Source organism: Arthrobacter sp. B3I9 (genome assembly GCF_030816935.1).
In the GTDB taxonomy this organism is placed as follows: Bacteria; Actinomycetota; Actinomycetes; order Actinomycetales; family Micrococcaceae; genus Arthrobacter.
Map to the genome: position 1 here is coordinate 1,935,476 of NZ_JAUSYO010000001.1, position 57,671 is coordinate 1,993,146.

General features: G+C 65.8%; 48 protein-coding genes, 2 tRNA genes, 2 pseudogenes and 1 riboswitch (1 of these 53 cut by a window edge). Of the genes and pseudogenes, 41 read left to right on the forward strand and 11 right to left on the reverse strand.

Translation table 11 applies throughout. The annotated features are described in order from the left end of the window. Positions 1 to 226 carry the 5' end (the start) of an endonuclease/exonuclease/phosphatase family protein gene (locus tag QFZ65_RS09090; protein WP_306909797.1) on the reverse strand. The gene continues 803 nt to the left of window position 1, outside the view, so the window shows 226 of its 1,029 coding nt (coding positions 1-226); it begins with the start codon at positions 224 to 226; its stop codon lies beyond the left edge, outside the window. A 210-nt stretch (positions 227 to 436) separates the two neighbouring features. Here QFZ65_RS09090 and QFZ65_RS09095 point away from each other — a divergent pair, with 210 nt between their 5' ends. The 5 genes from QFZ65_RS09095 (at position 437) to ndk (ending at position 7,534) form a co-directional block, all read left to right on the forward strand. Then, positions 437 to 1,507, forward strand: a complete 1,071-nt coding sequence (locus tag QFZ65_RS09095; RefSeq protein WP_306909798.1) for a glycerophosphodiester phosphodiesterase family protein — start codon at positions 437 to 439, stop codon at positions 1,505 to 1,507. Positions 1,508 to 1,849: 342 nt separating this feature from the next. Continuing rightward, positions 1,850 to 5,218: an isoleucine--tRNA ligase gene (gene ileS / locus QFZ65_RS09100; RefSeq protein WP_306909799.1), complete on the forward strand. Its 3,369-nt coding sequence runs from the start codon at positions 1,850 to 1,852 to the stop codon at positions 5,216 to 5,218. Positions 5,219 to 5,221: 3 nt separating this feature from the next. Next, complete coding sequence (locus QFZ65_RS09105) at positions 5,222 to 6,592, forward strand: folylpolyglutamate synthase/dihydrofolate synthase family protein (RefSeq protein ID WP_306909800.1); 1,371 nt, start codon at positions 5,222 to 5,224, stop codon at positions 6,590 to 6,592. 3 nt (positions 6,593 to 6,595) lie between these two features. After that, positions 6,596 to 7,060: a DUF4233 domain-containing protein gene (locus QFZ65_RS09110; protein ID WP_306909801.1), complete on the forward strand. Its 465-nt coding sequence runs from the start codon at positions 6,596 to 6,598 to the stop codon at positions 7,058 to 7,060. A gap of 54 nt (positions 7,061 to 7,114) precedes the next feature. Then, on the forward strand, positions 7,115 to 7,534 hold the full coding sequence (ndk, locus tag QFZ65_RS09115) for a nucleoside-diphosphate kinase (RefSeq protein WP_306909802.1): 420 nt from the start codon (positions 7,115 to 7,117) through the stop codon (positions 7,532 to 7,534). A gap of 107 nt (positions 7,535 to 7,641) precedes the next feature. On the opposite strand, the gene QFZ65_RS09120 is transcribed toward ndk, so the two are convergent. Next, positions 7,642 to 8,310, reverse strand: coding sequence for a vitamin K epoxide reductase family protein (locus QFZ65_RS09120; protein ID WP_306909803.1), 669 nt, complete (start codon positions 8,308 to 8,310; stop codon positions 7,642 to 7,644). A 472-nt stretch (positions 8,311 to 8,782) separates the two neighbouring features. On the opposite strand from QFZ65_RS09120, the gene QFZ65_RS09125 reads away from it, so the two are divergent. The 16 genes and pseudogenes from QFZ65_RS09125 (at position 8,783) to QFZ65_RS09200 (ending at position 26,292) form a co-directional block, all read left to right on the forward strand. Next, on the forward strand, positions 8,783 to 12,079 hold the full coding sequence (locus QFZ65_RS09125) for an Rne/Rng family ribonuclease (protein WP_306909804.1): 3,297 nt from the start codon (positions 8,783 to 8,785) through the stop codon (positions 12,077 to 12,079). Positions 12,080 to 12,221: 142 nt separating this feature from the next. After that, positions 12,222 to 12,319, forward strand: a riboswitch (TPP riboswitch). Then, a pseudogene (locus QFZ65_RS09130) lies at positions 12,302 to 13,943 on the forward strand (bifunctional hydroxymethylpyrimidine kinase/phosphomethylpyrimidine kinase). Its footprint overlaps the riboswitch before it by 18 nt. Before the next feature lie 372 nt (positions 13,944 to 14,315). Then, complete coding sequence (rplU, locus tag QFZ65_RS09135; protein ID WP_306912541.1) at positions 14,316 to 14,624, forward strand: 50S ribosomal protein L21; 309 nt, start codon at positions 14,316 to 14,318, stop codon at positions 14,622 to 14,624. Between the two features lie 62 nt (positions 14,625 to 14,686). Further along, complete coding sequence (gene rpmA, locus QFZ65_RS09140) at positions 14,687 to 14,950, forward strand: 50S ribosomal protein L27 (protein WP_009372867.1); 264 nt, start codon at positions 14,687 to 14,689, stop codon at positions 14,948 to 14,950. A gap of 116 nt (positions 14,951 to 15,066) precedes the next feature. Next, on the forward strand, positions 15,067 to 16,656 hold the full coding sequence (obgE, locus tag QFZ65_RS09145) for a GTPase ObgE (RefSeq protein WP_306909805.1): 1,590 nt from the start codon (positions 15,067 to 15,069) through the stop codon (positions 16,654 to 16,656). Next, positions 16,646 to 17,803, forward strand: coding sequence for a glutamate 5-kinase (gene proB, locus QFZ65_RS09150; RefSeq protein ID WP_306909806.1), 1,158 nt, complete (start codon positions 16,646 to 16,648; stop codon positions 17,801 to 17,803). The genes obgE and proB overlap by 11 nt, the downstream gene beginning before the upstream one ends. Positions 17,804 to 17,829: 26 nt before the next feature. Beyond that, positions 17,830 to 19,257: a glutamate-5-semialdehyde dehydrogenase gene (locus tag QFZ65_RS09155; protein ID WP_306909807.1), complete on the forward strand. Its 1,428-nt coding sequence runs from the start codon at positions 17,830 to 17,832 to the stop codon at positions 19,255 to 19,257. Between the two features lie 80 nt (positions 19,258 to 19,337). Beyond that, positions 19,338 to 19,577 carry a hypothetical protein gene (locus tag QFZ65_RS09160; RefSeq protein ID WP_306909808.1) on the forward strand — a complete coding sequence of 80 codons (240 nt, stop codon included), beginning with the start codon at positions 19,338 to 19,340 and terminating at the stop codon, positions 19,575 to 19,577. Between the two features lie 55 nt (positions 19,578 to 19,632). Continuing rightward, the gene (nadD, locus tag QFZ65_RS09165) at positions 19,633 to 20,301 is read left to right on the forward strand and encodes a nicotinate-nucleotide adenylyltransferase (protein WP_373427638.1); all 669 of its coding nucleotides are present in this window, start codon (positions 19,633 to 19,635) and stop codon (positions 20,299 to 20,301) included. A gap of 7 nt (positions 20,302 to 20,308) precedes the next feature. Continuing rightward, positions 20,309 to 21,502, forward strand: coding sequence for a hypothetical protein (locus tag QFZ65_RS09170; RefSeq protein WP_306909810.1), 1,194 nt, complete (start codon positions 20,309 to 20,311; stop codon positions 21,500 to 21,502). 84 nt (positions 21,503 to 21,586) lie between these two features. After that, entirely contained in the window at positions 21,587 to 21,988 is a 402-nt protein-coding gene (gene rsfS, locus QFZ65_RS09175) for a ribosome silencing factor (protein WP_306909811.1), read from the forward strand. 150 nt (positions 21,989 to 22,138) lie between these two features. Further along, positions 22,139 to 22,211, forward strand: a tRNA-Ala gene (locus QFZ65_RS09180). A gap of 175 nt (positions 22,212 to 22,386) precedes the next feature. After that, positions 22,387 to 22,459 (forward strand) — tRNA-Ala (locus QFZ65_RS09185). A gap of 134 nt (positions 22,460 to 22,593) precedes the next feature. After that, positions 22,594 to 23,772: an NAD(P)-binding domain-containing protein gene (locus QFZ65_RS09190; RefSeq protein ID WP_306909812.1), complete on the forward strand. Its 1,179-nt coding sequence runs from the start codon at positions 22,594 to 22,596 to the stop codon at positions 23,770 to 23,772. A 23-nt stretch (positions 23,773 to 23,795) separates the two neighbouring features. Beyond that, on the forward strand, positions 23,796 to 24,953 hold the full coding sequence (locus QFZ65_RS09195; RefSeq protein WP_306909813.1) for a methyltransferase: 1,158 nt from the start codon (positions 23,796 to 23,798) through the stop codon (positions 24,951 to 24,953). 136 nt (positions 24,954 to 25,089) lie between these two features. Continuing rightward, positions 25,090 to 26,292, forward strand: a complete 1,203-nt coding sequence (locus tag QFZ65_RS09200; RefSeq protein ID WP_306909814.1) for an ROK family transcriptional regulator — start codon at positions 25,090 to 25,092, stop codon at positions 26,290 to 26,292. 46 nt (positions 26,293 to 26,338) lie between these two features. On the opposite strand, the gene QFZ65_RS09205 is transcribed toward QFZ65_RS09200, so the two are convergent. Beyond that, a complete protein-coding gene (locus QFZ65_RS09205) occupies positions 26,339 to 26,536 on the reverse strand; it encodes a hypothetical protein (RefSeq protein WP_306909815.1) in 198 nt (65 codons plus the stop codon). A 439-nt stretch (positions 26,537 to 26,975) separates the two neighbouring features. Here QFZ65_RS09205 and QFZ65_RS09210 point away from each other — a divergent pair, with 439 nt between their 5' ends. After that, on the forward strand, positions 26,976 to 27,959 hold the full coding sequence (locus QFZ65_RS09210) for a methylenetetrahydrofolate reductase (RefSeq protein ID WP_306909816.1): 984 nt from the start codon (positions 26,976 to 26,978) through the stop codon (positions 27,957 to 27,959). A gap of 45 nt (positions 27,960 to 28,004) precedes the next feature. Beyond that, positions 28,005 to 30,367, forward strand: a pseudogene (metE, locus tag QFZ65_RS09215) (5-methyltetrahydropteroyltriglutamate--homocysteine S-methyltransferase). A gap of 191 nt (positions 30,368 to 30,558) precedes the next feature. Here metE and QFZ65_RS09220 read toward each other — a convergent pair. Next, positions 30,559 to 31,065, reverse strand: a complete 507-nt coding sequence (locus QFZ65_RS09220) for a DUF2004 domain-containing protein (protein ID WP_306909817.1) — start codon at positions 31,063 to 31,065, stop codon at positions 30,559 to 30,561. Positions 31,066 to 31,155: 90 nt separating this feature from the next. After that, the gene (locus QFZ65_RS09225; protein ID WP_306909818.1) at positions 31,156 to 32,067 is read right to left on the reverse strand and encodes a LysR family transcriptional regulator; all 912 of its coding nucleotides are present in this window, start codon (positions 32,065 to 32,067) and stop codon (positions 31,156 to 31,158) included. A 200-nt stretch (positions 32,068 to 32,267) separates the two neighbouring features. Here QFZ65_RS09225 and QFZ65_RS09230 point away from each other — a divergent pair, with 200 nt between their 5' ends. The 9 genes from QFZ65_RS09230 (at position 32,268) to QFZ65_RS09270 (ending at position 40,863) form a co-directional block, all read left to right on the forward strand. Next, entirely contained in the window at positions 32,268 to 33,689 is a 1,422-nt protein-coding gene (locus tag QFZ65_RS09230; RefSeq protein ID WP_306909819.1) for an NAD(P)/FAD-dependent oxidoreductase, read from the forward strand. Beyond that, entirely contained in the window at positions 33,686 to 34,417 is a 732-nt protein-coding gene (locus QFZ65_RS09235) for a DUF1365 domain-containing protein (RefSeq protein ID WP_306909820.1), read from the forward strand. Before QFZ65_RS09230 ends, QFZ65_RS09235 begins: the two co-directional genes overlap by 4 nt. Continuing rightward, complete coding sequence (locus QFZ65_RS09240) at positions 34,414 to 35,817, forward strand: cyclopropane-fatty-acyl-phospholipid synthase family protein (protein ID WP_306909821.1); 1,404 nt, start codon at positions 34,414 to 34,416, stop codon at positions 35,815 to 35,817. The genes QFZ65_RS09235 and QFZ65_RS09240 overlap by 4 nt, the downstream gene beginning before the upstream one ends. 472 nt (positions 35,818 to 36,289) lie before the next feature. Continuing rightward, complete coding sequence (nrdH, locus tag QFZ65_RS09245) at positions 36,290 to 36,535, forward strand: glutaredoxin-like protein NrdH (RefSeq protein ID WP_306909822.1); 246 nt, start codon at positions 36,290 to 36,292, stop codon at positions 36,533 to 36,535. Positions 36,536 to 36,562: 27 nt separating this feature from the next. Then, a complete protein-coding gene (gene nrdI, locus QFZ65_RS09250; RefSeq protein WP_306909823.1) occupies positions 36,563 to 37,054 on the forward strand; it encodes a class Ib ribonucleoside-diphosphate reductase assembly flavoprotein NrdI in 492 nt (163 codons plus the stop codon). Positions 37,055 to 37,110: 56 nt separating this feature from the next. Beyond that, the gene (gene nrdE / locus QFZ65_RS09255) at positions 37,111 to 39,231 is read left to right on the forward strand and encodes a class 1b ribonucleoside-diphosphate reductase subunit alpha (RefSeq protein ID WP_306912542.1); all 2,121 of its coding nucleotides are present in this window, start codon (positions 37,111 to 37,113) and stop codon (positions 39,229 to 39,231) included. Positions 39,232 to 39,322: 91 nt separating this feature from the next. Further along, entirely contained in the window at positions 39,323 to 40,297 is a 975-nt protein-coding gene (gene nrdF, locus QFZ65_RS09260) for a class 1b ribonucleoside-diphosphate reductase subunit beta (protein WP_306909824.1), read from the forward strand. A gap of 60 nt (positions 40,298 to 40,357) precedes the next feature. Beyond that, positions 40,358 to 40,606 carry a type II toxin-antitoxin system Phd/YefM family antitoxin gene (locus tag QFZ65_RS09265; RefSeq protein WP_142037365.1) on the forward strand — a complete coding sequence of 83 codons (249 nt, stop codon included), beginning with the start codon at positions 40,358 to 40,360 and terminating at the stop codon, positions 40,604 to 40,606. Further along, on the forward strand, positions 40,603 to 40,863 hold the full coding sequence (locus tag QFZ65_RS09270) for a type II toxin-antitoxin system RelE/ParE family toxin (protein ID WP_306909825.1): 261 nt from the start codon (positions 40,603 to 40,605) through the stop codon (positions 40,861 to 40,863). The genes QFZ65_RS09265 and QFZ65_RS09270 overlap by 4 nt, the downstream gene beginning before the upstream one ends. A gap of 24 nt (positions 40,864 to 40,887) precedes the next feature. Here QFZ65_RS09270 and QFZ65_RS09275 read toward each other — a convergent pair whose 3' ends face one another. From QFZ65_RS09275 to QFZ65_RS09290, 4 genes are all read right to left on the reverse strand, one after another. Then, positions 40,888 to 41,391, reverse strand: a complete 504-nt coding sequence (locus QFZ65_RS09275) for a hypothetical protein (RefSeq protein ID WP_306909826.1) — start codon at positions 41,389 to 41,391, stop codon at positions 40,888 to 40,890. A 133-nt stretch (positions 41,392 to 41,524) separates the two neighbouring features. After that, complete coding sequence (locus QFZ65_RS09280; RefSeq protein WP_306909827.1) at positions 41,525 to 41,923, reverse strand: hypothetical protein; 399 nt, start codon at positions 41,921 to 41,923, stop codon at positions 41,525 to 41,527. Between the two features lie 141 nt (positions 41,924 to 42,064). Further along, positions 42,065 to 42,349 carry a MafI family immunity protein gene (locus QFZ65_RS09285; protein ID WP_306909828.1) on the reverse strand — a complete coding sequence of 95 codons (285 nt, stop codon included), beginning with the start codon at positions 42,347 to 42,349 and terminating at the stop codon, positions 42,065 to 42,067. A 13-nt stretch (positions 42,350 to 42,362) separates the two neighbouring features. Next, a complete protein-coding gene (locus tag QFZ65_RS09290; protein ID WP_306909829.1) occupies positions 42,363 to 44,216 on the reverse strand; it encodes an EndoU domain-containing protein in 1,854 nt (617 codons plus the stop codon). 1,874 nt (positions 44,217 to 46,090) lie between these two features. Here QFZ65_RS09290 and QFZ65_RS09295 point away from each other — a divergent pair. Then, a complete protein-coding gene (locus QFZ65_RS09295; RefSeq protein WP_306909830.1) occupies positions 46,091 to 47,137 on the forward strand; it encodes an MsnO8 family LLM class oxidoreductase in 1,047 nt (348 codons plus the stop codon). 186 nt (positions 47,138 to 47,323) lie between these two features. Here QFZ65_RS09295 and QFZ65_RS09300 read toward each other — a convergent pair whose 3' ends face one another. After that, entirely contained in the window at positions 47,324 to 47,680 is a 357-nt protein-coding gene (locus tag QFZ65_RS09300) for a hypothetical protein (protein WP_306909831.1), read from the reverse strand. Between the two features lie 163 nt (positions 47,681 to 47,843). Here QFZ65_RS09300 and QFZ65_RS09305 point away from each other — a divergent pair, with 163 nt between their 5' ends. The 8 genes from QFZ65_RS09305 (at position 47,844) to QFZ65_RS19095 (ending at position 56,224) form a co-directional block, all read left to right on the forward strand. Then, positions 47,844 to 49,418 carry an amino acid permease gene (locus tag QFZ65_RS09305; RefSeq protein ID WP_306909832.1) on the forward strand — a complete coding sequence of 525 codons (1,575 nt, stop codon included), beginning with the start codon at positions 47,844 to 47,846 and terminating at the stop codon, positions 49,416 to 49,418. Between the two features lie 60 nt (positions 49,419 to 49,478). Then, positions 49,479 to 50,222: a FadR/GntR family transcriptional regulator gene (locus QFZ65_RS09310; RefSeq protein WP_306909833.1), complete on the forward strand. Its 744-nt coding sequence runs from the start codon at positions 49,479 to 49,481 to the stop codon at positions 50,220 to 50,222. An 11-nt stretch (positions 50,223 to 50,233) separates the two neighbouring features. Continuing rightward, positions 50,234 to 51,616, forward strand: coding sequence for a glutamine synthetase family protein (locus QFZ65_RS09315; RefSeq protein ID WP_306909834.1), 1,383 nt, complete (start codon positions 50,234 to 50,236; stop codon positions 51,614 to 51,616). A gap of 4 nt (positions 51,617 to 51,620) precedes the next feature. Beyond that, the gene (locus QFZ65_RS09320; RefSeq protein ID WP_306909835.1) at positions 51,621 to 52,373 is read left to right on the forward strand and encodes a gamma-glutamyl-gamma-aminobutyrate hydrolase family protein; all 753 of its coding nucleotides are present in this window, start codon (positions 51,621 to 51,623) and stop codon (positions 52,371 to 52,373) included. Beyond that, positions 52,370 to 53,743 (forward strand): aldehyde dehydrogenase, encoded by a 1,374-nt coding sequence (locus QFZ65_RS09325; RefSeq protein ID WP_306909836.1) that lies wholly within the window; start codon positions 52,370 to 52,372, stop codon positions 53,741 to 53,743. Before QFZ65_RS09320 ends, QFZ65_RS09325 begins: the two co-directional genes overlap by 4 nt. 62 nt (positions 53,744 to 53,805) lie before the next feature. After that, positions 53,806 to 54,591 (forward strand): 3-oxoacyl-ACP reductase, encoded by a 786-nt coding sequence (locus QFZ65_RS09330; protein ID WP_306909837.1) that lies wholly within the window; start codon positions 53,806 to 53,808, stop codon positions 54,589 to 54,591. A gap of 408 nt (positions 54,592 to 54,999) precedes the next feature. Beyond that, a complete protein-coding gene (locus QFZ65_RS09335) occupies positions 55,000 to 56,034 on the forward strand; it encodes an FAD-binding oxidoreductase (RefSeq protein WP_306909838.1) in 1,035 nt (344 codons plus the stop codon). A 16-nt stretch (positions 56,035 to 56,050) separates the two neighbouring features. Continuing rightward, positions 56,051 to 56,224, forward strand: a complete 174-nt coding sequence (locus tag QFZ65_RS19095; protein WP_373427575.1) for a BBE domain-containing protein — start codon at positions 56,051 to 56,053, stop codon at positions 56,222 to 56,224. A gap of 746 nt (positions 56,225 to 56,970) precedes the next feature. Here the strand turns inward: QFZ65_RS19095 and QFZ65_RS09340 are convergent. Next, positions 56,971 to 57,558 carry an alpha/beta hydrolase gene (locus QFZ65_RS09340; RefSeq protein ID WP_306909839.1) on the reverse strand — a complete coding sequence of 196 codons (588 nt, stop codon included), beginning with the start codon at positions 57,556 to 57,558 and terminating at the stop codon, positions 56,971 to 56,973. Positions 57,559 to 57,671 lie beyond the last annotated feature (113 nt).

Here is a 57,671-nt window from a genome sequence, read left to right on the forward strand (position 1 = left end):
CCAGGAGCCCGGCGGCCGGCAGGACCGCCCAGGAGCGGCGGCTCGGCAGCGCCAGCAGCAGGGACGCCGCGGCGGGGAACACGAGCCATGGCGTGAAGGCCACCAGCTGCACCACCGGCGTCGGCCACGCGGCCGGGACCGCCCGGAAGACTGACAGCACCGCCACGGGGGCGGCAACCAGGGCGGTCGACAGCTGCCAGCGGCGGCGTACACGGCTGCTCGTCACCGGGCAGTCCGAAACACTCCGGAGGTGGTCATGGCTCGAGTCTAGGCAGTTCCTGCGGCGGCGTCGCCGGTGTTGTGGTTGGCACGACAGGAAGACGCAACATTCACCATCCCGTGGTGTGCCGGCCAGCAGGCCGTGGCCGGGTGTTTGCCGCGGACCGGGACCGTGGCAGGCGCAACTGCACACCACCAGAGTGGAGACCCTTTTCCCATGCGAATCCCGACCAAGCGGGGCGCCGTCGTACTCAGCGCCGCCCTGCTCCTCGCCACGTCAGTCCAGGCCCACGCCGCGGACACGAACGCCCACGGCACGGACAATCATTTCGACCTTGAAGCCCATCGCGGCGGACTCGGCCTGACCGTTGAATCGACGCTGGCTTCCTTTGCCCGCGGCATGGAGACCGGTGTTTCCACTCTGGAGCTTGACCTCCAGATCACCAAGGACGGCCGCGAGGTCATCACACACGACCGCAAGGTCAGCGGCAAGAAGTGCCTGGACACGGCCCCGGTCACCCCCAATGACCCAGCGTTCCCCTATGTAGGCAAGTACATCAAGGACCTGACGTTTGAGCAGGTCCGCAGCCTGGACTGCGGTTCGCTGACCCAGCCGGAGTTCCCGGGCCAAGTGGCCTCTCCCGGGGCTCAGATGCCGACGCTTGCCGAAGTGTTTGCGCTCGCCGACTCACGCCGGGCCAGCCAGGTGAAGTTCAATATCGAAACGAAGGTCGAAGCCGGCGCGCCGGAGGAAACGGCCCCTCGCGAACAGTTCGTCAACGTCGCCCTCCGGGAAATCAAGGCCGCCCACATGCAGAGCCGGGTCTCCATCGAAAGCTTCGACTGGGGTTCACTGCGACTGGTCCAGCAGCAGGCACCGCAGATCCCCACGGTCGCCCTGACCAACAAAGACTTCCTCCAGGCGGGCCAGCCCGGCAGCTCGCCCTGGCTGGGCGGGATCGACGCCGACGACTTCGGCGGCGACCTGGTGGCCGCAGCGGCGTCGCTGCACTTCAGCGCTATCTCACCAGTGCATGGCTCACCCCAAAACGGCAAGGTGACCGACCCAGACTACGTCCCCTATGTCACCCCGGACATGGTGCAGCGCGCCCACGCCGCAGGCATGCGGGTCATCCCCTGGACGGTCGATGACCGGCCGACCATGCAGGCGATGATCGACGCCGGCGTCGATGGGATCATCACCGACTACCCAGACCGGCTCCGCGAGGTCATGGCTGCAGCCGGAATGAAACTTCCGCAGAACTTTGAGCTTCAGCCCGGCCGATAGGCCCGGCGTTCCTGCGTTTCGCTGCCCGGCGGTCCGCGCTTGCAGTGAAACGCAGGAACTTCTCCGGTAACATCTAGTTATCAGCTTTGACCCGGCCATCACCGGTGAGCTTCCGGAAGAACGCCCACGCCGCATCAGCGCGCGCCGGGCCGGTAGAACCGGACGGGTAAGCCCGTCACAGCAGTAATGAGCGGCCGACGCCGGAGCAGCTTCCCTTGGGGGCAGAGCCGGTGGCGGTAAGTGAGGTGGTACCGCGGTGCCGGTGCTGTTGCAAGACAGCGCACGGGCCGTCCTCGCATCCTGAATGATCCTTTGTTCACCAGCTCAACCCAGGATGTCGAGATGACTTATTACCCGAAGGCCTCCGCCGCGCACTCCGGCGCAGGCACCCACCCGGCTGCGTCCAACAACCCGGGCGTGTCCGCCTCCGTGAAGTTCCCGGAAATCGAAGAACGCATCCTCAAGTACTGGGATGAGGACGGCACCTTCCAGGCCAGCATCGACCAGCGGGACTCCGATGTTCCCGGCGGGAAGCCCGGCAGCAACGAATTCGTCTTCTACGACGGCCCTCCCTTCGCGAACGGTCTGCCGCACTACGGCCACCTCCTGACCGGCTACGCCAAGGACCTCGTGGGCCGGTACCAGACCCAGCGCGGACGCCGCGTCGAGCGCCGCTTCGGCTGGGACACCCACGGGCTGCCCGCTGAGCTTGAAGCCATGAAGCAGCTCGGCATGACGGACAAGACCCAGATCGAGGCCATGGGCATCGACAAGTTCAACGACGCCTGCCGCGCCTCCGTGATGAAGTACGCCGACGAATGGAAGAGCTACGTCACCCGCCAGGCCCGCTGGGTGGACTTCGAGAACGACTACAAGACGCTCAACGTCGAGTACATGGAGTCGGTGCTGTGGGCGTTCAAGCAGCTGCACGAGAAGGGCCTCACCTACAACGGCTACCGCGTACTGCCGTACTGCTGGAAGGACGAGACGCCGCTGTCCAACCATGAACTGCGCATGGACGACGACGTCTACAAGAACCGCCAGGACCAGACCGTCACGGTGACCTTCCCCATCACGGCGGGGGAGTCGGAGCTGTCCCGGCAGCTCGCCGGGGTGCAGGCGCTGGCCTGGACCACCACGCCGTGGACGCTGCCCACCAACGCAGCGCTCGCCGTCGGGCCTTCCATCGATTACGTGGTCCTTCCGGCGGGGCCCAACGGCGTGAAGGCCGCGTCCGCCGACGCGCCGGTCACCGGCAGCTTCCTGCTGGCCGCTGAGCTGCTGGGCGCCTACGCGAAGGACCTCGGGTATGGCGACGGCGCGGAGGGGGTCGCGGCCGCCGAAGCCGCGGTCACGTCACGGCACACCGGTGCCGAGCTTGAGGGCCTGGAGTACGAGCCGCTCTGGGACTACTTTGCCGACAACGAGAAGTACGGCAACCAGAACGCCTGGCGCATCCTCGTGGCGGACTACGTCACCACCACCGACGGTACCGGCCTCGTCCACCAGTCCCCGGCCTACGGCGAGGACGACCAGAAGGTCTGTGAAGAGGCCGGCATCCCCGTAGTCCTCTCCGTGGACGAGGGCGCGAAATTCCTGCCGCTGTTCAGCCACGGCCCGCTTGCCGGGATCGCCGGCCTGCAGGTCTTCGAGGCCAACAAGCCCATCACCCAGGTGCTCCGCGCCCAGGGCCGCCTGGTGCGGCAGGCCAGCTACGAGCACAGCTACCCGCACTGTTGGCGCTGCCGCAACCCGCTGATCTACCGCGCCGTATCCTCCTGGTATGTCGAGGTCACCAAGTTCAAGGACCGCATGTCCGAGCTGAACCAGGAGATCAACTGGATCCCGGGGAACGTCAAGGACGGCCAGTTCGGCAAGTGGCTCGCCAACGCCCGCGACTGGTCCATCAGCCGCAACCGCTACTGGGGCAGCCCCATCCCGGTCTGGCAGTCCAGCGACCCGGACTACCCGCGCACGGACGTCTACGGCTCACTCGCCGAGATCGAGGCCGACTTCGGCCGCCTGCCCCTGAACAAGGCCGGCGAAGTCGACCTGCACCGGCCCTTCATCGACGAACTGACCCGGCCGAACCCGGACGACCCCCGCACCCCGGAGGAAGGCCAGTCCGTCATGCGCCGCGTCGAGGACGTCCTGGACGTGTGGTTCGACTCCGGTTCCATGCCCTACGGCCAGGTCCACTACCCGTTCCAGAACGAGGAATGGTTCGACACCCACAACCCGGCGGACTTCATCGTCGAATACATCGGCCAGACCCGCGGCTGGTTCTACATGCTGCACATCCTCTCCACCGCGCTGTTTGACCGCCCGGCGTTCCGCAACGTCATCAGCCACGGCATCGTGCTGGGCTCGGACGGGCAGAAGATGTCCAAGAGCCTGCGCAACTACCCGGACGTCTCCGAGGTCCTGGACCGCGACGGCTCCGACGCGATGCGCTGGTTCCTGATGTCCAGCCCCATCCTGCGCGGCGGCAACCTCGTCGTCACCGAGCAGGGCATCCGCGACGGCGTGCGCCAGGTCATCCTGCCGCTGTGGAACGTGTACAGCTTCTTCACGCTGTACACGAACGCAGCCGGTGGAACCGGTGGAGAAGCGAAGGGGTATGACGCGAAGCTCCGCTACGACGGCTACGCGGACACCCTGGACCAGTACCTGATGGCCAACACCGGCGAGCTGGTCAAGAACATGACCGTGCAGCTGGACAGCTACGACATTTCCGGTGCCTGCGACGAACTCCGCAGCTACCTGGACATGCTCACCAACTGGTACGTCCGCCGCAGCCGCCAGCGCTTCTTTGACGAGAACGTGGACGCCTTCGATGCGCTCTACACGGCGCTGGAGACCGTCAGCCGTGTGGCGGCGTCGCTGCTGCCGCTGATCTCCGAGGAGATCTGGCGCGGCCTCACCGGCGGCCGTTCCGTGCACCTGGCCGACTGGCCGGACGCGTCGCTGTTCCCGGCCAATCCCGGCCTCGTCGAGGCCATGGACCGGGTCCAGCAGATCTGCTCCACCGGATCCTCGCTGCGCAAGGCCGCCAACCTCCGCGTGCGCCTTCCGCTGCAGGAACTCACCGTCGTGGCACCGGGCGCGGGCGCGCTGGAAGGCTTTGCCGCCGTCGTCGCCGATGAACTGAACCTGCGCTCGGTCCGCCTGCTCGACGCCGAAACCGCCTCCCCGGCGGAGTTCGGCATCGAACAGAAGCTCGTGGTCAATGCCCGGGCCGCCGGCCCGCGCCTGGGCAAGAACGTGCAGCAGGCCATCAAGGGGTCGAAGTCCGGAGACTGGTCGGTGGACGACGCCGGCGTGGTCACCGCCGGCGGGCTCGAACTCGAACCGCAGGAGTACACGCTGGAAACCGTCGTGGCCGAAGCCGCGGAGGGCGAAGGATCCCGCGCAGCGGCTGTCCTGCCCGGCGGCGGCTTCGTGGTCCTAAACACCGAGGTCACGCCGGAACTCGAGGCCGAAGGGCTGGCACGCGACATGGTCCGCGCCATCCAGCAGGCCCGTAAGGACGCCGGACTCAACGTCAGCGACCGGATCCGCACTGAAGTCACGGCGGCGCAGGATGTTGTCGACGCCGTGAAGGCGCACGAGAACCTCGTCGTGACCGAAACGCTCACGGTGGAACTCGGGCTGTACTCCAACGGTCACGAGACCGAGCTGCAGATCACCGTCGAAAAAGTGGAGGCCTGAGCCATGCCGAATGAAGCACCCGACGAATTCTCCGTCGAAAGCGTCTACGCCGAACTCCTGGGCCGCGCCCCGGAAAACAAGATGGAGCCGCGGCTGGCGCCGCTGTTCCGGGCCATGGACATCCTGGGGGAGCCGAACAAGGCCTTCCCGATCATTCACGTCACCGGCACCAACGGAAAGACCTCCACGGCGCGGATGATCGAGGCGGGGCTCCGTGCCCACGGCCTCAGCACCGGGCGGTACACCAGCCCGCACCTGTCCAAGGTCACCGAGCGGATCAGCATCGACGGCGCCCCGGTGCCGGACGAGACCTTCGTCCGGATCTGGGACGAGATCCGCCCGTACCTGCAAATCGTCGACGGCGAACTTGAGGCCGCGGGCGAGCCCCGCCTGACCTACTTCGAGTGCCTGACCATCCTGGGCTTCGCGGTCTTCGCCGACCAGCCTGTCAACGTGGCGGTCATCGAGGTGGGCCTGGGCGGCATCACGGATGCCACGAACGTCGGCGACGGCCAGGTCTCCGTGGTCACTCCGATCTCCCTGGACCACACCGATCTGCTGGGTGACACCACTGAGGACATCGCCTACGAAAAGGCCGGGATCATCAAGCCGGGCGGCTTCCTCGTCAGCGCGGCGCAGCCCGTGGACGCGGCGCAGGTCCTGCTTGAGAAGGCCAAGGAAGTAGACGTCCCGTTCCGCTTTGAGGGCGTCGAGTTCGGCGTCGAGTCCCGGACCGTCGCCGTCGGTGGCCAGATGGTGACCATCCAGGGCATCGCCGGCCGCTATGAGGAACTGCTGGTGCCCCTGCACGGGGCGCACCAGGCCGAGAACGCCGCCGTCGCCATCGCCGCGCTGGAGGCGTTCTTCGGCGCGGAGAAGCCGCTCGATGCCGAGGTCCTGCAGGAGGCCTTCGCGACGGTCACCTCCCCGGGCCGGCTCGAGGTGGTGCGCACGGCCCCGACCATCATCGTGGACGCGGCGCACAACCCCGAAGGGATCCGGGTCTCGGCAGAGGCCATCCACGAGGCCTTCAGCTTCACCAAGCTGGCGGTAGTGGTCGGTGTCCTCAAGGACAAGGATGCCGAGGAGATCCTCCGGCAGCTCAAGGAGTCCCTGGGCGACCTTGCCGCCGACTACTGCTTCACCCAGTCCAACTCGCCCCGGGCCGTTCCGGCCGAGGACCTCGCCGAGATCGCCGTGGACCTGGGCTTCGGCGAGGACAACATCCACGTCGCCGACAAGCTCGACGACGCGCTGGAATGGGCCGTGGAACGCGCCGAGACCAATGAAGACCTGGCCGGCGGCGTACTCGTCACGGGCTCCATCACGCTCGTGGCGGAAGCCAGGATCCTGCTCGGAAAGGCGGAGGCCTAAACCATGGCGCGACTCACCAAAGCCCAGCGCGAATGGCGCCCGGGCATGCCCAAGAAACGCCGGTCCACCAAGGTCATGTTCGCCTCCACAGTGCTGCTGCTGGAAGCCTTCGTGGTGCTCTTCGGGACCCTCGCGGTCTTCGGCCTGCGCCGGAACGACTTTCCGCCGGCCCTGATCCTGTCCGTCGGGATCGGGCTGTGCCTGGTATTCATCCTCACGTGTGCGGTGCTCTCCAAACCGTGGGGCGTGGGCCTGGGCTGGATCCTGCAGCTCGTGCTGATCCTGGCCGGAATCGTGGAGCCCACCATGTACGTTGTGGGTCTGCTCTTCGCGCTTTCCTGGTGGTATGGCATCCGGACAGGCATCCGGATTGACCGCGAAGCCGCCCAGCGGCAGCGCGACCAGGCCGCCTGGGACGCGGCTCACCCTGCCGGCAGCCAGCCCGAGGCCGGCGCCCAGAACCCGTAGCCCCGGACCCGTAGACTAGACCCGAACCCCACACCACAACACATTGGAGCAGTCGTGAGCATTGAGCGCACCCTCGTCCTGATCAAGCCCGACGGCGTCGCCCGCCAGCTGAGCGGCGAGATCATTGCCCGGATCGAAGCCAAGGGCTACACCCTGGCCGAACTCAAGAAGGTCGACGCGAGCCGCGAGCTGCTGGAACAGCACTACGAGGAGCACGTCGGCAAGCCCTTCTACGAGCCGCTCGTCGAGTTCATGCTCAGCGGCCCCGTTGTTGCCGCAATTTTCGAGGGCCACCGCGTCATTGAGGGCTTCCGCTCGCTCGCTGGCACCACGGACCCGACGACGGCAGCCCCCGGCACCATCCGCGGCGACTTCGGCCGCGACTGGGGCCTGAAGGTACAGCAGAACCTGGTCCACGGCTCCGACTCGGTGGAATCCGCCGAGCGCGAGATCAAGATCTGGTTCCGGGACTGACCGTTTCCCCTCACGTGATTTCCCCGTCATCGAGATGACAGTTAAGGCCAATGTTCGTCATGAACATTGGCCTTATCTGCAAACTCGGTGAGGTAAGCCGCGGTCTTTTAGTAGCCGGAGGTCCCGACGAAGACCTGGATGAAGGCGAAGAAGATCGTCGCGATCACGGCGACATACAGCAGCGCCGTGGCAACCCAGCCCGCGTCGCCGATGATCCGCGCGGCGCCGGCCGGCAGCGGGATAACGCCGTGGGCAACGTTGCGGACCGTGACCCAGACGAACAGCGGGATCATCATGGCCCAGACCACCATGCAGAACGGGCACAGGATGTGGATGGCGTACAGGGCCTGCGACCACAGCCACACCACGAACGCAAAGCCCAACGTCACTCCGGCCTGCAGCCCCAGCCAGTACCAGCGGGCAAACCTTGCCCCGGCCAGGAGGCCCATGGCGGTGGTGATGATGACGGCGAAGGCCACGATGCCGATGAACATGTTGGGAAAGCCGAAAACCGAGCTCTGCCAGGTCTGCATGACCTGGCCACAGGAGATCCAGGGGTTCACGTCGCAGACAGTGACGTGGCTGGGGTCCTTGAGGACCTCGAGTTTCTCCAGCACCAGGGTCCCCGAGGCCAGCCAGCCGACGACGCCGGTAATCAGCAGGAGCCAGGCGAACGGGCGGTCACGGGTCATGGGAGGCAGCGTTCGTTCCGTCGGGGACGGAACGCCCTGCCGCTGCGGGGTTTCCTCGCCGGTGGCGCTGGAGATGCTGGGCATGGAATGAAAGTCCTTCGGGTCGGTGCAACTGGTCAGATTCTATCGCCGGGAGCTGGACGAAGCCCGGGAAGGGGGGCCGTCCCGGAAGGTATTCGCTGCCCCGGGCATGCCGGATGCCCCGCCTAAGCCTGCTTCCATGGCTCTTGTGAGACAATGATCGTGGCTGGAACCCGATCCACATCCGGGTCCCGGTCCGGCGATTTTGTTCCCAAGACCGCCAATGATGAGCAGGGAGCTCCGGATCCTCTGATCCAGGCTGTCCCGCAATGCCATTGGACGGCACCTGGTTGTGACGAGTTGGTCAACGGGTTTCAGAGCAATGTTGCCGGCCCTCCAGGGCTGCCGCACCCCACTGCCGGTGCGAACCTGAGGGTATCCAATTGACTTCTGTCAATGCCTGCGGGTGTTGACAAATAAGTGCCCCGACGGGCCCTGGATGTGGGGGCGCCCAAGGGCAGGAGTGTCAGCACATATGGATAACGACCAGGTTGTAGCCGGTAACGAAGAATTGGTTGCTGCGGAAGAAGCAGTAACAACGGACGAAGCAGCAGACGAGGCGGCCGCGGCGGCAGCTCCGCCGAAGCGCCCCCTGCGCACCCGCCGCAAGGCGCTCCCGAAAGCCGTCGCCCCGGAGCCGGTGGACGCTGACGTCCTGGCCGAGGCAAGCGAACCGGCAAGCGAAGACGCGGGCCAGCCGGTGGAAGCGCGGGCCGCCGAATCCGCGGCCATTGAAACCGCAGCCGCTGAACCGGCGGCCAAGGCACCCGCCCGCCGGACCCGCGCCCGCAAAGCCGCCGGGGCCCCCGAGCCCCTGCCGGCTTTCGACGGCGAGGAGGAAGCAACCGCTGCCGGCGAGGTTTCCGACGTCGTGGTTCCTGCGGTGGAAACGCCCGCCGAGAAGCCCGTCCGCCGACGCGCCAGCCGGGCCAAAGCTGCCGCTGCGGTGACAGAAGCCGAGCCGGCTCCGGAGGGCGAGGCCGCTGAAGCCCCTGCCACGGAAGCGCCCGCCGCTGAAGAGCCTGCCACGGCACCGGCCCCTTTGCAGACTCAAGCCCCGGCCGCCGAAGCGCCCGCCGGCGAAGCAACTCCTGCGGCGGAAGCACCGGAGGAGCCTGCCGCGCCCTCCGCCGCTTCCTCCCTTTTCCTTGAGCCGGGAGCAGTCACGTCGATGCTCTTCCAGGCGCCCGACCTGAACGCCGTCGTCCGCCCGGTCCGCGCCGCACCTGCTGCCGCGCCGGAAGAGGCTGAGGATGAAGACGGCGAAGAGGGCGACGACGCGGGCAGCCGTCGCCGCCGCCGCAGCCGTGGCCGTCGTGGACGGAGCCGTACCGGCGAAGCCGAGACCGGAGCCGAAGACTCCGCCGAAGGCGCCGAAGCAGATGCCGAAGAAGGCACCGAGGGGACGCTTGAGGACGGTGTGACGTCGCGCCGCCGTCGCCGCCGCCGCCGGGGTGACCAGGACCTGGAACTCACCGGCGGGGAAGATGACGACCCGCCCAACACCGTGACCCGGGTCCGTGCGCCGCGTGCCATCAGCGAGGCGCCCGTCAACAACCGCGTCACGTCCGTCAAGGGCTCCACCCGGCTCGAGGCCAAGAAGCAGCGCCGGCGCGAGTCGCGCGACACCGGCCGCCGCCGCACCGTGATCACCGAGGCCGAGTTCCTGGCGCGCCGCGAGTCCGTGGACCGCCAGATGATCGTCCGCCAGCGCGACGACAGAATCCAGATCGGCGTCCTCGAAGACGGTGTCCTGGCCGAGCACTTCGTGTCCAAGACCCAGCAGGATTCCCTGATCGGCAACGTTTACCTGGGCAAGGTCCAGAACGTGCTGCCCTCCATGGAAGCGGCCTTCGTCGACATCGGGCGCGGCCGCAACGCCGTGCTGTACGCCGGTGAAGTCAATTGGGAAGCCGTCAACCTCGAGGGCAAGCAGCGCCGCATCGAGAACGCGCTGAAGTCCGGGGATTCCGTGCTGGTCCAGGTCACCAAGGACCCGGTCGGCCACAAGGGCGCACGCCTGACCAGCCAGATCTCACTGCCCGGCCGCTACCTGGTGTACGTGCCCGGCGGTTCCATGACCGGAATCTCCCGCAAGCTGCCCGACGTCGAACGGAACCGGCTCAAGCGCATCCTCAAGGACCGCCTGCCGGAGGACGCCGGCGTGATCGTCCGCACCGCGGCCGAGGGGGCGTCCGAAGAAGAGCTGACCCACGACATCAACCGGCTCCGTGCGCAGTGGGAAGGCATCGAGAGCCAGTCGACGTCGACCAAGATCCTCGCTCCCGAGCTGCTTTACGGCGAACCTGACCTGACCATCAAGGTGGTCCGCGATGTCTTCAACGAGGACTTTTCCAAGCTGATCGTCTCCGGCGAGGAAGCCTGGGACACCATCGAGGCCTACGTCACCTACGTGGCCCCGGACCTGGTGGGCCGGCTGGAAAAGTGGACAAAGGACACGGACATCTTCGCCGCCTGGCGCATCGACGAGCAGATCCACAAGGCGCTGGACCGCAAGGTCTTCCTGCCCTCCGGCGGCTCCCTGGTGATCGACCGCACCGAGGCCATGACCGTGGTGGACGTCAACACCGGCAAATTCACTGGCAGCGGCGGCAACCTCGAGGAAACCGTCACCAAGAACAACCTGGAAGCGGCCGAGGAAGTCGTCCGGCAGCTCCGGCTCCGCGACATCGGCGGCATCATCGTCATCGACTTCATCGACATGGTGCTGGAATCCAACCGCGACCTCGTGCTGCGCCGCATGGTGGAATGCCTCGGCCGCGACCGGACCAAGCACCAGGTGGCCGAAGTGACCTCGCTGGGGCTCGTGCAGATGACGCGCAAGCGGATGGGTACCGGGCTTCTCGAAGTCTTCGGCGAGCAGTGCGAAGTCTGTGCCGGCCGCGGCATTGTCACGCACGACGAGCCGGTGGAACACCGCCGCGCCAACGTGGTCGCTGCCGAGCACTACGTGCCCCGCACCGAGACCCAGCCGCCTGTCCGGACCGAGCGCAAGGGCCGCCGCCGCGGCAAGGGCGGCCAGGGCGGACCGGAGATAGCGCCGTCCGCACCGGCGGCTTTCCACCCGGAGCCCACGGAGGCCGAGCGTCACGCGAAGGCGGAAGCGACCCGTGCAGCCCTCGCCAACATTGCGGCGGCAGCCCACGCGGCCCACCTGCACGAGGGGGAAGCTGCTTCGCACGAGGCTGAGGCCAGGAAGGCAGAGACCCGCCAGTCCGCCGCCGAGTCCGCCCGGCAGCTGGCCGCAGCGGAAGAAGCAGCCGGACGTCCCGCTGCAGTGCTCACCTTTGGCGGCGAGCAGGTGGTGTTGCCGTACGTGGAGCATGCCGATGAGTCGGCGGCACCTGCGCTCACCCTTGACCTGCTGACCGAGGCTTTCGCCCACCTGGGCGACAGCGAGGAAAGCAAGCCTGCAGCCGAGCAGGTGCCGGCAACGGAGGCACCGGCCCAGGCGCCGGCGCGCGAGCAGGCACCGGCCCCGGCTCAGGCCCAGGCACCGGCACGGGCAGACGCCGAGTCCGGAACCTCACGCGGGCGGCGTGTCCGCCGGAACCGGAGCGCCAGCCGCGCCCAGGGTGCCGCCAACGAGACATCCGTTGAACAGCGCCAGGCTGCCCCGTCCGGGGCAGCAGCCGGGTCCCTGCACGAGGCCAAGGTTCCCGCAACGTCCCCGGACACGGCGGCGGTCAAGCCGGCCCCGGCGAACGAGCCGATCATTCTCGGCGTCGGCGTGCCGGCGTCGGAGCTGTAGCCCGCAGCTATAAGGGGAAGTTATCGCCCGGGAGACCGGTGGAACAACTGAGCGTGGCCGCGGGTGCGGTCCGGACACGGCGTCGTAATCGGCCGAAGTCCGGGCCGCACCCGCTGTTTGTTAAGTGGGGCGGTTAGGCTGGAGGACTGACACGGGGTGCCGCGCATCGAGCCGGCTGAGATCCAGACCCGTTGAACCTGTCCGGTTAGCACCGGCGAAGGGATGTCTATCGTGGCAACAGCTGTCTTTCCATCCGCATTTCTGCCGTCCCGGAATGCCGCCGTCCCGAATCCTGCCGTCCCGAACCCGGCCGGGCCCGCGATCCCGCGGGTACTGGCTATCGCCGGTTCGGATCCCTCCGGCGGCGCGGGGATCCAGGCCGACCTGAAAAGCATCGCGGCGCACGGCGGCTACGGCATGGCGGCGATCACCGCCCTCACCGCGCAGAACACGCGGGGTGTCACGGCGGTCCATATTCCGCCTGCCGACTTCCTGGCCGCCCAGCTGGACGCCGTGAGCGCGGACATCAGCATCGACGCCGTCAAGATCGGCATGCTGGGTGACGCGGCCGTGATCGACGCCGTCCGCCGGTGGCTGGAACAGGCCCGCCCCGGCGTCGTCGTCCTGGACCCGGTGATGGTGGCCACCAGCGGTGACCGGCTGCTGGCCGAAGCTGCAGAGACCGCCCTGCATACCCTGCTGCCCCTCGCGGACCTCATCACGCCCAACCTTGCCGAGCTGGCCCTGCTGCTCCGGGAACCCGTCGCGGCCGACTGGTCCGAGGCCCTGGACCAGGGCAAACGCCTCGCCGCCCTGAGCGGGACCACCGTTCTGGTGAAGGGCGGGCACCTCGACAGCGCTGGCGGGAACAACCCTGACGACGGCGAACCCGGACACGACGACGGCGGCTGCCCGGATGCCCTTGTCAACACCGGGGGACTGCTGGGCCGGGAAACCGTCGTGGTGCCGGGCAGGCGGGTGCCCACCAGCAACAGCCACGGGACCGGATGCTCGCTCTCCTCCGCGCTGGCGACGGTGCAGGCACGGGTGGGGGACTGGGAAGCGGCGCTGCGTGAGGTGAAGCCCTGGCTTGAAGGGGCGCTGCGCAGCTCGAACCGCCTGGACGTCGGCACCGGCAACGGTCCCGTCCACCACTTCCACCACGTCCAGCACCTGACCGCAAGCCACGGCCAGGACGGTACCCAGATGGCCGAGGGGGAGTTTGTCAGCGCCCTCTGGGCCGGCGCGGCGGAGTACCTCGAGGAGATCTATGGCCTGGGCTTCATCCAGGGCCTCGCCGACGGCACTTTGCCGGAGAAGGATTTCGCCTACTATCTGGCCCAGGACGCCCTCTACCTCAACGGCTACTCGCGGGTGCTGGCCCGCGCGGCAGCCCTCGCACCGTCCGAGGCTGAACAGCTTCTTCTGGGCACGCTCCGCACAGCAGTGCCTGGAGGTTGAATCCGAGCTGCACCGGAGCTGGCTCAGCACCCGGCCCGGCGATATGGCCCTGGGACCGGTGACAAAGTCCTACGTCGACCACCTGCTGGCCGCCTCGGTGTCCGGCAGCTACGGGGTGCTGGTCGCCGCCGCCCTGCCGTGCTTCTGGCTCTACGCCGAGGTCGGAGCGGCCCTTTACGCGCAGTTCCTGGCCGCCGGAGCCGCGGAAGATCACCCCTACGCGGACTGGCTGCGGACCTACGCTGACGAGGGCTTCGCCGCCGCCACCCGGCAGGCTATCGAGATCGCGGATCTGGCAGCACGCCGCGCCTCGGCCGGCGAACGTGGCGCCATGGCTTTGTCCTTCCGGCAGTCCGCACGCTACGAAGTCGATTTCTTCGACGCGCCGAGGCTCCACGCCTGAGCCGCGAGGCGCCGGCCAGCCTGTACGATAGTGGGGCACGGTTCCGGAAGTCGTTGCAGAAGGAATGCGCTGTCCTGGCTAAGAGAAGTCATGGCGGAGTGAAGTCCATCACGCATGGCCGTCCGGAGCCAGCCTCGTTTGCGGCCGAAGGCAAAATTAGCGTAGTCTAGATCTTCGGTGCTTACGCCAACACTTGGGTTATGACCTTGAGGACGTTCCATCCGATATTCGGATGCGGATGACCACGGGATAGCTCATGGGTTCCCCCGGGGGACCCGCCGGCGTTGAGGCACAGCGTGAGCCAGCCAAGAATCTTGGACGAGGTTCCGCACGCAAATCTAGTAATAAACGTCGAGAGAAGTGAGTTCCCCAGTGGTGTACGCGATTGTCCGCGCAGGCGGCCGCCAAGAGAAGGTTTCCGTTGGAGACTTCGTTACCCTGAACCGCGTCCCCGGTGGAGCCGGCAGCACCTTCGAGCTGCCCGCACTGCTCCTGGTAGACGGTGACAAAGTCATGTCTGCTGCTGCGGACCTGGCCAAGGTAACGGTTACGGCTGAGATCCTCGAAGACCTCCGTGGTCCGAAGATCGTCATCCAGAAGTTCAAGAACAAGACCGGTTACAAGAAGCGCCAGGGTCACCGTCAGGAATTGACCAAGGTCAAGATCACGGGTATCCAGTAACTCTTCGTTACTGTTCAGGTTTCCAGCAGATCCCCCAGAATTTTTGAAGGCAGGCATTTCAAATGGCACATAAAAAAGGTGCGAGCTCCACTCGCAACGGTCGTGACTCCAACGCCCAGTACCTCGGCGTGAAGCGCTTCGGCGGCCAGGTCGTTTCCGCAGGCGAGATCATCGTCCGCCAGCGCGGCACCCACTTCCACCCGGGCGCCGGCGTCGGCCGCGGCGGGGACGACACCCTGTTCGCCCTGACCCCCGGTGCGGTCGAGTTCGGCACCCGCCGTGGTCGTCGCGTTGTGAACATCGTGGCTGCTGCAGCTGCAGAGTAACAACTAGTTCTAGTCGGTGGAGCGGGCCATGTGGTCCGCTCCACCGGTGTTTTAACCGCATTACAATCATCTTGGGCCCCTAGGCGGACCCGGGGAACAGCACTGAGGAGATCCACGTGGCGAGCTTTGTAGACCGGGTAGTACTGCATGTATCCGGCGGTACCGGCGGCCACGGCTGTGTCTCCGTCCACCGGGAGAAGTTCAAGCCCCTCGGCGGTCCCGACGGCGGCAACGGCGGCAACGGCGGCGACGTCATCCTCCGCGTCGACCCGCAGACCACCACCCTGCTCGACTACCACCACGCCCCCCACCGGCACGCCACCAACGGCGGACCCGGCATGGGCGACTGGCGCGGCGGCAAGAACGGCGAAACCCTCATCCTTCCGGTGCCCGAGGGCACCGTGGTCAAGACCAAGGACGGCGAGGTCCTTGCCGACCTCGTCGGCGAAGGCGCCGAATTCGTCGCGGCCGCCGGCGGCCTCGGCGGGCTCGGCAATGCCGCCCTTTCCTCCCAGAAGCGCCGCGCCCCCGGCTTCGCGCTGCTGGGCATCGAGGGCGAATCCAGCGATATCGTCCTGGAGCTGAAGTCCATCGCGGACATCGCCCTGGTCGGCTTCCCGTCGGCCGGCAAGTCCAGCCTGATTGCCGCGATGTCAGCGGCCCGGCCCAAGATCGCCGATTACCCGTTCACCACCCTGGTCCCGAACCTCGGCGTCGTCCAGGCCGGTGACGTCCGCTTCACCATCGCGGACGTTCCGGGCCTGATCGAAGGCGCCAGCGAAGGCAAGGGCCTGGGCCACTACTTCCTGCGCCACGTGGAGCGCTGCGCCGCCCTCGTGCACGTGCTGGACTGCGGAACGCTCGAATCGGACCGCGACCCGCTCTCCGACCTCGCAGTCATCGAAGCGGAACTCGAGAAGTACGCGGTGGACATGAGCTACGCCGGATCCGACGGCGAAGTGGTGCCCCTGAACCACCGCCCGCGCCTGGTCGCCCTGAACAAGGTGGACCTGCCGGACGGCAAGGACATGGCCGAATTCGTCCGCCCGGAACTCGAATCGCGCGGCTACAAGGTGTTCGAGATCTCCGCCACGAGCCACGAGGGCCTCCGCCAGCTCGGCTTCGCCATGGCGGAAATCGTCCAGGCAGCCCGCAAGGAGCTCGCCGCGACCCCGCCCAAGGTGCACGCCCCGGTCATCAAGCCCCGCGCCGTCAACGAATCCGGCTTCACAATCCGCCGTGAGGAGAAGGGCCTGGAACCGCTGTTCCGCGTCCTGGGCGAGAAGCCCGTGCGCTGGGTCAAGCAGACCGACTTCACCAATGAGGAGGCCATCGGTTACCTCGCGGACCGCCTCGCCAAGCTCGGCGTCGAAAACGAACTCTTCAAGCTGGGCGCCAAGCCCGGCGACATGGTGGTCATCGGCGAGGACGACGGCGTCGTCTTCGACTGGGAGCCGACCATGATGGCCGGCGCCGAACTGCTGGCCTCGCCGCGCGGCACCGACGTGCGTTTTGCGGACATCGGCGACCGTCCCACCCGCGGGCAGAAGCGCGAGGAGCAGATCGAACGCCGCGAGGCCAAGGCTGCCGCCCGCGCCGAGCTCGAAGCCGAGCGCAAGGCCGGCATCTGGACCGAATCCGTCAGCGGACGCCGGGCTGTCACGCCGGTCAAGGAGAGTGGACTGGGCGCAGCAGATGACGAGTAAAACCGCCATCGTGCGGGACCCGGTCGACCGCGCCGTCCCCGACCGGTCCGCGCTTTCCGGTGCCCGCCGGATCGTGGTCAAGGTCGGTTCCTCCTCCCTGACCAGCATCAAGGGCGGCATCTCCGAGGAGGCCGTGACCGGTCTGGCCGATGCCCTGGCGCACAAGCGCAACGAAGGCGCCGAAATCATCCTGGTCTCCTCGGGCGCCATCGCCGCCGGGCTGGCCCCGCTCGGGCTGGCGAAACGCCCCCGCGACCTCGCCACCCAGCAGGCCGCAGCCAGCGTGGGCCAAGGCCTGCTGATGGCCCGCTACACCCACGCCTTCGGTGCCCACGGCGTCACCGTCAGCCAGGTGCTGCTGACCGCCGATGACTTCATGCGCCGCAGCCAGCACGCCAACGCCTTCCGGGCCCTGGACCGGCTGCTGAACCTCGGCGTCGTGCCCGTGGTCAACGAAAACGACACCGTCGCCACCCACGAGATCCGCTTCGGCGACAACGACCGGCTGGCGGCCCTCGTGGCACACCTCGTCCGCGCCGACGCGCTGGTGCTGCTCTCCGACGTCGACTCCCTCTACGACGGGCCGCCCTCCCACGGTGCCCGCCGGATCCCGCATGTCACGGGCCCGCACGACCTTGACGGCATTTCCATCGGCAGCACCGGCAAGGCCGGAGTGGGCACCGGGGGAATGGTCACCAAAGTGGAGGCGGCCATGATCGCCGCGGGCTCCGGCATCCACGCCCTCGTGACCTCGACAGGTAACGCCGCCGCGGCGCTGGCCGGGGAGGACGTGGGGACCTGGTTCTCGGTCAACGGCTCGCGCAAGCCGATCCGGCTGCTGTGGCTCGCGCACCTGGCGTCCGTGGAAGGAACCCTCGTGCTCGACGACGGCGCCGTCCGGGCCGTGCGGGACCGGCGCACCTCGCTCCTGCCGGCCGGCATCACCGCTGTCCGCGGCTCCTTCGAAGCCGGTGACCCGGTGGAGATGGTTTCGCCGGACGGCACGGTGATCGCCCGCGGGCTGGTCAACTACGGGTCCGAGGAGCTGCCGCAGATGCTGGGCCGGTCCACCAGGGAGCTCGGCGAGGCCCTCGGACGCGGATATGACCGCGTGGTTGTTCATGTTGACGACCTCGTGCTGGTCTAAGCCACCCGCTCACCTAAACTGGAAGCATGACTGAGGCCCTGACCCCCCGCTCTGCCGTGCTCGCCGACAAGCTGATCGCCGACGGCCTGATTCCTGCCGACGGCCTGGTTCCTGCCGACGGACCGTCGGAGGGCGCCCGCGAGGTCCCCGCAGGTCAGGATGCGGCAGAAAACGCCGCAGAAACCGGCGAAACTGTCGACGTGGAGGCCGCCGTCAACGCCATCGCGGACCGGTCCCGCCACGCCGCGCGCCGCATGGCCCGGGCAAACCGTGCCTGGAAGGACCGGGGCCTGCGGGCGATTTCGGCCGCGCTGCTCGAGGGCAGCCGCCAGATCCTCGCCGCCAACGCCAAGGACGTCGCTGCGGGACGGGCCAATGGCACGTCCGCGGCCATGCTGGACCGGCTCACCCTCACCGACGCCCGGATCAAGTCCCTCGCCGGCGCCTTGGAAAACCTCGCCACTCTTCCCGACCCCGTGGGGAACGTGGTGCGTGGCCAGACGCTCCCCAACGGGCTACGGTTGCGCCAGATCAACGTGCCGATGGGCGTCGTCGGCGCCATCTACGAGGCGCGCCCCAACGTCACGGTGGACATCGCCGGGCTAGGCCTCAAGAGCGGCAACGCCGTCATCCTGCGCGGCGGCACCGCCGCTGCCGCCACCAACGCGGCCCTGGTGACCATCCTCCGGGACGCACTGGAATCGGTGGGCCTGCCGGCAGACGCCGTGCAGACCGTGGACCAGTACGGCCGCGAAGGCGCCAACGCCCTGATGCGGGCCCGCGGCCGGGTCGATGTCCTGATACCCCGCGGCGGCCGCGAACTGATCCAGTCCGTCGTGACCAACGCCGCGGTCCCCGTCATCGAGACGGGGGAGGGCAACGTGCACATCTTCCTCGACGCCTCCGCCGACGAGGACATGGCCGTGGAAGTCCTGCTGAACGCCAAGACCCAGCGCCCCAGCGTCTGCAACACCGTCGAAACCCTGCTGGTCCACTCGGGCTCCACCGTGCTGCCCGCCGTCGCCGCCGCCCTCCGAGCCGCCGGCGTCACCCTCCACGCCGACGAACGGATCCGGGCCGCACTGCCGGCGTCCATCGAGTCAGTCCCCGCCACGGACCACGACTGGGCCACCGAGTACATGGACCTGGACCTCGCCGTGGCTATGGTGGACAGCCTGGATGACGCCGTCCGGCACATCCGCACGTGGTCCACCGGGCACACCGAGGCGATCCTGACCAACGACCTCGCCAACGCGGAGCGCTTCATCGCCGAAGTTGATTCGGCCGCCGTGATCGTGAACGCGTCCACGCGGTTCACCGACGGCGGCGAGTTGGGGCTCGGCGCCGAAGTCGGCATTTCCACCCAGAAGCTGCACGCCCGCGGCCCGATGGGACTCACCGAGCTGACCACCACCAAGTGGATCGTCCAGGGTGAGGGCCAGATCAGGGCCTAGCAACGCTGTAACATGGAACAGAAGTCCGGAACGGCGGGAAGAACCGCCGTCGTCAATTCTTGAAGTCATTAGGGGAGAACATGCTGTCGCAGCAGATCGCCACAATCGTCGCCGCCGCCGGCGAGTCCGGCCACGAGGAACTCGCGCCGCTCGTTGCACCGCCATTCGTCATCGGCGCTGCAATGTTCGCAGTCCTGCTGTTGCTGATGTTCATCACGCTGTCCTACTCCAACCTCGGCCGGCGCCACACCGCCGTCGAGGAGCACTCGGACCCGCACCGCCAGCACCCCAACAAGCACGACCACGGCCAGGGCCACTGATATTTCCGTGACCGGAAAGCAGGACGGCGCCAAGCGCCGCGTGCGTCTCGGAGTGATGGGCGGAACGTTCGACCCGATCCACCACGGGCACCTTGTCGCCGCCAGTGAGGTTGCTGCGGAGTTCGAGCTGGACGAAGTCGTGTTCGTGCCCACCGGCCAGCCGTGGCAGAAGATGAGCAAGAAGGTCAGCGAGGCCGAGCACCGGTACCTCATGACCGTCATCGCCACGGCATCGAATCCCCGGTTCACGGTGAGCCGGGTGGACGTGGACCGGCCGGGCCCGACCTACACGATCGACACGCTGCGGGACCTGCACACGCTGCGGCCCGACGCGGATCTGTTCTTTATTACCGGCGCGGACGCCCTGGCCCAGATACTTTCCTGGAAAGACATCGACGAGCTGTGGTCCCTGGCGCACTTCGTCGGAGTCACCCGGCCCGGCCATGTGCTTGACGGCATGGGCCGCAAGGATGTCAGCCTGCTCGAAGTCCCGGCCATGGCCATCTCGTCCACGGACTGCCGTGCCCGCGTCGCGGCCGGCGATCCCGTCTGGTACCTCGTGCCCGACGGCGTGGTCCAGTACATCGCCAAATACGGCCTGTACGACGACGACCCGGACCCCGTGGCGGATCCGGCGGGAACAGCCGACGGAATTGAAGCAGAGAATGAAGCGGCCCGGTACAGCCGGGCAGCCCCAGTAAACGAACACGCCAGCACTGAATGAGTCGGGAATGAGTCAGGAACAACCACCCATCCGCAGCCGCCGCGAACTCCGCCAGGCTCGGGATGAACGCCTGGAAGCGGGCCGGGAGCCCGGCACCGCGGCTCCCGGCGCGGTTGGACCTGCCTCAAAACCACCGGCCCCGCAGGCCGGAGCCGGCACACCGGCTGGTCCCGGTGAGCCTACCGCCGCTGAAATCACCGCACGGAGCCGCCGCGTGGCCGACGGCCCGGTGGACTACGTGCGGACCCCGGTGGGGGCCGAAAGGTCCTCGCAGATCCGCGCGCGGGACCGTGCTGCGCTGCGCACCATCAAGGAACTCGCCGAAAAAGAAGGCAATCTGGCAGCCGGTGGGCCCCCTACGCGCCGCCAGTTGAGGCTGATGCAGCTGGCGGCGGAAACCGCCCCGGCCACCGGGGCCAGCCTGACCGTTCCCGCCGCTGACCTCGGCGCCCCGGGCCCCGAAGGACAGCCCGACGGGATGACGGCCGAGCAGGCCCTCGCGGCCCGTGAGCTTCTGGCCCAGCAGGCACACAACCAGCTGGCCAAGATGAAGCACATCGTGGCTACTGACCCGGACGCCGTCGATCCCGAGGTGCTGGCCGAGCAGATTGCCCTGGCCGAACGGATCGCCGTGCTGAACCGGCGCGCCGCAGCGAAGCAAAAGCTGGCCGAACAGGCCAGCCAGCCGGCCCCGCCGCGGAATGACCCGTCCGCCGCCAGCAACCTGGCCATGGTCACCCCTATGGAATTTGAGCACATCCCCGGCGTGGAGGTGCCTGTCATGAAGCGCCCTGCCACGTCGCACGTACCGGTCGTCACCCATCCCGGCCCCCGGGTGGAAGGCCCCCGGAAGTCCGGCGGGCGCCATCCCGGCGCCTCCCGGCAGCGGACCGTCCCGGCAACAGGCCGTGCCGGTATGCCGGCCAGCGGCGAGGCTGTCGCCGAAGACGCGCCCCCGGCCGCTACACGCGCGGACCCGGCGGTGCCGCCCGCCGCGGTGGCCAACGCGGCGGAGGAGGAGTTTGCGGGGAGAAATCCGGTGGCAGCGAACTCCGCTTATGGTCTCGATCCGCTCGACGCAGCCACCGCAGGCCTCAGCCGGGCCCGACGGCTCCGCATAGTGCAGGTCGGTGTGACGGCGCTGGGGATCCTCGCCCTGATTGCCGGCATCACCCTGATCATTACCGGCCTCGCGGGATAGTTGGCCCGGCCTTCTTCCGGCGCCGCGCCGCCCCGTTTCCCTTCAAGCATCTGCCCCAAAGGTTTTACCCCAACAAGGAGTCCCGTGACTGCAACAGAATCATCCATCGCCACAGCCCGCAACGCAGCCCGCGCTGCTTCCGAGAAGCTCGCCAATGACATCGTGGCCCTGGACGTCAGCGAGCGGTTGGCCCTGGCCGACGTCTTCCTGATCGCTTCAGCCCCTTCCGAGCGGCAGGTCAACGCGATCGTGGACGGCATCGAAGAAGAACTCACCAAGTTCGGCCTCAAGCCGACCCGCCGCGAAGGACGCTCCGGCGGACGCTGGGTCCTGCTCGACTACTCCGACGTCGTCATCCACGTCCAGCACGAGGAGGACCGCGTTTTCTACGCACTCGAACGCCTGTGGAAAGACTGCCCCGTCGTGGACCTGCAGCTCGCCGAGCACGCATCGACGAAGGCCGCAGCCGCCTCCGAATCGGAGTAGGCTCTCCGTAGCGCCCGGCGGAAAGCGCGAATATGCCCGATTTGGAATTTTCCGAAAGGCTGTTCTAAGATATTTGAGTTGCTTCGGAGAAATCCGGACAAACAACCGGACCCGGAAGCGTAAGCCGACGGGGCGGAGCAACGAAAATATGGGGCTGTGGCGCAGCTGGTAGCGCACCTGCATGGCATGCAGGGGGTCAGGGGTTCGAGTCCCCTCAGCTCCACCCGCGAATCCGCCGGAATCGAAAGATTCCGGCGGATTTTTTTGTGCCCCAGTCGTCTAGCGTGCGGGTTGTCCGCCCTATGGCCGAGGCGCCGCGTGCCGATTCGCGTCTGCCGCGAATGTGGTTTAAGATAAACAGGTTGCTTCCGGGAAGTTGGTTCTTCCCAGCAATGTTCGGGGCTGTGGCGCAGCTGGTAGCGCACCTGCATGGCATGCAGGGGGTCAGGGGTTCGAGTCCCCTCAGCTCCACCGAAGAGGTCCTGCTCACCGAGCGGGACCTCGTTTGTTTAACGGCCGGGACGTCGCCAGGTGACAGGGTGACCGGCTGCTTCACCGGCTGCCATGTCGTGCTGTCCTGGCCCCGGCCGGGCTAGCATTGCAAGGTGAGCGAGGCACCTCTGGCAGCCGACGTCGTCGTGATCGGCGCCGGGCAGGCCGGACTCTCGGCCGCCTACCACCTGCGGCGCCGCGGCTTCGTCCCTGCCGGAACCGGCACCGCTGCGGAGCCGGAAGCGCCGGCCCCGACGTACGTGGTGCTCGACGCCGAAGACGGACCCGGCGGGGCCTGGCGCCACCGCTGGCGGAGCCTGCGCATGGCGACGGTAAACGGCATCAGCGACCTTCCGGGCATCCCGCAGCCCGGAGTGGACCCGGACGAGCCGAGCTCAAGCTTCCTGACCCGCTACTTCGCAGGCTACGAGGAGCACCTCGGGCTCGCCATCCTGCGCCCGGTCAAGGTGCGCGCGGTCCGCAGCGAGGACGACAGCTGCGACGGCCGGCTCAGGATCTCCACCTCCCGGGGCAGCTGGTCCGCGCGCGCCCTGATCAACGCCACCGGCACCTGGAGCCGGCCGTTCTGGCCCATCTACCCGGGCCGCGCGAGCTTCCGCGGGCGCCAGCTGCATGTCGCGGACTACGTCTCGGCAGAAGAGTTCCGCGGCCGCCACGTGATCGTGGTGGGCGGCGGCATCTCCGCCGTGGGCCTGCTGGACGAGATCTCGCAGGTGACAACGACCACATGGTTTACCCGCCGCGAACCTGTGTGGAGGGACGCCGAGTTTGACCGGCAGGCGGGACATGATGCCGTCGCCCTCGTCGAGGAGCGCGTCCGGCAGGGGCTGCCGCCCCAGAGCGTGGTGTCCGTGACAGGGCTGATCAGGACTCCGGCCCTTCGTGCCGCGGCCGCTCGCGGCGTGCTCGAGCGCCACCCCATGTTCACAGCGATCGAACCCGGGGGAGTCCGGCTGGCCGACGGCGGGTTCCTCGCCGCCGACGTCATCCTCTGGGCCACCGGCTTCCGGGCCGAACTCGAGCACCTCGCGCCGCTGCACCTGCGGGGTCCCGGCGGCGGCATCGCGATGGACGGCACCCAGGTGGCTGCCGAGCCGCGCGTCCACCTGGTGGGTTACGGTCCGTCATCGTCCACTATCGGGGCCAACCGGGCGGGCAGAGCCGCGGTGACGGGAATCCTCAGGATGTTCGCGGAGCAGGATAAGTTGGGTACAGGCCCTGGACGAGAGGGCTCCTCAACGCCCGGGCCTGACCAGAAGATGCGGGCCTGAACAGACAAGGCGGCAGCTCGCGCGTGGCGGACACCAATCTCGAATCGTTCTTTTCCCGGTTGCGGAGGTTTCCGGACGTCGAGGCCGCCAACCTCCAGGCCTGGGACGCCACGGACAGGCTGCTGCTGGAAACCGCGGCCGGACTGCTGACGCCCGGCACCCGGCTGGCCGTGGTGGGGGACCGCTACGGCGCCCTGACCCTCGGCGCACTGTCCCTCGGCGCTGCCGGACCAGTGCGCGTCCACCAGGACCTCGTCACCGGCGAACGCGCGCTGCGCAACAATGCCGACTCCCTCGGCCTGCGGGGCGGAGGCGTGCCGGGCGGCTTCGAACAGCACCCGCTCGGACCGGCACTCCTGGAGGGGGCCGCCGTCGTGCTTCTGCAGCTGCCCAAGTCGCTGGCCGAGCTGGAGGAAATCGCCGACGCTGTGGCCCGCTACGCCGCGCCCGAGGTGGTGCTGCTGGCAGGCGGGCGGGTCAAGCACATGAGCCTGGGCATGAACGCGGTCTTGGAACGTTACTTCGGGGATGTCCAGCCCCAGCTCGCCAGGCAGAAGTCACGGATCCTGCGAGCGAGCAGCCCGAAAGCGGTTCCGGCCGCGCCGCCCTTCCCGGTCGGCCAGGAGAACGCGGACCTGGGGCTCACGGTGTGCGCGTACGGCGCTGTCTTTGCCGGCACGGGGCTGGACATCGGCACCCGGTTCCTTCTCGAGTTCCTGCCGCAGCTGCCGGCGGCAGGCCATGCCGTCGATCTCGGCTGCGGCACCGGTATCCTCGCCGCGATGTACGCCAAGGCAAATCCCGGCGCCCGGATCACCGCCACCGACCAGTCCGCCGCCGCCGTCGCTTCGGCCCGGGCCACCGCTGAGGCCAACGGTCTCGGGCAGCAGATCGAAACACTCCAGGACGACGCCATGGCCTCGCTGCCGGCCGGAAGCGCGGACCTGATCCTGTTGAATCCGCCTTTCCACGTCGGCGCGGCCGTCCACGCCGGTGCCGGTATCAAACTGATCGAGGCCGCCGGGCGGGTGCTGGCCCCGGGCGGGGAACTCTGGACGGTCTACAACAGCCACCTGCACTACCGGCCGGCGCTTGAGCGGCTAGTCGGACCCACCCGCGAGGTGGGGCGGAACCCGAAATTCACGGTCACGGCAAGCACCCGCAAAACCTCCGAAGAATAAGGCCGCCGGTCAGTGGGCGGGCAACAGTGCGTAACGTACGATTCTGGGATAAGCAGTCCGCAGCCGACGACGATGAGGGGAATCAGTGCCTGAGATCCGCCAGCCATCGCCAAGGCGCGGTACCAACCTGCCCCGGATGGGTGACTTCAACCTGACCGTCATCCTCGACGCCATCCGCCGCACCCCCGGAGGACTGAGCCGCGTGGAGCTGGCGCAGATCGTCGGGCTGTCCCCGCAGACCATCTCCAACATCTCCCGCCGCCTGCTGGACCAGAGCCTCATCGTCGAAGCAGGTAAGGAGGGCGGCGGCCCGGGCAAGCCCCGGACCATGCTCCGGCTCAATCCCTCCGGCATGTACGCCGTGGGTGTCCACCTGGATCCCGCCGTGCTGACCTTCGTGCTGCTGGACCTCGTGGGGGCGGTGGTCAAGCACTCGCGGATCACCACGCCCTCCGGCTCCGATCCCGGTGCCGTCATTGACACCATCGCCAGCGAGATCCAGCGGCTGATCAAAGACTCGGGCGTGGACCGTGCCAGGATCGCGGGCATGGGCGTGGCATCGCCCGGGCCTATCGACCTGGAGGAAGGTACCGTGGTCGACCCGCCGCTGTTGCTCGGCTGGCACCGGGTTCCGTTGCGGGACGCCCTCGCGGCGGCTACCGGTCTCTCCACCCTGGTGGACAAGGACGTCACCAGCGCCGCCGTCGCCGAAACGTGGGCGGGAGGCCCGAGCGGTACCGGCAGCTTCGTGTTCGTGTACATGGGGACGGGGATCGGCTGCGGCATTGTCCTCAATGACGAAGTGGTGCGGGGCACCTCGGGAAACGCGGGCGAGATCGGTCACATCATCGTGGACCCGGACGGTCCGCCCTGCGATTGCGGCAAGCGCGGCTGTGTGAAGTCCTCCTGCATCCCGCAGGTGCTGGTGGCCCGGGGTGTTGCGGCCGGTGTCCTTGACGGCTCGCGGCAGAACAGCAGCGCCCCCGCCGTCCAGGAGAGCTTCGCCGAACTCTGCACCGCCGCGTATGCCGGGGACGCGAAAGCCATGGAGATCATCGAACATTCCGCCGTGCTGGTCGCACGCGCCGTTTCGGCGGTCACCAACACCCTGGATGTGGACCGCGTGGTCTTCGGCGGTCCGTTCTGGAGCGGCCTCTCCCGGTCCTACCTGGCCCGGATTCCCGGAATGATCGAGGAGAACAGCGACACCCGCAAGATCCACGCCGTCGAGGTGGTCGGAACCGGCGTCGGCGAGGACGTCGGGGCAGTGGGCGCCGCCTGCCTCGTCCTGGAACACACGCTTGCCCCGCGGTCCCAGCGCCTCCTGCTCGAGGGCTAGGCGCCTGACCGAGGGATAGGGGCCTGCTCGAGGGCTAGGCGCGCCTTCAGTCGATGTCTTCCAGGATGGTGCCGAAGGGGATGGTCTCATCGACGTGGGCCTGGTGGTCGTGGGGATGGAACACCACGCGGACGCCATGCGACTTGTCGGCCGCGGACTGCATCAGCACGGGCCGGACCGCGTTGATGAAACTCTCGCTCTTGCCGAAGAGATACTCCTGGTAACTTGCTGGAAGCTGGATCATGGCAAAAGGATAGACCCGCACTGCATGGGTTGGGGAGTGCTCCGCCCCGCTATTGTGGGCCAGCGGCCGCCCCGGGCCGTACTCGGTAATTGCGAACAAAATTCTGCCGGGGACCGCTAACTGCCGTAAAGCCGCGTCTTAATTCGACGAGGGGCTTGAATGGGCCTTCCGCCGCCCCTAGAGTTCTATACAAGTTACCGAGGTAACGTGTCAGCGATCCTCCGCAGAGGGCCAGCCCATTGGAAATCACGGGCTGCCCAGGAGGGTGTGGGTGCCCCCATGTGGGCCTGACATTTGCTCACGGACAACTTCGTTCCAGGCGTACCAGTCGCGGCTGCGTCCTGCCGAAGTTCCCTCCGTGTTCCCCAAACTCAATTCACTCCCGCCGGAGCCCACGTTTCGGGCCATCCGGCGGCAGTGTTCACAGCCAAGGACGCAAATGTCACCACCAAGCCATATCGAGACCCATCCCAATCTTGCCGGAGCTGCCCCCGTGGCGCTCTCCTACGAGCTGTTCCCGCCGCGGTCTCCCGCCGCCGCCGAATCGCTATGGACCACCATCGCGGAACTGGAAGCCACCAGCCCGGACTATGTCTCCGTGACCTACGGCGCCAGCGGTTCCAACCGGGACACCGCCGTCGAGCTCATCAACCGCCTCGTGCAGGAAACCACCCTGCGGCCGCTGGCGCACCTGACCTGCGTGGGCAATTCCCCGCAGGAGCTCGCCGAAATCATCGGTGAACTGCTGGACGTCGGCGTGCGCGGCATCCTGGCCCTGCGGGGTGACCAGCCCAAGGACGGCGGCGTTCCTCCCGAGGGATCGCTGCGCTACGCCCAGGACCTTATCGAACTCATCCGCCGCGTGGAGCAGCGCCGCTCGGCCCTGCTGTGTGCCGGCAAGGTGGCCGTCGGCGTCGCCGCGTACCCCACCCGGCACCCGGAATCCCCGAGTGAGGCGCATGACATCGAGGTGCTGCTCGCCAAGCAGCGTTCCGGTGCCGACTTCGCCATCACCCAGGTCTTCTTCCACACCGAGCAGTACGCGGACCTCCTGACCCGTGCGCGCCGGGCCGGCGTCACGATCCCCATCATTCCGGGCGTCATGCCGCTGACCAGCATCCGGCGGCTCACCCGCCTCAGCGAGCTGACCGGCGTGGAACCGGCCCCGGAACTGATAGAGCGGCTCGCCGCCGCCGGATCCGACGCCGAACGGGCGCGGATCGGGGTCGGCGCCACCGTTGACCTCGCCAACGCGGCGCTGGACGCCGGGGCCCCCGGCATCCACCTCTATACCTTCAATGAACACACGGCAGCGCTTGATGTGCTGGACAGGCTCGCCCTGCCCCGCCCGCGCCGTACGGCGCACGGTGCCGTCCGGCACAGCCCGGAGCCGCGCATTGCCGCCCGCCAGCTCGCCAGCTAGCCACCCCCTTCCTTTTCCTCGAACTCCCAACACCAAGGACCTCCCATGACTGAAAACAACACTGCCAACCCCACTCCGTTCCCGGGTGCCTCCATCCTGGGCTACCCGCGTATCGGACGCCGCCGGGAACTGAAGAAGGCCGTCGAGGCCTACTGGGCCGGCAAGATCGACGCCGCCGCCCTGGACGCCGCCGCCAAGGAGATCCAGCTCGGCACCGCCAAGCGCCTCCAGGAACTGGGCCTCACCGAAGCCGCCGCCGTTCCCGGCACCTTCTCCTACTACGACCAGGTGCTCGACGCCGCCGCCCACCTGGGTGCCGTGCCCGCCCGCTTCGGCCAGCTCCTCAACGCCGAGGGCCAGCTCGACATCGACGGCTACTTCACCCTGGCCCGCGGCACCAAGGACCAGCAGCCGCTGGAAATGACCAAGTGGTTCGACACCAACTACCACTACCTCGTCCCCGAGATCGGCCCGGAGACCAGCTTCACGCTGACGTCCAACCGGATCGTCGAGGAGTTTGAATATGCCCTCGCCAACGGCGTTGAGAGACCCGCCCGTACCTTGTCGGCCCGGTCACCTTCCTGCTGCTGAGCAAGGCCTCCGACGACGCCCCGGCCGGCTTCAGCCCGCTGTCCCGCCTCGAGGACGTCCTCCCGGTGTACACCGCTTTGCTCGGGAAGCTCGCCGCCGCCGGCGCCAGCTGGGTCCAGCTGGACGAACCCGCCCTCGTGGTGGACCAGGACACCCCGGCGTCGGAGATCCAGGCCGCCGTCGCCCGCTCTTACGAGGCCCTCGCCGCCGTCGCGGACCGTCCGCAGCTGTTCGTCTCCACTCCTTACGGCGCCCTCGACGGCCAGCTCGGAACCCTTGCCGCCGCCGGGATCGACGCCCTGCACCTGGACGTCTTCAAGGGCGGGGTCCCTTCGGCCGCCGCACTGGCCGCGCTGGGCGACAAGACCCTGGTTGCCGGCGTCGTGGACGGCCACAACATCTGGCGCAACGACCTCGCCGCCTCCGCAGAGAAGATCGCCGAACTGCAAAAGTCCGTCGGTAAAATCGCCGTCAGCACCTCCACCTCCACCCAGCACGTACCGCACGACGTCGAGGAGGAGACCCAGCTCTCCGAGCAGCTGCGCAGCTGGCTCGCGTTCGCGGACCAGAAGGCCGTCGAAGTGGTCACTCTGGCCGGCCTGCTCACCGACCCCGCCACCGGTGTCCAGACAAGGGATGTGCAGCCGGCCATCGACGAGGCAACCCGCATCATCGCCGGCCGCGCCGGCGCCGAGGGCGTCCGCCGTGCAGAGGTCCGGGCCCGCACCGCCGCCCTGACCGACGCCGACTTCAGCCGCTCCGACTACGGCGTCCGCGAGGCCGCGCAGACCGAGGCGCTGCACCTGCCGCCGCTTCCCACCACCACCATCGGCTCGTTCCCGCAGACCGGCGAGATCCGCACCGCCCGGGCCCGCGCCAACAAAGGTGAGCTCAGCGGCGAACAGTACAAGCAGCTCATGAAGGACGAGATCAAGCGCGTCGTCGAACTCCAGGAAGGGCTTGGCTTCGACGTCCTGGTCCACGGGGAGCCCGAGCGCAACGACATGGTCCAGTACTTCGCGGAGAACCTCGAGGGCTTCGACGTCACGGTCCACGGCTGGGTCCAGTCCTACGGATCGCGCTGCACCCGCCCGTCGATCCTGTGGGGCGATGTCACCCGCAGCGCCCCGATCACCGTGGAATGGGCCCAGTACGCGCAGTCCCTGACCAACAAGCCGATGAAGGGCATGCTCACCGGTCCGGTCACCATCCTCGCGTGGTCCTTCGTCCGCGACGACCAGCCCCTCGGTGAGACCGCCAACCAGGTGGCCCTTGCCCTCCGTGACGAGATCGCCGACCTCGAAGCCGCCGGCATCAAGGTGATCCAGGTGGACGAGCCTGCCCTGCGCGAGCTGCTGCCGCTGCGCAAGGCCGACCAGGCCGCGTACCTGGACTGGTCCGTGAAGTCCTTCCGGCTGGCTACCTCAGGCGCCGGGGACAGCACCCAGGTCCACACGCACCTGTGCTACTCCGAGTTCGGCGCCATCATCGACGCGATCGACGGCCTCGACGCCGACGTCACCTCGATCGAGGCGGCCCGTTCCCGCATGGAGGTTGTGAACGACCTCGAGTCCCACGGCTTCGGCCGCGGCGTGGGCCCGGGCGTCTACGACATCCACTCGCCGCGCGTTCCGGGCGAGCAGGAAGTCACCGAACTGCTCAGCACCGCCGTCAAGCACGTTCCGTCCCGCCAGCTCTGGGTGAACCCGGACTGCGGCCTGAAGACCCGCGGCTACGCCGAGACCGAGGAGTCCCTGCGCAACCTGGTCTCCGCCACGAGGACGGTCCGCGCGGGCCTGCTCGAAGCGGCCCAGTAGCAGCCAGTAGCAGCCCGAATAACGACGCCGGCCGGTCACCTTCGCAAAGGTGACCGGCCGGCGTCGTACGTTCTAACCATCGATTGCTCCCCACCGGCTCCCTCGCCTCGCAAGCTCGGCCAGGGAACCCTGCCGGCGTTGGGCCCACTGCCCTTTTGAGGGCTCAAAAGGGCAGTTGCGGAGCAATCGATTCAGGGCTCCCAGACGATCTCGTCGTCGACCACACCGTCCTCGTCCGCGGAGGCAACCAGGACCTCGTCGGTGAAGTGCGCGCCCAGGGTGAAGTCCAGCACGAAGTAGCGTTCCGGCTGGCCCGGGTAGATGCCCACATGGCCCAGCTTCAGCGCCTTGAGGAAGACCTCGTCGGTCAACTGGCTTGGGTTCTGGACGCCGAACACCTTCTGCAGGTGTTCACTCTTGATGGCGTTGCAGTGGAAGTGCCGGTACTCCTGCGGGCTGGTGCCGTCCTGTTCCAGCTCCTCGGCGATCATGTCGCGGACCTGGTCCACGAGTTCGGGCAGGAAGCGCAGCCGGTAGTCGACCTTGCGCAGGGCCGCTTCGTCGAAGTGGTCATGCGCATTGACGTTGAGATCTAGCTCCACGGTCTGGCCCGCAACTTCATGCTGGGCCTTGAAGCTGTGTTCCCTGCCGTGGTTGAGCTCGACCTCACCGAAGTGCTTGCTCGCTACCTTGTTCATATCTTCAACATAGACCTGAAACCCGGCCCGTTCCAGCATTGGCAGGCTTTTGTCCGGGACCGCAGCGGCCGCCAGGGCGGCGCGGGGACGCTAGTTCTCGCCGAGCCAGTGCAGGGTGTCGCCCAGCAGCTCCATGAACAGCTGCACCTGTGCCGACTGCTTGTCGTTGATCAGCAGGGCGAAGACATTGCGGGCCAGCCGGATCTCCGGGACGTCCAGGACCACGACGCCGGCCGGGCGGTGAAGCAGGGCAAGCTCCGGAACCAGGGCGGCGCCGAGCCCGGCGGCCGCCATCTCCAGGCTGGCGTGGAAGTCGTCGCTGTACGCCACCACGCGGGGGTGCAGGTTGCAGCTGGCGAAGAGCCGCTCGATCACGGTGGCATCGCTCGTGCCCGGGTGGTGCATGATCCAGGGCATGTCCGAGAGGTGGTCCGCGGCGACCTTCGACTCCGTGCCGATTCCCCAGGCGGCCGGAAGCACCACCCGGAAGTTGTCGTCCCCGATCCACTGCCGGTTAATGGTGTGCGGCCAGGCGAGGCCGGACTGTCCCACCTGGTAGACGAGGGCCACATCCAATTCGCCCCCGGTACGCAGGCCCTGGATGGTCTGGGCGGGCTCGGCCACGGAGACGCGCAGGTCGATTCCCAGCTTCTTCCACGCGGGATTCTGCAGGATCCGGGGCAGCACGTAGGTGGCGAGGCTCGGGAAGATGCCGAGCCTCAGTTCCTGGCTTGAGGCCGTCTCCGTCCGGGAGGCTGCTGCCAGCAGCGTTTCGATGTCCGTGAGCACCTTCGCGGCGTGCCGGGTCATGACGACGGCGGCTTCCGTGGGCTGGATGCTGCGGGCCGAACGCTGGAAGAGGACCACGCCCGTGTCGCGTTCGAGGGCGGACATCTGCTGCGAGATGGCCGACGCCGTGTAGCCGAGCCTGCCTGCTGCCGCCGCAAAGGAACCCAGCCGGATCACCTCAACGAGGGTCCGCAGATGGACGGGGTTGATCACGGACTGCCCTTCGCCTGGTAGCTGAAATCCCGCTTCATTCTGGCACACCCGGGTGGCGGGAGGTCGGGGGAGCGCTTACCGGCGAAGGACCCGGGAGGCACCCCGCGGAAAATTCATACTCATCCGGCTGCCCGGCTGTCCCGAATTGTCCATACAACGATTCACCAGGACGAGTCCGGTAAGCCGACAGGAGCAGATCAGTGCCGCAACAACCAGGAATTCCGGAGGGCCGGCGCATAGCCGTCATCGGCAGCGGGGTGGCGGGACTCACCGCCGCCTATGTCCTGAACCGGAAGGACAACGTCACCCTCTTCGAGGCCGACTCCCGGCTGGGCGGCCATGCCCACACCCACGACGTGCCGCAGGCGGACGGCTCCGTCCTGGGCGTCGACACGGGCTTCATCGTTCACAACGAGCGCACTTACCCCACGCTGCTGCGGCTCTTCGCCGAACTCGGCGTCGAGACCCAGGAGTCGGAAATGAGCATGTCCGTCCGCTGCGACGGCTGCGGGCTGGAATACGCCGGCGCCCGGGCCAACGGGCGCGGCATATTGCCGCGGCCGTCCACGCTGCTGCGCGGCCGGTACTTGCTGATGCTGTTGGAGGTCTTGCGTTTCTACCGGCGGGCCCGCGCCCTGCTTGCCGCCACGGAGCCCGCCGCGGGCGCTCCCGGCACCCCCGCCGCCGCGGCGAAACTGACTCTGGGGGAGTTCCTCGCCCGGGAGAAGTTCAGCGCCTACTTCATCTCGCACTTCATGACCCCGATCGTCAGCGCCGTCTGGTCCTGCGACCCCGCTACCGCGCTGGCCTACCCGGCCCGGTACCTCTTCACCTTCCTGGGGCATCACGGCCTGCTCGGCGTTGCGGGCTCACCCCAGTGGCGCACCGTCACCGGGGGTTCCCGCAGCTACGTCGACAAGCTCGCCGCCACCCTGCCGGACATCCGCCTCTCGAGCCCCGTCACAGGTGTCCGCCGCCACCCCGGCGGCGTGGAGCTGACCACGAAGCACGGCCCGGACACCAACAAGACCGAGAACTTCGACGCCGTCGTGATCGCCACCCATCCGGAGCAGGCGCTGCGGATGCTCAGCGATGCCTCGCCCGCTGAGAAGGAAGCACTGGGCGGGATGCCGTACTCGGTCAACCACACCGTCTTCCACCGCGACGACGCCGTGCTGCCCTCCAGCGGCAACGCCAAAGCCTCCTGGAACTACCGCCTGCCGTCCTGCGACGCGCGGCCCGACAAGGTGCTGGTCAGCTATGACATGACCCGCCTGCAGCGGCTTGAACCGGCGGACGGCCGGCCCTACATCGTGAGCCTGGGGGAGTCCGAGCTCATTGCAGACGCCACCGTGCTGGACCGGATGGTCTACGAGCATCCGCAGTACACCCCGGATTCGGTCCGGGCCCAGCAGCTGATCCTGGAGCTCGGCGACAACCACCTGGCCTTTGCCGGCGCGTACCAGGGCTGGGGCTTCCACGAGGACGGCGCGCTCGCCGGCGTCCGGGCCGCGGCGCGGCTGGGACGCGACTGGGACGGGCCCGCCGTCGTGCTCAATGAGCAGGACCGGGCCGTTCCCGCTGATCCGGACCTCATGGCCGTATCCGGGGAGGGCGCATGAGCGCAACTGCAGCGATCTACCGCACGTCCATCGCCCACGTGCGGCGCACCCCGCTCCGCAGTGCCTTCACCTACCGCAGCTACAGCTGGTATGTCGACGTCGACAACCTCCCGGCGCTGCCGCTCCTGCTTCGGCCGCTGGCCGGCTTCCGGATCAGCGACCACCTTGGTGATCCCGAGGGCACGTTGCGCGGCAACGTGGAACGCTTTCTGGCCACCCGTGGGATCGCGCTCGACGGCGGACGGATCAGCATGCTGGCCAGTGCCCGCGTCCTGGGGCACGTGTTCAACCCGTTGAGCCTGTTCTGGTGCCACGACTCGGCAGGGGAGCTGCGCTGCGTCGTCGCCGAGGTCCACAACACCTATGGTGAACGGCACTGCTACGTCCTCGAACCGGACAGCGCCGGCCGGGCCCGCGTGCCCAAGGCCTTCTACGTCTCCCCGTTCAACGAGGTCGACGGCGAGTACCGGATGAAACTGCCGGTACCCGGGGAACGGCTTGCCGTCGCGATCGTCCTGGAGCGGGAGGGGCACCAGCCCTTTGTCGCCACCATGGACGGCGAACGGCGCGAGGCCACCGTCATGGCCATTCTCGCCACGGCGCTCGCGGTCCCGCTGGCGCCACTGCGGGTGAGCGCCCAGATCCGCTGGCAGGGCATCAAGCTCTGGGCACGCCGGCTGCCCGTCATCAAAAGACCACACCATCCCGCACAGGAGGCAGTTCAGTGACAATCACCGAAGCGACCGGATCCGCCGCAGGGCGCGGCCAAGCGGCAACACCCGCTGCACGGCCCGCCACTGTCCGGGGCCGGGTGCCATACGCAGCGCCCGGGGCCCCCCGCACCGTGGACGCCGCACTCTGGCCCGCCATCGCCACGGTTCCCTCGGGCCTCCTGGCCCGGGTTGCGGGCCGGGCCGCGGACGCCATCTTCAAAGCTGCCGTCCGCCGGCTTCCGCTCGAAGTCCGCTATCCCGACGGCAGCGTCCTGGGGCAGCCCTCCTCGCCGGACGGCGCGCCCGGGCAGACACCGGGAGATGCGTACCCGGTGATGACCATCCACCGGCCCGCGGCCTTCGCCGCCCGGCTTGGTGAGGGCGGCCTGATCGGCCTGGGCGAGTCCTACATGGCGGGCGACTGGGATGCCGACGACCTCACCGCGGTCATGGAGGTCTTTGCCGCGCGGGTCGGGACCCTCGTGCCGGAGCCGCTGCAGAGACTGCGGGGCCTGTATGTTCCACGCCAGCCGCGGAAGGAACGCAACACCGAGCAGAACACCCGCTCGAACATCTCGCGGCACTACGACCTCTCCAACGAGCTCTTCGCCACCTTTCTGGACGAGACCATGACCTACTCCAGCGCGCTGTTCCCGGAATCCGGGCAGGCCCTGAAGGGCGTCGGCTGGGACGGGCTGGCGTCCGCGCAGCGGGCGAAGATCGACCGCCTGCTGGACAAGGCCGGCGTCGGGCAGGGGAGCCGGGTGCTGGAGATCGGTACCGGCTGGGGCGAACTGGCCCTCCGGGCCGCCGCCCGCGGCGCCACCGTGTACTCCGTCACGCTCTCCAGCGAGCAGCAGGAGCTCGCCCGCCGGCGGATTTCCGACGCCGGCTACGCCGACGCTGTCACCATCGAGCTCAAGGATTACCGGGCGGTGGAGGGCGAGTATGACGCCGTCGTCTCGGTGGAGATGATCGAGGCCGTGGGCTACGAGTACTGGGCCACGTACTTCCAGACGATCGAGCGGGTCCTCGCTCCGGGAGGGAAGGTGGCCATCCAGGCCATCACGATCAGCCACGACAGGCTGCTCGCCACCCGGTCCGGCTACACATGGGTGCACAAGTACATCTTCCCGGGCGGCGTGATCCCCTCGGTGCGGGCCATCGAGGACATCACCGAGAAGCAGACCGGCCTCCGTGTCCGGGAAAGGCTGGCCATGGGCGAGCACTACGCGCAGACGCTGCGGCTCTGGGAGGAGCGCTTCGGGGCCCGCGCAGAGGAGGTCCGCGGCCTCGGCTTCGATCAGATCTTCCAGAGGATGTGGCTGTTCTACCTGTGCTATTGCCGCGCCGGCTTCGAGACCGGATATCTGGACGTCCAGCAGATCGTGCTGGACAAGCCTGCCGCCGGCTAGGGCCGGGCAGGGGAGTTGCAACGCGAAAGGCGGGCACCGCACAGTGTCCGCCTTCTTCGTGTTTCCGGACACTACATGTGGTGTCCGCCGCCACCGGAGGGGACCTGCCGCCGGGCGGCCGACACGCCGTCTCTGCGGCGACACGCGGGCCTATTAATTGTGCGTAAGTGCTCCACAGGGTGTGGGTATCGTCCTCGAAAACAGCAGAAACCCGGACATTTTGAACCCCTCTGCCTGTGGATTAAAGGTGGGTTAAATGACATACTTGTAATACATCATCTTGGGGTCCACATCGGGCTCGCGCACTACATGTAGTATCGACATACAGTTCGAGCGGAGCAGCAGCCAGCTATGGAACGGACCAGGACCACGGTCCCGGATCGGCCAGCCACTCCCGGCGAACCACAGACTTAGCAAGAACCGCAGACTTAGCAAAAACCAGAGAATTAGCAAGACAAAGGGGACAGGGACCATGACTGTAACGGTTTACACGAAGCCGGCCTGTGTTCAGTGCAACGCAACGTACCGCGCGCTGGACAAGAAGGGCATCACCTACCAGAGTGTCGACATCTCCCAGGATGCCGACGCCCTCGAGCGACTGAAGGCCCTGGGCTACATGCAGGCCCCGGTTGTCGTGACGGACCAGGACCACTGGTCCGGTTTCCGCCCGGACAAGATCGAAGAACTGGCCCAGGCTGCCGCTGTCGCCGTAGCCTGAAACGCAGCCCGAGATGAGGTGACTTCCATGGCACCAGCCGCACCGGCGGTGGCCGACGCGCCGGTGGCAGCCCAAACTGCCGCCGCGGCGGAAGTCCGGACCGCCAGCCACCTCATCTTCTTCTCCTCAACGTCGGAGAACACCGCACGCTTCGTCCGGAAGCTCGGCCTCGATGCGGCCCGGATCCCCCTCCTCGCGAGGGAACCCGCGCTCGTGGCATCCGAACCCTATGTGCTGGTGGTTCCCACGTACGGCGGTACCGGGGGAGAGGGATCAGTTCCGAAGCAGGTCATCCGCTTTCTGAACGATCCCCGCAACCGGCAACAGCTCCGCGGCGTGATTGGCGCGGGGAACACGAATTTCGGGGACAACTACTGCATGGCCGGCGACATCGTCGCGGCGAAGTGCAATGTCCCCCACCTATATCGATTTGAGCTCATGGGCACCCCCGAGGACGTCCAGCGGGTTCAACAAGGATTGGAAGAGTTTTGGACACGACTGTCGCAGGCACAGCAGTAACTGAGGGCTCCGGCGCCTCCGCGCTCACCGCCGTCGAGAAGACCGGGAAGCACGAGATGCCGGCCGCCTACAAGGGCCTGGGCTACCACGAGCTCAACGCCATGCTGAACCTCTACGGCCCGAACGGTGAGATCCAGTTCGAGGCGGACCGCGAGGCGGCGCACCAGTACTTCCTGCAGCACGTGAACAACAACACCGTGTTCTTCCACGACCTTGAGGAAAAGCTCGAGTACCTCGTCAAGAACGAGTACTACGAGCGCGAAACCCTCGACCAGTACACGATGAACTTCATCCGCGAGCTCTACAGCCGCGCCTACAAGAAGAAGTTCCGCTTCGAGACCTTCCTCGGCGCGTTCAAGTTCTACACCTCCTACACGCTGAAGACGTTCGACGGGAAGCGCTTCCTGGAGCGCTACGAGGACCGCGTGTGCATGGTGGCCCTGCACCTGGCCCGCGGCGACGAGAAGCTCGCGCTGCAGATGGTGGACGAGATCATCGAGGGCCGCTTCCAGCCGGCCACCCCCACCTTCCTGAACGCCGGCAAGCGCCAGCGCGGCGAGCTGGTCTCCTGCTTCCTGCTCCGCATCGAAGACAACATGGAGTCGATCGGCCGTTCCATCAACTCCGCCCTGCAGCTGTCCAAGCGCGGCGGCGGCGTGGCCTTCGCCCTGACCAACATCCGCGAGGTCGGCGCGCCCATCAAGCAGATCGAGAACCAGTCCTCCGGCGTCATCCCCGTGATGAAGCTCCTCGAGGACAGCTTCTCCTACGCCAACCAGCTCGGTGCCCGCCAGGGTGCCGGTGCCGTGTACCTGCACGCCCACCACCCGGACATCTACCGGTTCCTGGACACCAAGCGCGAGAACGCGGACGAGAAGATCCGCATCAAGACCCTCTCGCTCGGCGTCGTGATCCCGGACATCACCTTCGAGCTGGCCAAGAAGGACGAGGACATGTACCTGTTCTCGCCGTACGACGTCGAAAAGGTCTACGGCATGCCGTTCTCCGACGTCTCGGTCACCGAGAAGTACTACGAGATGGTGGACGACTCCCGGATCAAGAAGACCAAGATCAAGGCGCGCGAGTTCTTCCAGACCCTCGCCGAGATCCAGTTCGAATCCGGCTACCCATACATCATGTTCGAGGACACCGTGAACCGGGAAAACCCGATCGACGGCAAGATCATCATGTCCAACCTGTGCTCCGAGATCCTCCAGGTCTCCCAGCCCACGACGTACCACGATGACCTGTCCTACGACCAGACCGGCAAGGACATCTCCTGCAACCTGGGCTCGCTGAACATCGCGAAGACCATGGACTCGCCGGACTTCGGCCTGACCATCGAGACGGCCATCCGCTCCCTCTCGGCGGTCTCGGACATGTCCAACATCACGTCGGTGCCCTCGATCGCCCGCGGCAACGACCAGAGCCACGCCATCGGCCTCGGCCAGATGAACCTGCACGGCTACCTGGCCCGCGAGCGGGTCCACTATGGTTCCGAAGAGGGCCTGGACTTCACCAACATCTACTTCTACTCGGTGGTTTACCACGCGGTTCGCGCCTCCAACCTGCTGGCCATCGAAACCGGCCGGACCTTCGGCGGCTTCGAGAAGTCCAAGTACGCCTCCGGCGAGTTCTTCAACAAGTACACGGAGCAGGAATGGGTGCCGCAGACCGAGAAGGTTGCGGAGCTGTTCAAGAACGTCCACATCCCCACCCAGGCAGACTGGCTGGCGCTGAAGGCCTCCGTCATGGAGCACGGCATCTACAACCAGAACCTTCAGGCCGTGCCGCCGACAGGCTCGATCTCCTACATCAACAACTCCACCTCCTCGATCCACCCGGTGGCGTCCAAGATCGAGATCCGCAAGGAAGGCAAGCTGGGCCGCGTGTACTACCCGGCGCCGTACCTGACGAACGACAACCTGGAGTACTACCAGGACGCGTACGAGATCGGCTACGAGAAGGTCATCGACACCTACGCCGCCGCCACGCAGCACGTGGACCAGGGCCTGTCCCTGACGCTGTTCTTCAAGGACACCGCCACCACGCGCGACATCAACAAGGCCCAGATCTACGCCTGGAAGAAGGGCATCAAGACCATCTACTACATCCGTCTCCGCCAGCTCGCGCTGGAAGGGACTGAGGTTGAGGGCTGCGTCAGCTGCATGCTTTAATCTTCAACTAAATCGTGACAGTACGACGGCGGGCGGCCGCCCGCCCTCGTACGCTTTAACTCGAGAACCAACCCAACATTTAGGGGATGACATGACCGAGAAGGTCAAGCTGCTTAGCCACGTCGAGGCCATCAACTGGAACCGCATCCAGGATGAAAAGGACGTCGACGTCTGGAACCGCCTGGTCAACAACTTCTGGCTGCCGGAGAAGGTGCCGCTGTCCAACGACGTGCAGTCGTGGAACACGCTGACGCCGGTTGAGCAGCAGCTCACCATGCGTGTGTTCACCGGGCTGACCCTGCTGGACACCATCCAGGGCACCGTCGGCGCCGTCTCGCTGATCCCGGACGCGCTGACGCCCCACGAAGAGGCTGTCTACACGAACATCGCGTTCATGGAGTCGGTGCACGCCAAGAGCTACTCCTCCATCTTCTCCACGCTGGCCTCCACGAAGGAGATCGACGAGGCGTTCCGCTGGTCCACCGAGAACGAGAACCTTCAGAAGAAGGCCCAGATCGTCATGGACTACTACCAGGGAGATGACCCCCTGAAGCGCAAGGTGGCCTCCACGCTGCTGGAGAGCTTCCTGTTCTACTCGGGCTTCTACCTCCCGATGTACTGGTCCTCACGGGCCAAGCTGACAAACACGGCCGACCTGATCCGCCTGATCATCCGCGACGAGGCCGTCCACGGCTACTACATCGGCTACAAGTTCCAGCGCGCCCTCGAGACGGTTTCCGCAGAGCGCCGGCAGGAAATCAAGGACTACACGTTCGAGCTGCTCTTCGAGCTGTACGAGAACGAGGTCCAGTACACCCACGACCTGTACGACGGCGTCGGCCTGGCCGAGGACGTCAAGAAGTTCCTGCACTACAACGCAAACAAGGCCCTCATGAACCTGGGCTACGAGGCCATGTTCCCGGCTTCCGTCACCGACGTGAATCCGGCCATCCTTTCGGCCCTGTCACCCAATGCGGACGAGAACCACGACTTCTTCTCGGGGTCGGGTTCGTCTTACGTGATTGGTAAGGCTGTTAATACTGAGGATGAGGACTGGGACTTCTAGTCCCGCTCGTTTCGCATGGAGCAGATGTACATCTGGTGCTAGCGGATGTACATTTGTTTCATGTCGACCATCAATATCACTGACGCGCGATCACACTTACCGGAGCTCATCGAAAAGGCCGAGTCGGAGCCGGTCTTCATCGAGCGCCGCGGACATCGGGCAGCAGTCCTAGTATCGCCAGAGCGGTATGAGCAGATGCTTGATGCTTTGGAAGAAGTCGAGGACATTGCGGCATTCGATGCAGCGATGGCGGAAGAAGGCGAGAACATTCCCTGGGTACAAGTGAAGGCGGATCTGGGCTGGGCATGAGTCCCTTCCGGATTGAGCTAAGACCTGCGGCCATCCGCGCACTCAAGAAAATTCATCCCGAGGACAAAGAACGCATTCAAGGTGCTATCGCGCTCCTCGGCCAAGACCCACGGCCGCCCAAAGCCATTGCATTGAGCGGCCGTCCAGGTTATCGGGTCCGTGTGGGTGACTATCGGATCATCTACACCATCCAGGACGACGTGCTACTGGTAGTGGTCGTCAACCTAGGGCATCGTCGGGATATTTACCAGAAGTGAGGTCCGCCGACCTGCAGGAAAGCGCTACGCGGTAGCTCGGCGGTTGATGCGTGCGCGCTCAGCCCCACGGATAATCAGCTCGCCGGCCATTCCGAGGCCCAGAAGCATCAAAAGATTCCCGTTCCGGGCAGAACTTGCGGCAATGTAGGTGTTCTGCGCAGCAGTGACAGCGGCAATGTCGTTGGCATACCAGCCGTTGATAACTGTCTGCTGCGGGGCGCCCTTGGTCTCGCCGTTGTTCATGGTGTTCTTTAAATCGGCCGCGCTGAGTTCCGACTTCCAATCGGACGGGCTGTTGCCACTCTGCAAGCCGGGGTTATTGGCCAACCAGGTGACGATCAGCAGCAAAGCCAGCAGCGAGCCCAATATGATCCGGGCGCCGTTGACCGACCGGAGCTTCGCTAACTTCAGCCGCTTAGGCTTCGGTGCTGGTGCTGGTGCTGGTGCTGGTGCTGGTGCTGGTGCGTGGTTTGGCGCCGGCGGTACTTCCGGCATGATGCCAGCATCAAGTGCTTCGTGAGTAGTCATTTCCCCATTTTTCATATTGTTGTTGCAACCGCCTGTTGGCGGAATTCTTGGGCTATGCTCGCGACCAGTGGAAAATGCCCCACTTCCCAAATGGGTTGGTCGAACGCATTCTGCACGACTATCGACCAGTCTCTTATTGGGGGGGGCGCACTCTTTTGTACATCAAACGGCGGGCGGTTTGCACTTTCCCGGCATTATCCGCCCGTCGAGCACGTGCGTAGAGAAGCTCTAATTGCGCATGTGTGGTTCGACCCTCGGGGCCGGCCGCTGCCGGATCCAGAGTCCGTAATTCCTCACCGATGTCCAAGACTGCCTTCCAGTTCCCGGACTCCGCATGCAATAGCAGTTCGTCCTGCAACTCAAGAGCTTTCTGCCTGACTTGGCAGACGGTGCGCCGGTCAGCTGCTTCCGGGTATGCTGGGTCGTCGTTGACCAGCATATAACCGCGCACAGCGGTCACCCACTCGCCGTTTTCCTCCGCATCCCGGTCGTCCCGGTAGGCGCTAGTCATCAAGGTCCAGTTCCATGTCACCGAGCCCTTCCTAGTCGACAGCCCGGACGGCACAAAGTTACGGCGGCATGTACTCAAAATATTCCTGCGGTGCGGTGCAGGGGGCCACGGCAAGTGAGACCCGGGCCGATGCACGAGGCCCTCAAAAGGGCGCGTTCAACCTTATGTGTCTCCCTCCTCGCCGTTGAACACTTTCAGGTCGGTCCACAGGGTGGCATCCATTCCCATGTGCTTGCCGACCGCTTCGAGCGTGTCTCTAATGGCGGCGTTGACCGTGATGCCGAACTCGTACAGCTGGGTACACAGGGTGTCCAACGCCAGGCCCGGCTCACCCGCATCGAGGAAGTCACGCACGTTAGAGACGTCCTCGGGCCGCAGATCGTCCTGAACTGCGGCGAGGGACCACCGGAGCGCGTGCTCCACGTCTCGCAGGTTGCTAATCTTCACATCGATCTCCTTCTCAAATGGGGAACCCGGTGACTATGCCCACGCCGCGAGGCTCCAGAATCACCCGGATGCGTTTGCCATCCCGTTCGCCCTCGACTTTGAAACGGGCAGGCTCCCCCTTTTTTGTGAAAGCCGCGCCCGGGGCGCCTTTGATTTGAATGTGCGGCAGACTCATGTCCGTGGCGATGTCGGAGATCTCATGCATAATCTTCTCATCCGACCAGCTACGCGGAAACGCGGACTTTCCCGGACCACCAGGCCACCGGTGGCCGCCTCCGGTCACGTCTCCCTCCAGGATATGCCTGGTCCTGTCGGGGTTTGCGAGGTTGACCGGGTTCTCTACCTTCTTCGTCCTTCCAAAGCGCTGGTTCAGTTCTCCGATCTTGCGGCGCGCTGCCTTCTCAATACGTAGCCGCATGTCAGCCGCTTTTTTTCTGGCCGCGGCAACGGCTCGGTTCTTCAGCCCTTTGGCCCTAGCGGCAAGCTCCGTCACCTTCGCCACACCCTGAGCGAGCAGCCGTTGACCCGCGGCTCGGGCGGTGCGCAGTGCTCGGGCAGCACTTTCTCGCGCCCGTTGCGCCAAGGCCTGCACCGATTGCCGCACCCCTTGCAGCAGCTGGGCTGCGCTACGGCGGGCTTCCGCCAGCTGGCGCGCGGCTCGCGCGGCCAGGTCCGAGGCGACAAATTTCGCCCGATTCAATGCCTGAGCGACTCGCTCGCTCACGCGACCAACGGCATTTTCGACCCCGCCGAAGGCGCCGCGGGCGAGTGACTGCATAAGGCGGCCGGCTCGCCCGAGGAGTTCGCGCCCGCGGGTCAGTAGGCTGAGGGCCCCTGACCGGGCACGCCCGGTCAACTCGGACACCGTGGCCCGCGCGCGCGCGACCAGCCTTGCCGTGCCCGTCACCAAGGACCGGCCCGCCGAGACGATCCGGCCTCCAGCGGCGCGCGCGCCGGAGATGACCCGTCCAGTGAGCCGCCTTGCACCTGCGGAAAGGCGGCGTCCCACAGCGGCGGCCTTGCCGAGCAGTTTCGGTACCGCACGGCGTACACCATTAAAGAGCACACGCCCACGCCTGAGCAGTGCTTCTCCGCCCCGACGCAAGAAGCGGCTTGCACCCCTGCCCACGCCCTTGATGATGTCTCCAATCCCCGGGACCCAGCCGATAAGGGTAAGTCCCAGGTTGACCCACTCCCCAGGGTTCTTCCAACCGCCCTGGCTCATCTTCCGCAGTGAAGCGATGGTGTCTCGGGCGTCTGCCACCTGCCCGGCGTAGGGTATGAACCCAGTGGCGATCTGACCGATGGTGTTCCAGCCGCTGGGGTTCTCCTTGAAGTCACCGAGAACGGCGCCCTCGATGATCTCGTCATGGACGCCCATGGCTCCCTCAGCGAGCGAGTCAGCACGTTGCGCCTGCTGCTCGAGTTGCTCGAGCGGGCCCGGTGGCACAGAGCCGACAGGCTCGCCGTCAGCCTGCGCCGCCGCTCGCCGTTCTTGTCGCTCCTGAGCGATGAGGTCGGCGGCCATGGTCCGTCGGACTGCGATGGCGCCCTTGAGCAGCAGCTTATGAGGTGCGGCCAGATCACCCCAACTTGTTTTGACGGTCGACAGGGCGGTTGAAACTTGGCCGCCCAACGCGCTCACCTTGTCGGCGACACCGGCGACGAGGTTGCGTATCGGGTTGACAATGTGTTGCCTACCCCAGTTCAACGCCGCGGACGCTGTGCCGACGATGGAGCCCAGGACGCCGCGCTGTATTGCGTGAGCTCCCGCTTCGAGCGGCCATTCGGCGGCTGTAGTGCCCGCTGTCACAGTGTCTTTCGGCGCAGGCGACGCCACCTCGCTCGCAAACACGGGAACCTGCATGGGGGCTTCGAGGCTGAGAGGTTCGGAAGCAGTGACACCTTGGACGGCCCGACTCACCGCGCGATTGCCCGCACGCCGCTGGAGCAGGAGCAGCTGTGCCGGAGAGTTCGGCGGCCCAATGAGTGCCCGCCCCGACGTTTCGGGAGGCGCCGTCTTCGCCGCGACGGAGGGGCTGTCCGTTGAGATGCGCTCCGAACCGCGCACCCGAAGTGGCCGATCCTCGCGAGCGGTCATGACAAGTGTTCCAATGGACTCATCGTTCTCTGTCTGGTCTATCTGCGCCGCTCCATTCTTCGCCCCTCGGTATGCAGGCATCAGCAAAATCCGTGCACATGGATGGGCGTCCAAAAGTGCCCCATTAGGCAGTCCGGATAGGAACGGCCCAGCGAGCCTGACCTGGATCTAAGACCTCTTACCGCCAGGTCCTGACAGTGGACGCAAGTAGGCTCGGTCTCGGAGCTCAACCGTTCTGCTTCCTCGACGATTGTCCGTCCCGTCGGCGTTTTACACGGGACCTGCTCTCGGGCACCATCCCCGGAGCCCACTGTGAGGTGACGGTGGATTCAAGCTCGGACGCCCGCTCGAACGGCACGGTCTCCGCCCCGGATCCCAGGCAACTTGCCCGAACGCACTACGGCATAGCCTGGGCATACGAAATATTCTGGATTTCGGAAAAATTCAGCCAGCGCCCGGAACGGCTGCTCATCCACGCGGTACATAACGTCCCAAACACCACCCAAGGGGCCCCACGTTCCGCACGAACCCGCCGTAGAAGCCATTCACGGCCCTCAGGCCGCTACCGAGACCCCTACCTGCCCGCGATCTGGCGCCAGCTTGGTGACACACCAGAAGTCGAAAATATGGTTTATCGGCTAGGAGTCGAACCCACGGTTTCTGACCCTCGCTGCAAGCGGCACTGGAATTCAATGCTTCGCCGATGGATACCGGCTTTCGGCGCCGACGGGAGCAGAATTCGCGAGCGTTTTTGAAGACGCACTCGTTGAACTCGGCATCGGCGACGATGGCATGTCGGCGACGATCAGGTCGACACGGAAGATCGTATCGAGGTGGGCGCCGCCCTTGTGCGTGCTCCTATCGGTAAGGGCTTTGAACTGCTACAGCTACTTCGACTTCAGCGGCGCGCAACCTGGGCTAGCGCCCTCTCCAGTGAGAGCAGCACTTCGCTTTCGGGCGTCGCTCTCCAGTCCGAGGCGGCCCGCCAGTCGTGTATTGGAGTCGGCCGCGCATGAGCACCCATGTGGCGCGTTGAGCAGCGGACGTTGAAAAAAGGCTGACTAAATTGGAACAGCTTCTTTGGTGGGCACCTAAAAATTTGGAAAACAGCGCCCATTGAGTGTTAATTTCCGTCGGAAAAGCCTCTAGACACAGGGGATGATTGTTAATCTTCGGCCGTACTGGACATCGCCGTCCACTTCCGGTTTCGCCAATTAGTGTCCAAAACGCCAACTCTAGTTGTGAGATTCCAGGGTACTTGGCCATTTGCCAACTTAGGTGGCCACGTTTCACGGTAGTTGGCGAACTGTCCCAAGCAGTTGGCCAGCTACCTGATTTTGCGATCGGAAGCTGCTGGCGGTTGGATCACTAGTCGGCGAAACGGTTTGGCGAAGGCTGAGCCGGTTGGCGATTGTTGTCGACATCGACATCGAACACGAGAACGAGGCCCGGTCGTCCCGACCGTGGATGTTGCCAAGTACCCCATCGCGGACGCCATCAAGATCCACTGGCAGAACGCCTGGGCCCCGGGGCGGGCCTCGGCCGTCCGCACACATTAGCTTGGTCAGTATCAAACCCGGATTCCGTACCCGCGTCGTTCCGGAGCGGAATTCTTCCTCGCCCGGAGTGGTTCCAGCAGTATGGCCCTTCCCCTTCCCCGGATTTCCATTCTCGACCGTGCCAACGCCCGGGACGGGTTTCCTGCTGCGGACGCCCTGAACCGGGTGCTGGAACGGGCCCAGCGGGCCGAGGAATGGGGTTACCACCGCTTCTGGGTTGCAGAGCACCACGCGGTGCCAGGCATTGCCGGTTCCGTTCCGGCCGTGCTGATGGCCGCCGTTGCTGCCCGGACGCACTCCATCCGCGTCGGTTCAGGAGGCATCATGCTTCCCAACCACCAACCACTCGTGGTGGCCGAACAGGCGGCCACGCTGGAGGCTCTGCATCCCGCGCGGATCGACTTGGGCGTCGGGCGGTCTGTCGGTTTCACCCCGGCGGTCCGGAATGCGCTGCGCGCCGGGAAACAGGATGCGGAGCGGTTTGAAGACCAGTTGGCCCAACTGCTTGCCTACCTGTCCGGAGCCGCGTCCATCACTGCCCGGCCGCGGAACGATTCGGCTACACCGGTATTCGTGCTGGCCACCGGTTCGGGAATCGATATTGCAGCCCGTGCCGGCCTGGCTGTGGTGTTGGGCGGGCCAGCCGTGTTCCGGACAGATCAGAACGGCACGCTCCCGGCGCTGGAAAGGTATCGCTCACAGTTCCGTCCATCACGCTGGTTCGAGCGGCCCTTTATCCTGGTTTCCGCCAACGTAGCAGTGGCCGCCACCCGTCAGGCGGCAAGGGAACTGCTTCTGCCCGAAGCCGTCGCGCTGGCCCGCTCCAGGACCACCGGCGAATTCGCTGCCTTGGCGCCCATGGGTCCGACCGAGTGGGCCGGGCTGACCCTCCGGGAAAAAGAAGCGGTCGAAAGGAGCCTGTCCACATCGCTGTACGGCACGGCCTCCGAGGTGCGGACCCAAGTCCAGCACCTGCTCGCGACCTCCGGAGCTGACGAGTTGCTGATCACAGGAGGAGCCTTCGACGTCGCGGCACAGGCGGAATCCGATCGGATCCTGGCCGGGCTCTTCCCCCAAGACGAGCGCCGCAGCATGGAGGACCGCCGTGGATTCGCGGCTTCCCATTGACGCCCACCTGACTTGACTCCGCCTAGCGCCCTCCCAGCGCGAGCAGCCATTCCGGCCTGGCCCGGTCCTATAAATGGGCTGCGGTGGAGGAGCTACTGCTATGCGCCCCACGTTCCAGATGGACACCGACGGCTCTCACCTCGTGCCGTGCATGAGGGCCGGCGGCTCCATCTTTGCGTCACTACTTCAAGATCGCGGACCAGTGCCCGTCAGCGGTGACCTGGTACAAGCCCGGGACCAGACCACTGTCTCCGTGTAGCGACCTATCTCATTCACGAGCAGGTCCGGGCGGCTGCCGAAGGTATGCACCGCAATGTTGGACGAGCCGTCGTGGGTGAATGTCACTGCCTTGGCGGGCCCCCTGTAGTAGAAGACGTCATCTCCGGCGCCGGTCATCGGCGCCGAGTCGTCGAAGGACCTCACGCTCGCCAGGTGGACAAGCTTGACTGTCCAGGACCCGCCGGCGGTGATCTTCAAAGCTGTGGTCAGTTTCCAGTTACGGGCATCAGAAAGGACAATTCCGCCGTAATTGCCGATCGTCACCTGATTGGGGGGTGAGCCTTGCCGCCGACCCCGTGCCCTGGTGCAGCCAGCATGGAACGAGGCGCGGAAAAAAAGGTATGAAGTCAGACCATTGACTTAATCCTGTTAGCCAGATCACACTGTGGTATCCGATAACTTTTTCTCCTGAAGAAAGCGAATACCTATGAGTGATCGTGAATCAGAAGTGATCTCGGCACTGCCCGTGCAGGACATGGACGCGGACGCGGCCGCACTCGCTGAGCTTGGATACAAGCAGGAACTCAAGCGCGGGATGTCCGGTTTTTCGAATTTCGCCGTCTCGTTTTCCATCATTTCCATCCTTGCCGGCTGCATCACGTCATATTCGATTGCATTGCGTTCCGGGGGGCCTGCGGCCATCAACCTGGGGTGGCCAATCGCTGGTGTCCTCGTGTTTTGTGTGGCCCTGTCGATGGCCGAGATCTGTTCCCGCTATCCCACGGCAGGTGGACTGTACTTCTGGGCCGGGCGGCTTGCCAGGCGCAACAAACGCGAGTGGGCGTGGTACGTCGGCTGGTTCAATTTCTTGGGCGAAATCGCCGTGACGGCGGCCATAGATTTCGGTTGTGCCACCACCATGATGGCCTTCGCCGCCTTGACCTTCGGCATTGAGCCGAACCCTTACTCCACATTCGGCCTGTTCGTCGTCCTCCTTCTGATACACGCACTCCTCAACACGATCGGGGTACGCCTGGTCAGCCTGCTGTCCAACGTCTCCGCCTGGTGGCACATCGCAGGTGCGGCCATTATCATCGGCGCGCTGTGGATCCTTCCGACCAACCACCAGAGCTTCGCGTGGACCATGACAACCTGGCACAACGAAACCGGATGGGACTTCGGCCCGTACGTCTTCTTGATGGGACTACTTATGGCGCAGTACACCTACACCGGGTATGACGCTTCTGCCCACGTGGCAGAGGAAACCAAGAACGCCGCTGTGGCGGCTCCCAAGGGCATTGTGATGAGCGTGGCCGTCTCCGTGATCGGCGGCTGGATTCTCCTGTACTCAATCACCGCAGCTATCCAGGACGGCTCGGACAGCGGACTGGCTGCGACACTGGCCACGGACACGGGCCTGCCTCCGGCCCAGATCTTCCTGGATGCTTTGAACAACCCGGATCTGGCCAAGTTCCTGCTCTTCATCGTATGCGGAGCGCAGTTCTTCTGCGGTATGGCCTCCGTGACGGCCAACTCGCGGATGACGTATGCCTTTTCCCGTGACAACGCCCTTCCCGGGTCGCGCATCTGGGCAAGAGTCAACGCACGCACAGGCACTCCCACGAACTCCATCTGGCTTTGCGTGGGAGGGGCTATGCTGCTGGCCCTGCCGGCGCTTGTCAACACGACGGCTTATCTTGCCGTGACGTCCATCGCGGTCATCGGCCTGTATATCGCCTACGTCGTTCCGGTGTTCCTGCGGCTGTTGAACAAGGACTTCACCCAAGGACCGTGGAACCTCGGCCGGTGGAGCCGCCCCATCGGCTGGATCGCCGTCATCTGGGTCGCAATCATCTGCGTATTGTTTGTCCTGCCTCCGGTAGCTCCCGTCACCGTAGACACCTTCAATTACGCGCCACTGGCGGTCGTAGCGGTTCTGGCGCTGGCGACGGGTTCCTGGTTTACGAAGGGCAAGAAACACTTCATGACCAACGAGGAGGCTGAGCACCTGACCCTGGACGCCGGGGAGCTCCTCGAAGAGGACCCCGGACTGCGACACTAGGCAAAGCGGGCGGCACTGAACCTACCGTCCGCTTTACCCACCAAAGACCCAGGAGACCCGATGTCAGCAGAACCCGCAGGCACTGAATTCGCCACGCTCGTTGCGGCAGTACTGGCACCGGTCCGTACACACATGGCTTTCGAATCATGTGTCGAACAACTGGGATCGGCCATCCAGCTCGGAGTCTTCCGCTCCGGCGAAAGGTTGCCGCCGGAGCGGGACCTAGCGGACACGATGCAGGTCTCACGTGCGACCCTACGCGAAGCAATTGCGGCCTTGCGGGCCGCCGGGTTCGTCCACACCACCCGTGGCCGCGGCGGCGGCACCTTTGTCGCACCGCGGGAGCAGAACTCCAAAACCCCGGACCTCACAGCAACATCTCGGACGAAGGCCGAAATGATGTCTCTGCTGGTTTTCCGCCAGGTCGTGGAACCCGGCTCCTGCTACATGGCCGCATCCCGGCAGACAACGGGCCAGGAGCAGGCACTGCTGCTGGCCTGTCTGGAGGAAGTCGAGAAGTCCACCGACCCCGAGGACTACCGCCAAGCCGACTCCAGGCTCCACCTGGCGTTTGCCACAGCAGCCGGATCCACCGAATTGAGCCAGGCCAGCGCATACCTTCAACTAACCATCCGTGAAGCCCTCGCAGAAATCCCGTTCCTCAGCAAAAACATCGAACACTCAAATGCGCAACACCGAGAGATCGTCCAGGCCATCCTCGACGGCGAGCCGAAGAGGGCCCGCGACGTCATGGAATCACACTGCGACGCGACCGCAGCGCTTCTGAAAGGACTACTGAAATGAGCCATGCCTCCATGACACAACCAACCACCCACCCCCGCAACGACCGCATGCTCACTGTAGAGCAGCTCAAGCAGCGGATCGAAAACGGCGAAACCGACACAGTTGTCCTCGCCTTCACCGACATGCAAGGGCGCCTGCAGGGAAAACTCATCCACGCACAGTTCTTCCTCGAATCCGTCCTCGAGCACGGCACCGAAGGCTGCAACTATCTCCTTGCGGTGGACACGGAAATGAACACCGTGGACGGCTACGACGTCACGTCCTGGGACACCGGATACGGCGATATGGTCTTTGACCTGGACCTGGATACGATCCGTGACCTTCCCTACCGTGACGGCTCCGTGATGATCCAGTGCGACCTCAGCACCACCGACGGTACGGAAGTTCCCATGTCCCCCCGGGCCATGCTGCGGCGCCAGGCACAGCGAGCAGCCGAGCGGGGATGGAAGGCGCTGGCCGGGACCGAACTTGAGTTCATGGTCTACAACAACACTTACGAACAGGCCTGGGACCTGGGATACAAGGGACTGGAGCCGGCCAACAAATACAACGTGGACTACTCAATTTTGGGATCCGGACGGGTCGAACCCCTGCTCCGGACCATCCGGAACACCATGTACCAGGCCGGCATGCTGGTTGAGTCCGCTAAGGGCGAATGCAACTTGGGCCAACATGAAATCGCGTTCAAGTATGACGAGGTCATCGTGACCGCTGACAACCACGCTGTCTACAAGACTGCCGCAAAGGAGATCGCCCACCAGATGGGCCAGGCGATCACGTTCATGGCCAAGCCGAACGAACGCGAGGGGAGCTCCTGCCATATCCACATGTCCCTCCGCGGCCTCGACGGCACGCTTGTCTTTTGGGACGATGAGAAGCAGGAACGCACCAAGATCTACGACCATTTCATCGCCGGCGTCCTGGCGACGATGCGGGAATTCACCCTTTTCTACGCCCCCAACGTGAACTCCTACAAACGCTTCGCCAAAGGCTCATTCGCGCCCACCTCCGTCGCGTGGGGCCTCGACAACAGAACATGTTCGGTCAGGCTGGTAGGCCACGGCCCGAGCGCCAGGATGGAAAACAGACTGCCCGGCGGTGACGTCAACCCCTACCTCGCACTGGCCGCCATGCTCGCCGGAGGCCTGTACGGAATCGACAATGAACTTGAACTCGAGCCCATCACCTCCGGCAACGCCTACACCTCCGGGGCGCCCACTGTTCCGGCCACGCTCCAGGACGCACGTGAGGCCCTCGCATCATCTTCCATCGCCAAGGAAGTATTCGGCGAAGAAGTCGTGCACCATTACTTGAACTACGCGGACGTCGAACTGGCAGCCTTCAACGGCGCAGTTACTGACTGGGAACTCCGGCGCGGCTTCGAAAGGCTCTAAAACTATGACCCGTTCATTCGGAACGCCGCCCCTCATTGGACTGACCACGTACTACCAGCCAGCCAGCTGGGGTGTCTGGCACACTGATGCTGCCATCGTTCCCGGGACTTACATTCAGTCGGTGTCAAAGGCCGGCGGCACTCCGGTCCTGCTACCTCCGGTCGGCACCGACGAGGCAGTCCTCGACATTCTCGACGGGCTGATCATCATCGGCGGTTCCGACGTCGCACCGTCCCGCTACGGAGCCGTTCCACACCCGGCCACGGCCAGCCAGGACCACCGAGACAGCCACGACCTTGCCCTCACGGCTGCCGCCCTGGAACGGGGCCTGCCGCTGTTCGCCATCTGCCGCGGCGCTCAGATCCTCAACGTGGCACGCGGCGGCACTCTCCTGCAGCACCTTCCTGACGAACTCGGGCATTCCGAATACCAGCCCGCGCCCGGGGTCTACGGGGATGTGTCATTTGAAACTGAGCCAGGGTCGCTTTGCCACCGGATCCTGGGCGCGGGAGCCACTGCGCCCGTCTACCACCACCAGGGTCTCGATGAGCTGGGCGCCGGACTCCGGGTTACCGCCCGGGCGACCGACGGGACCATTGAAGCCGTTGAGACCGACGACGACGGGTGGGCGGTCGGCGTCCAGTTCCACCCTGAACAAAACCAGTCCGACCTGCGGTTGTTCAAAGCCTTCGTCGATGCCGCCCGAAGCTACCGCCTGGAGCGTGCACGCACAGAGCAGACAGGAGCCACACTATGACATCCCTTACGACCGAGACCTACGGCGTCATCAATCCATCGACCGAAGAAGTTGTCCGGGAGGTCGAACTCTACGGAACGCCGGAAACGGACGAGGCTATCCAACGGGCAGCAGTGGCGTTCGAGACGTGGCGCCGGCTCAACCCGGCAGACCGCGCCGCCCTCCTTCGACGGTTCGCCGCCGCCGTCGACGCCGACCTTGAAAACCTCGCTAGGCTCGAAGTAGCAAATTCCGGGCACACCATTAGCAATGCCCGATGGGAAGCCGGCAACGTCAGGGACGTCCTGAACTACTACGCCGCCGCACCGGAGCGACACTTCGGCCGGCAGATACCCGTCGCCGGCGGCGTTAACATCACCTTCCACGAACCGCTCGGCGTCGTCGGCATCATCGTTCCCTGGAATTTCCCGATGCCGATTGCAGCCTGGGGATTCGCCCCTGCCCTGGCCGCCGGAAACACCGTGGTGCTCAAGCCTGCCGAACTTACCCCTCTGACCGCGCTCAGGCTCGGCGAGTTGGCTCTCGAAGCTGGAATCCCGCCCGGAGTGCTGCAGATCCTGCCAGGGAGCGGAAGCATCGTCGGCGAACGCTTTGTCACCCACCCGGCCGTCCGGAAGGTCGTCTTTACCGGATCGACCCGCGTAGGCCAGCACATCATGGCCGGCTGCGCCGAACAGGTCAAGCGGCTCACGCTGGAACTGGGCGGCAAGAGCGCCAACATCATTTTTGCCGACTCAGACCTCGAGCGGGCTGCGGCGGCCGCGCCCGGGGGAGTGTTCGACAACGCCGGGCAGGACTGCTGCGCACGCTCGAGAATCCTCGTCCAGCGAAATGTCTATGACGATTTCATGGCCCTGCTCGAGCCAGCAGTCAAAGCCGTCACCGTGGGGGATCCAGGCCTGGAGACGACCACCATGGGGCCTTTGATCTCAGCCAAGCAACGGCAAGCCGTGGCTGGTTACGTCCCCGCAGGCGCACCGATCGCCTTCCAGGGCACAGCCCCGGAAGGTCCCGGTTTCTGGTTCCCGCCGACCGTGCTCGCCGTGGACGACGCCAGGGACCGGGCTTTCCGGGAAGAAATCTTCGGACCCGTGGTCACCGTGACACCGTTCGACGACGAAGCCGATGCCATCCGCCTCGCCAACGACAGCGACTACGGGCTGTCCGGCTCCATCTGGACAGCGGATGTCGGGCGGGCCCTGCGTATGGCCCGGGCCGTGGACTCCGGCAACCTGTCCGTCAACTCGCATTCCTCAGTACGCTACTCGACTCCGTTCGGAGGCTTCAAGAAATCCGGTCTCGGTCGCGAACTGGGCCCCGACGCCCTGGACGCCTTCAGCGAAGTCAAAAACGTCTTCATCGCCACCTAGAACATCCGCACACCCCTCTACGCCACTAAGCGCGAACCAAGCGCCAACGAAAGGAACACCCCATGGCTGAACTCGAAGTTGTCTCAAACCGGCTCAAAAACCGCACCGCCGTGATCACCGGAGCCGCAAGCGGTATCGGCTTGGCCACTGCGAGGCGCCTTGCCGCCGAAGGAGCCCGCGTCATCGTCGCAGACATCGACCCCGCTTCCGGCAAAGACGCAGCCGAGCAGGTCGGCGGCACCTTTGTCCCCGTTAACGTCACCGACGAAGACGAGGTCAAGAATCTTTTCGCCCAGGCCAAAGAGATCTACGGCAGCGTCGACATCGCCTTCAACAATGCAGGAATCTCGCCGCCGGAGGACGCATCCATCCTCGACACCGGCATTGAGGCCTGGCGCAAAGTGCAGGAGGTCAACCTCACAAGCGTTTACTACTGCTGCAAATATGCCCTCCCCTACATGCTTGAACAGGGCAAGGGATCCATCATCAACACCGCTTCCTTCGTAGCCGTGATGGGGGCGGCAACATCGCAGATCTCCTACAGCGCCTCCAAGGGCGGGGTGCTGGCGATGAGTCGGGAACTGGGCGTGGAGTTTGCGCGCAGAGGCGTACGCGTCAACGCGCTATGCCCAGGCCCTGTGAACACGCCCCTGCTGAAAGAACTCTTCGCCAGCGACCCGGAACGCGCCGCCCGGCGTCTGGTCCACGTACCCCTAGGACGCTTTGCCGAACCCGAGGAAATGGCCGCCGCCGTCGCCTTCCTCGCGAGCGATGACTCCTCCTTCATGACCGCCTCTACTTTCCTCGTCGACGGCGGGATCTCCGGCGCCTACGTAACACCGCAATAGTCTCAATGCCCGTATGGTGGGGGTCGCTACCTGTAAAACGTCGGCCCCCACCGATGCCCTAGCACCACTTCTGCATCGATCGGGCGCTCTAGTCCTTCAGCGCAGGGCAAAAAGAGTCAAGTACTTTGGAATGGTCTCCTTCCTCGGGTGGGCGAGGAACCCGCGGAAACAAAAGAGGGCAACTACACGGGGTCGTCCAGATGGATCGGAATCGGCCGTTCCGGCACATTGACATCGACTCTGGATCGCCCTGCATCGAACGCTTCGGAGTCGACGGATAGGTTGCGCAACCATCTCGTGCAGGGACGCTACTAGCGAACTGTCGGCGGCGTGTGAAGGGCGGTAGGGGGCAGAAACCTAGCCACCGTCCTCTGGCAGCCGTGCAGACCACGGCCCTACCATGGAGCCATGCTGGACACCCGTACGGTGAGGGCCTTCGCCGACGGCTTCGGCGGCGAGGTGATCAGGCCCGGCGAGCCGAAGTACGACGCGGCGCGTGCGGTCTGGAACGGTCTAGTCGACCGCAGGCCGGGGCTCGTCGTACTGCCGGATGGTACGGCCGACGTCGTCGCTGCCCTGCGGTTCGCCCGCGAGCGTGACCTCCTGGTCGCCGTGCGCGGCGGCGGCCATAGCATCCCCGGATTCTCTACGTGCGACGACGGAATGGTCATCGACCTCTCGCGTATGCGCGGCGCGACGGTCGACCCCGAGCGGCGGACAGCTGTGTGCGCCGGCGGCGCGCTGCTGTCAGAGCTGGACGAGGCGGCACAATCAGTTGGTCTGGTATGCCCTGTCGGCGTGGTCTCCCACCTCGTGACGGCCGACGGCGGGATCGTCCGCGTTTCGGCGGATGAGAACCCCGACCTCTTCTGGGGTGTCCGTGGAGCCGGCGCGAACTTTGGCATCGCCGTGTCGTTCGAGTACGCCCTCCACGCGCTCGGCCATCCCGTCACACACGGAACAGTCGTCCACCCGATCGAGCGAGCCGGCGAGCTGGCGCAGCTCTTCGTTCAGATGGCCGAGACGGGCCCGGACGAGCTGTGGCTCGGCTTCTACGTCCGATTGGCGCTCCCGGTGGAGAACTTCCCGTCCGGGATCGGGGGCCGGCCGATAGCCGCCGTCTCGGTCCTACACTGTGGGCAGCCCCGCGAAGCCGAGCGGGATCTTGCACGGTTGAGTGCGTTCGGCCCGCCGGTTGCCGGATCGATTGAACCGAAACCGCACTTGACGGCACAGCGCCTCGGGGACGTGGCCGCGGCGTGGGGCCACCGCTTCTACATGAAAAGCGCATTCCTCCACAGCCTGCCGGAGGAGTTAGTCGACCAGGCAGTCCGGCACGCCCACGGGATTCCTCAGGGAGCCGAAGGCGAGTTTGGATTCTGGTCCGGGGGCCGTGCGATCGCCCAGGTACCGGAGGACGCGACACGACGGGCCCTGCCGTGAGTGGGCCCGCGCCGGAATGGCCGACGTCGGGCGGTTTGCCACCCAGGGCCGCTACGTCAATGACGTCGCGGAATTGCAAAGGGACGCACGCTCGATTTACGGAGACGGGAAGTACGAGCGGCTGGTCGGACTCAAACGCGCGTGGGACCCAGACAATGTCTTCAGGTTGAATCAGAACATCCGCCCGTAGCCGCGTTGTCGTCTGCTTCGAACCCAACCACCTTCATTGCTTTAGCCGAGCCCGGGACCATCGCCGAAAAGAGCATAGACACGCCATCCATCGGGGCCTCGAGGTCATCCGGCTCCGCACGGACATGGTCGACATCGAAATAGCTGGCAAGCCTTGGGCCTTACGAAAGATCCTCGACGCGAACCGCCAGGAAGAGGATATAAGCCGAGTCCGATTGCCAGCCGGGACGCAATGGTTAGGATGGGCCATGAGCACTCGGCAAGACAGCGAATCCCGCTTGCGTTCCCTGTTCTGGCGGCTGTGGGGATTGCCGTTTCCCTTGTACGGGCGTTGATGCCGGCCTCACGCACTGAACCATGGGAGTGGTCTTCTTCTTAGCCCTGTATGCGATTGTGTTGGTGGGCGCGTTGACGTACTTCGTGAAGTTCGTGCGGAAGCAGCGTGACGACTACCGGCGCGAACGCGGCAAAAGACCCGAAGCATCCGGAGGCCTGATTCATGTCGACTTCTGAGGGGCGCAAGGGAGTGGCCGCGAATGGCTCGTGGCTAGTGGAAGTTTACGGTCTGGTTCGCCGCAGCGCAGACCGTGGTCGGTGCACTGCTCGCTTTCGACAAGCTCTTGTCGGATGACCCCTTCCACGCCGGACCGTCGGGCGACGACTATAACCTCGGGACACTTCGGCGTCTATCGACAGCGGCCCATTGCGAACCAACACCACGGAGTCGGGGGCTACTTCACGGAAGCCCTACTTGGTCCGAACCACGTCCAGGAGAGCCGGCAGCCTCGTGACGCCGTCGTCCGCCATGAAGTGTCCTGCACCCGACTGGACCTGCAAACGTGGGCCCAGGCGCCTGGCGAGGTCATCGGATGCTTCGGGCGGCACGAACGGATCCGTGTCGGAGCGGAGCACTGTTCGTTCCCCAATGCTGGTTGCCACCCGTTCAACGTCAACGTCAGTTGCGAGAAAGCCATTGAGTTCCGGCAGTGCTTCCAGTGGGTCGGTGAAGCCGGCGACCAGCACGAGACCGCCCAGCTCCCAGGGCTCCGGCAGCGCCGCGAGGACCCGTAAGGCAGTGACCGCACCGAGAGAATGAGCCACAACTACCGTTGTCGCATCAGGTACTCCCAGTGCCGCGCCGACCGCGTCCTCCCATGCTGCCTTGTCAGGATCGTCCGGGTCGGGGAGAGGAACGACGGTGACTGCTATGCCGTCAGCTTCGAGGACGCTTTGAAGCCAAGGGAACCAGTTCGCGTCCGGAGACGATTCGTACCCGTGGACGACGACGACGCGCTGGACGGATTGAACCGGGACGTCGGTGGGTGTGGCGGTCATGGGCACAGACTCTATACGGTTTGCAGGTTCGTCAGTCATGAGAGCGACGACTGCCGACGTGCGACGGCGCACGGTCAGGCCGGTTCTGGTCAGGGAAAGCCAGTTCGACTCCT

Excerpts from the sequence above, each read along its gene's own strand:
- QFZ65_RS09095 (WP_306909798.1), top strand. The coding sequence starts at position 437 with ATGCGAATCCCGACCAAGCGGGGCGCCGTCGTACTCAGCGCCGCCCTG.
- ileS (WP_306909799.1), top strand. The coding sequence starts at position 1,850 with ATGACTTATTACCCGAAGGCCTCCGCCGCGCACTCCGGCGCAGGCACC.
- QFZ65_RS09105 (WP_306909800.1), top strand. The coding sequence starts at position 5,222 with ATGCCGAATGAAGCACCCGACGAATTCTCCGTCGAAAGCGTCTACGCC.
- QFZ65_RS09110 (WP_306909801.1), top strand. The coding sequence starts at position 6,596 with ATGGCGCGACTCACCAAAGCCCAGCGCGAATGGCGCCCGGGCATGCCC.
- QFZ65_RS09120 (WP_306909803.1), bottom strand. The coding sequence starts at position 8,310 with ATGCCCAGCATCTCCAGCGCCACCGGCGAGGAAACCCCGCAGCGGCAG.
- QFZ65_RS09125 (WP_306909804.1), top strand. The coding sequence starts at position 8,783 with ATGGATAACGACCAGGTTGTAGCCGGTAACGAAGAATTGGTTGCTGCG.
- rpmA (WP_009372867.1), top strand. The coding sequence starts at position 14,687 with ATGGCACATAAAAAAGGTGCGAGCTCCACTCGCAACGGTCGTGACTCC.
- proB (WP_306909806.1), top strand. The coding sequence starts at position 16,646 with ATGACGAGTAAAACCGCCATCGTGCGGGACCCGGTCGACCGCGCCGTC.
- QFZ65_RS09155 (WP_306909807.1), top strand. The coding sequence starts at position 17,830 with ATGACTGAGGCCCTGACCCCCCGCTCTGCCGTGCTCGCCGACAAGCTG.
- QFZ65_RS09160 (WP_306909808.1), top strand. The coding sequence starts at position 19,338 with ATGCTGTCGCAGCAGATCGCCACAATCGTCGCCGCCGCCGGCGAGTCC.
- nadD (WP_373427638.1), top strand. The coding sequence starts at position 19,633 with ATGGGCGGAACGTTCGACCCGATCCACCACGGGCACCTTGTCGCCGCC.
- QFZ65_RS09170 (WP_306909810.1), top strand. The coding sequence starts at position 20,309 with ATGAGTCAGGAACAACCACCCATCCGCAGCCGCCGCGAACTCCGCCAG.
- QFZ65_RS09200 (WP_306909814.1), top strand. The coding sequence starts at position 25,090 with ATGGGTGACTTCAACCTGACCGTCATCCTCGACGCCATCCGCCGCACC.
- QFZ65_RS09205 (WP_306909815.1), bottom strand. The coding sequence starts at position 26,536 with ATGATCCAGCTTCCAGCAAGTTACCAGGAGTATCTCTTCGGCAAGAGC.
- QFZ65_RS09210 (WP_306909816.1), top strand. The coding sequence starts at position 26,976 with ATGTCACCACCAAGCCATATCGAGACCCATCCCAATCTTGCCGGAGCT.
- QFZ65_RS09220 (WP_306909817.1), bottom strand. The coding sequence starts at position 31,065 with ATGAACAAGGTAGCGAGCAAGCACTTCGGTGAGGTCGAGCTCAACCAC.
- QFZ65_RS09235 (WP_306909820.1), top strand. The coding sequence starts at position 33,686 with ATGAGCGCAACTGCAGCGATCTACCGCACGTCCATCGCCCACGTGCGG.
- nrdH (WP_306909822.1), top strand. The coding sequence starts at position 36,290 with ATGACTGTAACGGTTTACACGAAGCCGGCCTGTGTTCAGTGCAACGCA.
- nrdI (WP_306909823.1), top strand. The coding sequence starts at position 36,563 with ATGGCACCAGCCGCACCGGCGGTGGCCGACGCGCCGGTGGCAGCCCAA.
- nrdE (WP_306912542.1), top strand. The coding sequence starts at position 37,111 with ATGCCGGCCGCCTACAAGGGCCTGGGCTACCACGAGCTCAACGCCATG.
- nrdF (WP_306909824.1), top strand. The coding sequence starts at position 39,323 with ATGACCGAGAAGGTCAAGCTGCTTAGCCACGTCGAGGCCATCAACTGG.
- QFZ65_RS09265 (WP_142037365.1), top strand. The coding sequence starts at position 40,358 with ATGTCGACCATCAATATCACTGACGCGCGATCACACTTACCGGAGCTC.
- QFZ65_RS09270 (WP_306909825.1), top strand. The coding sequence starts at position 40,603 with ATGAGTCCCTTCCGGATTGAGCTAAGACCTGCGGCCATCCGCGCACTC.
- QFZ65_RS09275 (WP_306909826.1), bottom strand. The coding sequence starts at position 41,391 with ATGACTACTCACGAAGCACTTGATGCTGGCATCATGCCGGAAGTACCG.
- QFZ65_RS09290 (WP_306909829.1), bottom strand. The coding sequence starts at position 44,216 with ATGCAGGTTCCCGTGTTTGCGAGCGAGGTGGCGTCGCCTGCGCCGAAA.
- QFZ65_RS09295 (WP_306909830.1), top strand. The coding sequence starts at position 46,091 with ATGGCCCTTCCCCTTCCCCGGATTTCCATTCTCGACCGTGCCAACGCC.
- QFZ65_RS09305 (WP_306909832.1), top strand. The coding sequence starts at position 47,844 with ATGAGTGATCGTGAATCAGAAGTGATCTCGGCACTGCCCGTGCAGGAC.
- QFZ65_RS09310 (WP_306909833.1), top strand. The coding sequence starts at position 49,479 with ATGTCAGCAGAACCCGCAGGCACTGAATTCGCCACGCTCGTTGCGGCA.
- QFZ65_RS09315 (WP_306909834.1), top strand. The coding sequence starts at position 50,234 with ATGACACAACCAACCACCCACCCCCGCAACGACCGCATGCTCACTGTA.
- QFZ65_RS09320 (WP_306909835.1), top strand. The coding sequence starts at position 51,621 with ATGACCCGTTCATTCGGAACGCCGCCCCTCATTGGACTGACCACGTAC.
- QFZ65_RS09325 (WP_306909836.1), top strand. The coding sequence starts at position 52,370 with ATGACATCCCTTACGACCGAGACCTACGGCGTCATCAATCCATCGACC.
- QFZ65_RS09330 (WP_306909837.1), top strand. The coding sequence starts at position 53,806 with ATGGCTGAACTCGAAGTTGTCTCAAACCGGCTCAAAAACCGCACCGCC.
- QFZ65_RS09335 (WP_306909838.1), top strand. The coding sequence starts at position 55,000 with ATGCTGGACACCCGTACGGTGAGGGCCTTCGCCGACGGCTTCGGCGGC.
- QFZ65_RS19095 (WP_373427575.1), top strand. The coding sequence starts at position 56,051 with ATGGCCGACGTCGGGCGGTTTGCCACCCAGGGCCGCTACGTCAATGAC.
- QFZ65_RS09340 (WP_306909839.1), bottom strand. The coding sequence starts at position 57,558 with ATGACCGCCACACCCACCGACGTCCCGGTTCAATCCGTCCAGCGCGTC.